Raw genomic sequence first — 55,235 nt, 5'->3', positions numbered from 1 at the left:
CGCCGCACCGAGCAGCAGGCCGCCAACCTGGAGGAAACCGCCGCCTCGATGGAGGAGCTGACCTCCACCGTCAAGCAGAACGCCGAGCATGCGCGCCAGGCCAACCAGCTGGCGATCGGCGCGGCCGACGTCGCCTCGCAGGGCGGCGCGGTGGTCGGCGAGGTGGTGCAGACCATGACCGCCATCGAGGATTCCTCGAAGAAGATCGCCGACATCATCTCGGTGATCGACGGCATCGCCTTCCAGACCAACATCCTGGCGCTCAATGCCGCGGTGGAAGCGGCGCGCGCCGGCGAGCAGGGCCGCGGCTTCGCCGTGGTCGCCTCCGAGGTGCGCACCCTGGCCCAGTGCTCGGCCGGCGCCGCCAAGGAGATCAAGCAGCTGATCGACGACTCGGTGGGCAAGGTCGCCAATGGTTCGGCGCTGGTGCAGAAGGCCGGCACCACCATGGGCGAGATCGTGGCCAGCGTGCACCGGGTGACCGACATCATGTCCGAGATCTCGGCCGCCTCGCAGGAGCAGACCGCGGGCATCGAGCAGGTCAGCCAGACCGTGGTGCAGATGGACGAGACCACCCAGCAGAACGCCGCGCTGGTGGAGGAGGCTTCCGCCGCGGCGCGCTCGATGGCCGAGCAGGCCGGACAGCTGGTCGAGGCCGTGGCGGTGTTCCGCCTGGCCGATGGCCTGGGCCAGTCCGCGCTGCGCGCGCCGGCGCACAGGCGCCCGGCGGTGGCAGCGGCCCGGCCAGCGCCTGCGGCGCGCCCGCGGCGGCGCCGGTGGCGGCGGCGACCGCCGACGACGGCGAGTGGCAGGAGGTCTGATCCCCCGCGTTCCGGAAGGCCGTCCCCCGCGGCCTTCCAGGCAGGAAGACGCCGGCTTCGCGCCGGCGTTTTCCTTTGTGGCGCGGCCTCAGCCGAGGGCGATCCCGGCCGCTTCCAGCGCGCTGCGGGTCGGCGCGTCGCCGTCTGGGGCCACCGGCCGGGTCAGCTCCCACAGGAAGCGGACGCGGAAGCCGGCGGCTGCCGCGTCCTGCGCGGTCCACAGCACGCAGTAGTCGCGCGCCAGGCCGCATACGTGCACCTCGTCGATGCCGCGTTCGCGCAGCCAGCCGGCCAGGCCGGTGGCCGGGCGGCTGCCGCCGGGGCCATGGTTCTCGCGGAACGCACTGTAGGAATCCACCTGCGGCCGGGTGCCCTTGCGCAGCACCAGGTCGGCCGCGCTCCAGTCCACCCGCGGGTCCAGCGCGGCGCCGGGCGTGCCCTGCACGCAGTGGTCCGGCCACAGGGTCTGTGGCTGGCCGTGCAGTTCGACCTGCTCGAACGCTTGGCGACCGGGATGGGCGCTGGCGAAGGAAGCGTGCCCGCGCGGATGCCAGTCCTGGGTGGCGACCACGGTGCGGTAGCTGCGCGAGCGCAGCAGCGCATCGATGGCCGGGACGATGGCATCGCCCTCGTGGCAGGGCAGGGCGCCGCCGGGCATGAAGTCCGGCTGCAGGTCGACGACGATCAGGGCGGTGGTGTCGGGATGCATCACGGGGAACCGGGCCTGCCGCGGCATGCGGCGGGCCTGCAATGATGCCGCGGATGCCCCGCGCGGGGCATCCGCCCGCGCGCGGCCTCAGGCGATCGAGGCGCGGTAGATCGACTCGATCGAGGCATCGAGGGCCTGGTTGAACTCCTCGTCGCACTGCTGCGCGCCCAGGCCCTCGGTCAGGGCGCGGCTGAAGCTGGCGATCACGCCCGGGTTGCGGGCGAGCCTGGCGTTGGCCTCCTCGCGGCTGTAGCCGCCGGACAGGGCCACGACCTTCAGCACCGACGGATGCGCGACCAGCTCGGCGAAATAGCCGTCGATGCTGGGCAGGGTCAGCTTGAGCATCACCGGGGTGGCGGCGTCGATCGTGTCCAGGTGCTGCAGCAGGCCGCGCTTGAGCTCGGCCTCGATCGCCTCCTTGTCGGCGGCCTTGATGTCCACCTCCGGCTCGACGATCGGCACCAGCCCGGCGGCCAGTACCTTGCGCGCCAGCTCGAACTGCTGGTCCAGCACCGCGGCGATGCCGGCGGGGTTGTTGGCCTTGATCACCGAGCGCTCCTTGGTGCCGAACACGCCCTTGGCCTTGGCCCGCGCCAGCAGCTCTTCAAGCCCGGGGATCGGCTTCATCAGCTGCACGCCGCCGTCCTCGGCCTCCAGGCCCTTGTCGATCTTCAGGAACGGCACCACCTGCTTGCGCTCCCACAGGAAGCGCGCCGCCTCCTCGCCGGCGAAGCGGTCGTCCAGGGTGCGCTCGAACAGGATGGCACCGAGGATGCGCCTGCCGTCGAAGGCCGGGCTGGTGACGATGCGCTCGCGCATGCGGTGCACCAGGGCGAACATCTCGGCTTCGTTGGCGTAGGCCGACTCGTCGATGCCGTACAGCTTCAACGCCTTGGGCGTACTGCCGCCGCTCTGGTCGAGCGCGGCGATGAAACCCTGGCCTGAAGCAATGCGGTCACGCTGTTCGCGGTTGATGGTCACGGCTGTTCCCTTGGCTAGGTTCGGGGGCCGACGATCTTAGCCGCCGGCCCGTAAGCGCAACGTGCCGCCGGCGCCAGACAACGCTGTCAGCGCGGCGCCTGCACACCGACATGTGGGCGATCTCGTGCAACATGTCCGCCCGCGCCAAGCCTTCCGCCGCCGTCCCCGATGTCCGTCCAGGCCGCCACCGCCCCACCCCCCGCCGCCGCGGCACAGGCCGCGCTGGCCGCGTTCCTCGCCCGCCACCGCCGCCTGTTCGTGCTCACCGGCGCCGGGATCAGCACCGGTTCCGGCATCCCCGACTACCGCGACGCCGACGGCGCCTGGAAGCGCACGCCGCCGATCACCCTGCAGGCCTTCACCGGCGACGGCCACACCCGCCGCCGTTACTGGGCTCGTAGCCTGGCCGGCTGGGCGCCGTTCGCCGCGGCCCGGCCCAATGCCGCCCACCACGCCCTGGCGGAACTGCAGCGCAAGGGCCGGGTCGCCCGGCTGCTGACCCAGAACGTGGACGGCCTGCACCAGCGCGCCGGCAGCACCGGGGTGATCGACCTGCACGGGCGCCTGGACCACGTGGCGTGCCTGGGTTGCGGCCTGCGCCTGCCGCGCGCCGGCTTCCAGCAGCAGCTGCTGGCGTGCAATCCCGGCTGGGACGCGCACCTGGCCGCGGTGGCGCCGGACGGCGACGCCGACCTGGAAGGCGTGGACTTCGCCGCCTTCCAGGTGCCGGACTGCCCGGCCTGCGGCGGCATGCTCAAGCCGGACGTGGTGTTCTTCGGCGAGAGCGTGCCCCGCGCCCGGGTCGAGGAGGCCACCGCCGCCTTGCACGACAGCGACGCGCTGCTGGTGGTCGGCTCCTCGCTGATGGTCTGGTCCGGCTTCCGCTTCGCGCGGATGGCGGCCGAGGCCGGCATCCCCCTGGCCATCCTCAACCGCGGCCGCACCCGCGCCGACGGGCTGGAGGCGGCCAGGCTGGAAGCCGACTGCGCCCGGGTCCTGCCGGAGCTGGTCGCCGCGTTGTGAGGCGGCGGTGCGGATCGCGCGACGCTGCGATCCGGCCACGGCCTTGCAGCGCCACCGCGGTGGGGCTGCAATGCGGGGCCCACCGGTAACCGCCTCGCCATGAGCCAGCTGTTCACCCCGCTCCACCTCGGTCCCCTGCAACTGCGCAACCGCATCGTGGTCGCGCCCATGTGCCAGTACTCGGCGCACGACGGCGTGGCCTCGGACTGGCACCACATCCACCTCGGCAACCTGGCCCTGTCCGGCGCCGGCCTGCTGATCCTGGAAGCGACCGCGGTGCAGGCCAACGGCCGCATCACCCATGCCGACCTGGGCCTGTGGAACGACGACCAGGAGGCGGCGCTGGCCGCGCTGCTGGCCTCGCTGCGGCGCTGGTCGCCGATGCCGCTGGGCATCCAGCTGGCGCATGCCGGACGCAAGGCCTCCACCGCGCGGCCGTGGGAGGGCGGCGCCCCGATCGCCGCCGGCGAGCCGGGCGGCTGGACCACGGTGGCCCCTTCCGCCCTGCCGTATGCCGGAGACCACCCCCTGCCGCAGGCGCTGGACGCGGCCGGCATCGATGCCCTGGTCGAGGCCTTCGTGGCCTCGGCGTGCCGCGCCGCGCGCCTCGGCCTGGACCTGGTCGAGCTGCACGCCGCGCACGGCTACCTGCTGCACCAGTTCCTGTCGCCACTGAGCAACCACCGCGACGACGCCTACGGCGGCAGCCTGGAGAACCGCATGCGCCTTCCGCTGCGGGTGTTCGATGCAGTGCGCGCGGCACTGCCGGAGCAGGTGGCGCTGGGCATGCGCATCTCCGCCAGCGACTGGGTCGAGGGCGGCTGGGACCTGGAGCAGAGCATCGTCCTGGCGCGGGAACTGGACGCGCGCCGCTGCCACTTCATCCACGTCTCCAGCGGCGGCCTGGATCCGCGCCAGCAGATCGCCGTGGGACCGGGCTACCAGGTGCCGTTCGCCGCGGCGATCCGCGGCCAGGTGCGCATGCCGGTGATCGCGGTGGGCCTGATCACCGAAGCGCGCCAGGCCGAGGCCATCGTCGCCGGTGGCCAGGCCGATGCCGTGGCCCTGGCCCGCGGCATGCTCTACGACCCGCGCTGGCCCTGGCATGCCGCCGCCGAGCTGGGGGCGAAGGTGCACGCACCGCCGCAGTACCTGCGCTGCGAGCCGCACGGGGCGCGCGGCCTGTTCGGCTGAGGCGGCGGTAACAGCTGCAACCGCCGCGCGCGCCGGCCGTGGCTCGCATACCATGGCCGGCCTATGCGCCACGACTACATCCTCGCCCTCTCCTGCCCGGACCGTACCGGCATCGTCTACCGCGTTTCCGGCCTGCTGTTCGGCCAGGGCTGCAACATCCTCGACGCCCAGCAGTTCGGCGACGAGGAGACCGGCCGCTTCTTCCTGCGCGTGCACTTCGACCTGCCCGCGCCGGAGGCGTACCCGGCGCTGATCGAGCGCTTCGGCCACCTGGCGGCGGAATTCGGCATGGACTGGCAGGTGCATGACGCGCGCCGCCGCGCGCGGTTGCTGGTGCTGGTCAGCAAGCAGGGCCACTGCCTCAACGACCTGCTGTTCCGCGCCCACAGCGGCCAGCTCAACGTGGACATCGCCGCGGTGGTCTCCAACCACCCCGACTTCGCCGCGTTGTCGGCCTCCTACGGGGTGCCGTTCCCCCACCTGCCGGTGGACAACGGGAACCGCCCGCGGCAGGAGCAGGCGATCCTGGACCTGGTCGAGCGCGAACGGGTCGACCTGGTGGTGCTGGCGCGCTACATGCAGATCCTCTCGCCGCGCATGTGCGAGGCGCTGGCCGGGCGCGCGATCAACATCCACCACAGCTTCCTGCCCAGCTTCAAGGGCGCCCAGCCCTACCACCAGGCGCACGCGCGCGGGGTCAAGATCATCGGCGCCACCGCGCACTACGTGACCCCGGACCTGGACGAGGGCCCGATCATCGAGCAGGACGTGGCCCGGGTGGACCACGCCATGACCCCGCGCGACCTGATCCGCGTCGGCAGCGACATCGAATCGCAGGTGCTGGCACGTGCGGTGCGCCGCCACGTCGAGCACCGCATCCTGCTCAACGGCCATAAGACCGTCGTCTTCCGCTGAAGCGCAGCCTTCCTGGCGCCGGCAGGGGCGCCGTTCCGTGCGGGCGTCGCCGGCATGCACCGCCGCTATTCCGTGGGCCATCCCGTACGCATGCGTGCGTACCGGGCAGGCCTACGCGGGCGCCACCGGACGCCTGCGGATTGTCGCAGTGCAGCAGCAAGCTCCTGATCCAAAAGCGGTTTCCGGACCAGAAAAAATATTCACACAACCGTGAGTGAGTGTTGACAGCGCGGTTTCCGCCTTGCAGTATCCGGGCACGCTTTCGTGCTTAACCGGCAATCCTTGGGAGGGGATCCGCATGGCAAGTCGTCTGGTCGCGTCCGCATACGTGGCAACGTTGCTCGCTTTACCTGTTTCCGCCCTGGCGCAGGCCACCGGCCAGGCGCTGGAATCGCGGTCCCAGCCTGGCGGCGCCCAGGAACTGGACGCCATCGTGGTCACCGCGACCCGCCGCAGCGAGAAGCTGCAGGACGTGCCGCTGAGCGTGACCGTGCTCGGCCAGGAACAGCTCGATGCCAAGGGCATCGTCGGCTACGAGGGCCTGGCCCATGAAACCCCGGGCGTGGTGCTCAACCGCCCCAGTGCGAACTTCAACAACTTCACTGCGCGCGGCATCGCCACCAACGGCTACAACGCCAACCTGCAGAGCACGGTGGCGATCTACATCGACGAACTGCCGATCTCGGCCAATGGCAACTCGACCGTGCTCGACCCGAGCCTGTACGACGTCGAGCGCATCGAGTTCCTGCGCGGCCCGCAGGGCACGCTGTTCGGCTCCGGCTCGCTGGCCGGCGCGCTGCGCATCCTGACCCACGCGCCCGACCCCAACGCCTTCGACGCCTCGTTCCTGGCCGACGTCGGCGTCACCGGTTCCAGCTCGCTGCGCCAGCGCTACAACGCGATGGTCAACATCCCGCTGGCGCAGGACACCATGGCCCTGCGCGTGGTCGGCTTCTCGCGCAACGAGGACGGCTACATCGACAACCTCGGCACCGGCGTCAAGGACGCCAACGTGCTCAAGGCCTGGGGCGGCCGCGCCACCCTGCTGTGGGAGCCGACCGACCGCTTCTCCGCGCAGGTGCGCCTGTCGCGCGAGGAGAGCACGCCGGAGGATTCCTCGCTGACCAACCCGGACCTCGGCCGGGACAAGCGCTACTCCGACCGTCCCGACATGTTCAACGGGACGATGGACAACTACAACCTGACCCTGGACTACCAGTTCGACGGCGCCCACTTGACCAGCTCCTCGACCTGGTCGGACTACGACGCGGCGTTCAACGTGGACCTGGCCGGCACCTACGGCCAGGCCTTCGCCTTCGCCCTGGACGCGCCGTTCAACAGCAAGACCTTCGTCCAGGAAGTGCGCCTGGTGTCCGACACCGGTGGCCGGTTCGAGTGGGTGCTCGGCGGCTTCCACTTCAAGCGCGACCGCGACGTCTACTTCGGCTACCGCTCCAACGAGGAATTCCTGCAGCGCAGCGGCATCACCGGCCTGCCGGACGAGTACTACCTGCGCTTCCTCAGCACCGACGTGTCAAAGGAGCAGGCGCTGTTCGGCCAGCTGACCTACCACTTCAACGACGACTTCTGGGCCACCCTGGGCCTGCGCTACGGCAGCACCCAGGCCCAGGCCTTCACCGCCGCCGGCGGCTACAACAGCGACTACCTCACCCAGGCCTACCTGTACGCCTTCTTCGGCATCCCCGGCGGCCCGGTCACGATCACCCCGGTCGAGGCCGCCACCGGCGCGAAGGCCAAGGAAACCGGCCCGTCGTACCGGCTCAGCGCTTCCTGGCGCCCGGTGCCGTCGGTCACCACCTACGCTGCGGTCGCCACCGGCTTCCGCGCGCCGGTGGTCAATGCCCGCGCCGGATCGGTCAGCACCATCGACCCGGACGACCTGGTCATCCCCTACGGCGCCGATTCGGACAAGCTCATCAACTACGAGCTGGGCATGAAGGGCAGCTGGCTCGACGGCCGCCTGGCCGCCAACCTGGCGCTGTACTACGTCGACTGGAACGACATCCAGGTGCAGGCCAACCGCGTCTCCGACCAGGTCCAGTTCGCCACCAACATCGGCGGGGCCTACAGCCGTGGCCTGGAGTTCGAGCTGATGGCCATGCCGAACATGGACTGGACGATCGCACTGAACGGCTCGTTCAACCGCGCCCGGGTCGATGAACTGACCCCGCAGGAGGCCGCGATTTCCGGCACTGTCCTCGGCGCGCGGCTGGCCGCGCCGGAGTTCAGCGCCTCGCTGGTCACCAGCTACCGCTTCGACTTCATCCGCGGCTCGGAGGGCAATGCCTCGCTGGCGATCGTCCACGTCGGCGACTTCCCCGGACAGTTCCAGTACGTGCCCGGCCAGCCGGGCGTGGTCAGCCCGACCTTCGACTACACCGACGCGTACACCGTGGTGAACGCCAATGTCGCCGCCGCGTTCGACAAGTACACGGTGGGCCTGTACGTGGAGAACCTGTTCGACGACCGTTCGGTGACCTACGTGCATCCGGAGGCGTTCCTTGACGGCCGCTACGCGCTGGTGCGGCCGCGCACCGTCGGCGTGCGCGTGGGGTACCGGTTCTGATGGCCGCGCTTCCGGCCAGCCAGGCGATGCCCGGCGCGCAGCACGCGCGACCGGGCGCGCGGGCATGGATCGTGCTGGCGATCCTGTGCCTGGTCTACGTGCTGAACTTCCTCGACAGGCAGCTGCTGTCGATCCTGGCCAAGCCCATCCAGGACGAACTGGGGGTCACCGACTCCCAGCTCGGCCTGATCGGCGGCCTGTACTTCGCGATGTTCTACTGCATCCTGGCGATCCCGGTCGGCTGGCTGGCCGACCGCACCAACCGGGTGCGGGTGCTGGCGTTCTCCTGCGCGTTGTGGAGCGCGGCCACCGCCGCCTGCGGCATGGCCTCCTCGTATCCGCAGCTGGCGCTGGCGCGGATGACCGTCGGCGTGGGCGAGGCCGGCGGCGTGCCGCCGTCCTACGCGATCATTTCCGACTATTTCCCGCCGGGCATGCGCGGCACCGCGCTGAGCCTGTTCAACCTCGGCCCGCCGATAGGCCAGGCCTTGGGCGTGGCCTTCGGCGCCTCGATCGCCGCGGCCTACTCCTGGCGCCTGGCGTTCATCTGGGTCGGCGTGGTCGGGGTGGTGACCGCGCTGGTGGTGTGGCTGGTGGTGCGCGAGCCGCGCAAGGGCGGGCTGGATGCCGCGCCCGGAGCGGTGGCTGCCGCCGCCGAGCCGGCTCCGCCGTTCTGGCGCACCTGCCGCGAGTACTTCGCCAACCCGGTGCTGCGCGGCATGGCCCTGGCCTGCGGCGCGACCCAGTTCATCACCTACGCCGTGCTCAACTTCACCGTGCTGTTCCTGATGCGCGAGAAGGGCATGGCGCTGGAGCAGGTGGCGGTGTGGTACGCGCTGGTGATCGGCACCGGCATCTGCGCCGGCATGTTCGCCTCGGGCCGCCTGATCGACCGTCTGTCACGGAAGTCGAAAACCGCCTACGCCTACCTGCCGGCCGCCGGCCTCGCCCTTGCGATGCCGCTGTTCGCCCTGTTCGTGTGGGCCGACCGCTGGCCGCTGGCGCTGGCCTTCCTGTTGCTGCCGACCGGACTGAACTACTTCTACCTGTCGCCGGCGGTGACCCTGGTGCAGGAGGAAGTGCGACCGAACCAGCGCGTACTCTCCGGCGCGCTGCTGCTGCTGGTGATGAACCTGATCGGCCTGGGCCTCGGCCCGGCCTACCTGGGCATGGCCAGCGACTTCTTCCGTGCCAGCCACCCGGACAACTCGCTGCAGATGGCGTTCTACACCCTGATCCCGTTCTACCTGCTGGCGGTGGGCATGTTCCTGCGGCTGGCGCGCACCATCCGACTCCAGGCTTCGCAGGAGACCACCCCGTGACCCGATCCACCTTCCGCTCTCTGGTCGTGTCCGCGGTCCTGGGCTGTGCCGCGCTTCCGGGTGCGGCGTGGTCCCAGGGGCCGGTCGTCCACGCCCCCGTCGGCGCGCTCCGGGGCGAGGCGCTCGACGGCGGCATCCATGCCTTCCTTGGCATTCCCTACGCCGAGCCGCCGGTGAAGCAGCTGCGCTGGCGCGCGCCGGTGCCAGCCAAACCCTGGAAGGGCACCCGCGAGGCCACCCGCTTCGGCCCGGCCTGCGTGCAGCCGCCGCCGCGCCCCGGCAGCATCTACTCGCCAGGCGAGGCCCTGCCGACCAGCGAGGACTGCCTGTCGCTCAACGTCTGGGCGCCGGCCGAGGCGAAGGACGCGCCGGTGTTCGTGTGGATCCACGGCGGTTCGCTGGTCGCCGGCTCCAGCCGCGAGCCGATGTACGACGGCGCGCGCCTGGCCGCGCAGGGCATGGTGGTGGTGAGCATCAACTACCGCCTCGGCGTGCTTGGCTACCTGGCCCATCCGGACCTGAGCGCCGAGTCGGCAGACGGCGTGTCCGGCAACTACGGCCTGCTCGACCAGATCGAGGCGCTGCGCTGGGTCCAGCGCAACATTGCCGCGTTCGGCGGCGATCCGGGCAACGTCACCATCGCCGGCGAGTCGGCCGGCGCGCTGAGCGTGATGTACCTGATGGCCGCACCGCCGGCGCGCGGGCTGTTCCACAAGGCCATCGCCCAGAGTGCGTACATGATCACCACGCCGGCGCTGCGCGAGGCCGCGCATGGCATGCCCGCGGCCGAGGAGTCGGGCCTGGAGCTGGGCCGCAAGCTCGGCGTGCGCGGCCTGCCGCGGCTCCGTGCCATGGACCCGCAGGAGCTGACGGTGAAGGCGGCGATGTCCGGTTTCCTGCCGTTCGGCAACGTCGACGGCAAGGTCCTGCCGGCGCAGCTGGTGGAGGTGTTCGACCGCGGCGAGCAGGCGCCGGTGCCGATCCTGGCCGGCTTCAACGAGGGCGAGATCCGCTCGCTGCGCTTCCTGCTGCCGCCGAAGCCGGCCGATGCCGCGGCCTACGAGGCGGCGATCCGCGCCGCCTACGGCGACCTGGCCGAGGCGATGCTCGACCGTTATCCGGCAACCGATCTCGACGCGGCGATGCTCGCCACCACCCGCGACGCGATGTACGGCTGGACCGCCGAGCGGCTGGTGCGCAAGCAGGCCGAGCTGGGCCTGCCGTCGTACCTGTACTACTTCAACCACGGCTACCCGGCCGCCGACGAAGCCGGCCTGCACGCATTCCACGCCGCCGAGCTGCCGTACGTGTTCGCCAGGCACGACCGCACCCCGCCGCAGTGGCCGAAGGCACCGGACTCCGACGGCGAGCGGGCGCTGACCGCGGCGATGTCGGGCTACTGGGCCTCGTTCGCGCGCAGCGGGCAGCCGGTCGTCGCCGGCCAGCCGGCGTGGCAGCCCTATGGCCAGGCGCGCGCCTACATGGCCTTCGACGGCGCGCCGGTGCCGGGCGAAAAGCTGATGCCGGGCATGTACGAACTCGTGGAGCAGGTGGTGTGCCGCCGCCGCGCGCAGGGCGGCCAGCCCTGGCACTGGAACGTCGGCATCGCCGCGCCGCCGCTGCCCGCCGGAGTGCCTGGATGTCCGTGATCCATGGCCAGATGCAGGACTGGCCGCTGACCATCGACAGGTTCCTGGAGCATGGTGCCAAGTGGCACGCCAGGGTCGAGGTGGTCACCGCGGCCGAGGATGGAAGCACGGCGCGCGTCGGCTACGCGGACCTGCAGCGTCGCAGCCGCGAGGTCTCGGAACTGCTGGCCGGGATGGGCGTCGGTCGCGGCGACGTGGTCGCCACCCTGGCCTGGAACACCCAGTCGCACATGGAGACCTGGTACGCGGTGATGGGCATGGGCGCGGTCTGCCAGACGCTCAACCCGCGCGTGTCCGAGGCACACCTGGCGACGATGCTGGAACAGTCCGGCGCGCGCGTGCTGGTCGCCGCCGCCGACCTGGCGCCGCTGGCGCGGGCCATCGCCACGCGCGCCGGGTCGGTCGAACGGATCCTGTCGATCGATGGCACGGCCGTGGCGGACGATGCTGCGCCGGCGATCGAACCACTGGAGCGCCTGCTCGACGCGGGATCCGGTGCGCCGCGCAAGCCGGCCGGATGGGGCGGCTTCGACGAACGCCTGCCTTGCGGCCTGTGTTTCACCTCCGGCACCACCGGCGCGCCGAAGGGCGTGACCTACACCCATCGCGGCGTGTTCCTGCATACGCTTCGTGCACTGCAGGCCGACACCATGGCGCTGTCGCAGCGCGACAGCGTGCTGCTGGCCGTTCCTATGTTCCATGCAAACGCCTGGGGCGTGCCGTTCGCGGCGCCGGCGGTGGGCGCGAAGCTGGTGCTGCCGGGTCGCCATCTCGAGGCCCCCCGCCTCGCCAGGCTGATCCGCGACGAGGACGTCACCGTGGCGATCGGCGTGGCCACCGTGTGGCTGGGCCTGGTCGACCATCTCGATGCGCACGGCGGCGAGGTGCCCTCGCTGAAGCGGATCCTCGTCGGCGGCGCGCCGATGGCACCGGCGCTGATGCAGCGCATCGAGCAGCGCCTGGGGGCGGTGGTGCAGACCAGCTGGGGCATGACCGAGCTGTCGCCCACCGGCACCGTCGCCCTGCCCGACGATCCCGGGCGCGCCCCGCACCTGTCCGGGCGCCCGGCGCTGGGCATCGACCTGCTGCTGACCGACGCCGACGGCGTACCGCTGCCGCAGCAGCGCGGCTGCGAGGGGCACCTGCGCGTGCGCGGGGCCAGCGTGGTCTACCGGTATTTCGGCCAGCTCGAACCGGCGGTGGACGCCGATGGCTGGTTCCCCACCGGCGACCTGGCGCGCATCGACGAGCATGGCAACCTGGTCATCACCGGTCGCGCCAAGGACCTGATCAAGTCCGGCGGGGAGTGGATCAACCCGGCCGAGATCGAGGAGATCGTCGGCCGGCTCCCGGGCGTGTCGCTGGCCGCGGTGATCGGGCGGGCGCACCCGAAGTGGGGCGAGCGCCCGGTGCTGCTGGTGGAGATGCGCGCCGACGCGGACACCACCGACAACGAGCTGCTGGACGCGCTGCGCGGCGCGGTGCCCTCGTGGTGGATGCCGGAGGAGATCATCCGGGTGGAACGGATGCCTTTGGCAGCGACCGGCAAAATTGACAAAATGCGGCTGAGGGCCGAATTCGGCGGCGCGCAATGGCGACGGGAGGCGTGATGTCTCCGGCCAGCGCATATGCCGGGCGGCATTGGAGGCTGCAGGGTGCCAAAGGCGACGACGTCCGGATCCCGGCGGGGTGGTGCGAAGAAGACCGGCACCACCCGGACCGCGCGCACCACCAAGGCGGCCCAGCGCGCGGAGATGACCGAACAGATCCTCGACGCGGCCGAACACCTGTTCTCCCGCGACGGGCTGTACGGCGTCACGCTGAAGGACGTGGCCGAGCGCGTGGGCGTGCACCACACCCTGGTCAACTATTACTTCAAGGACAAGCAGACGCTGTTCGACGCGGTGATCGCGCGTCGCGCCGGCGTCACCAGCAGCGCGCGCATGCAGGCGCTGGACGCCTACGAGGACGCCTGCAAGGGCAAGCCCACGGTGGAAGGCGCGTTGCGCGCGTTCCTGGACACCGACCTGGACCTGTACAGCCAGGGCGGCGAGGCGTGGAAGAACTACGGCGCGCTCGGCGCGCTGATGTCCAACACCCGCCACGGCGGCGAGCTGATGGACCAGCACTTCGACCCGGTGGTGCTGCGCCTGATCGGCCTGCTCAAGCGCGCGCTGCCGGAAGCGGCCGAGGAGGACATCTTCTGGGGTTACCACTTCGTCACTGGCGCGCTGATGCTCACCCTGGCGCGCACGGGGCGCATCGACCGCCTCTCCGGCGGCCTGTGCCGCTCGGACGACTACGAAGCGGTGAAGGCGCGCATGGCGAAGTTCATGGCCGCCGGCTTCAAGACCATCTGCAAACCGCGGAACGGAACGCGTTCGAAACCCGGCTGAGCGCCGGTGCGCTCCCGTTCCGTGCCTCACGACAAACGGGAGTTCGATGATGCCACTGAAGGGAAGGACAGCGATCGTCACCGGTGCCGGCGGCGGCCTGGGTCGCCAGCATGCGCTCTACCTGGCGCGCAAGGGCGCGAAGGTCCTGGTCAACGACCTGGGCCTGGAGGCCGCCGAGGCGGTCGCCGCGGAGATCCGCGCGGCCGGCGGCGAGGCGATGGCGGTGGCAGCTTCGGTGACCGACGAAGCCGCGGTCGCGGCGATGGTGCAGCGCGCGCATGACGCATGGGGCCGCATCGACATCCTCATCAGCAACGCCGGCATCCTGCGCGACAAGAGCTTCGCCAAGATGGACCTGGACGACTTCCGCCTGGTGGTGGACGTGCACCTGATGGGCGCGGCGATCTGCTGCAAGGCGGTGTGGGAGGTGATGCGCGGGCAGGAATTCGGCCGCATCGTCCTGACCACCTCGTCCAGCGGCCTGTACGGCAACTTCGGCCAGGCCAACTACGGCGCGGCGAAGATGGCGCTGGTCGGGCTGATGCAGACGCTCGCCATCGAGGGCGCCAAATACGGGATCAAGGCCAACTGCCTGGCGCCGACCGCGTACACGCGGATGATGGAAGGCATCCTGCCGCAGGAGCAGCTGGACGTGCTGGATCCGGCGCTGGTCAGCCCGGCGCTGCTGCCGCTGGTGGTCGACGACGCGCCGACCCGCGCGATCGTCTGCGCCGGTGCCGGGCATTTCGCCCGCGCCTACGTGACCCTGACCGAGGGCCGCCATCTCGGTGGTGGCGACGACGCCGGCGAGCGGCTGATGGCGTCGTGGGACGCGGTGTCCGATCCCGGCGGCCAGGTCGTGCCCGACTACGGCTTCACCCAGGCCGAGCGCGAGGTCGCCAGCGCGCTGCGCGCCAGGTCCGGCGTGCCCGCCTGAACCCGGGGGGATCGCCATGACCGACGTGTTCCTTGTCTCGGCCGTGCGCACGGCCATCGGCGCGTTCGGCGGCAGCCTGCGCGACGTGCCGCCGTCCGTGCTGGGCGCGGTGACCGCGCGCGAGGCGATCGCCCGCGCGGGTATCGATCCGTCCGCGATCGGCCACGCGGTATACGGGCAGGTGCTGCCCAGCGAGCCGGCCGATGCCTACCTGGCGCGGGTGGTCGCGGTGAACGCGGGCGTGCCGGTGGCGGCGCCGGCGTTCACGGTGAACCGGTTGTGCGGCTCGGGCCTGCAGGCGATCGTGTCGGCGGCCCAGTCGCTGCTGCTCGGCGACTGCGAGGTGGCGCTGGCCGGCGGCGCGGAGTCGATGAGCCGGGTGCCGTTCCACGTGCCCAGCCAGCGCTGGGGGCGCAAGCTCGGCGACGCGGTGATGGTGGACGCGCTCAACGAGGGCCTGAAGGACCCATTCGACAAGGTGCTGATGGGCATCACCGCGGAGAACGTGGCCGAGCGCCACGGCATCGACCGCGGGAGGCAGGACGCGCTGGCGCTGGAGAGCCACCGGCGCGCGGCGCGGGCGATCGCGGAGGGACGCTTCGAGGGCCAGATCGTGCCGGTGGAGGTGGGACGTCGAGGCAGGGAGACGGAGTTCCGCGTGGACGAGCATGTGCGCGCTGGCGTCACCGCCGGCGACCTGGCCGGCCTGCGGCCGGTGTTCAAGGCCGACGGCACGGTGACGGCTGGCAATGCCTCGGGCATCAACGATGGCGCGGCCTCGGTGGTGCTGGCCACGGGCGAGGCGGTGCAGCGGCACGGGCTGAAACCGCTGGCCCGGTTGGTCGCCTACGCGCACGCGGGCGTGGAGCCCATGTACATGGGCATGGGCCCGGTGCCGGCGACCCGCGCCGCGCTGGCGCGTGCAGGGCTGCAGGTCGGGGACCTCGACGTGGTCGAGTCCAACGAGGCCTTTGCCGCGCAGGCCTGCGCGGTCGCCGATGCGCTGGGCCTCGATCCGGAGAAGACCAATCCCAACGGCAGCGGCATCTCGCTCGGCCACCCGGTCGGTGCGACCGGCGCGATCATCACGGTGAAGCTGGTGCACGAGCTGCACCGCACCGGCGGCCGTTACGGCCTGGCGACGATGTGCATCGGCGGCGGCCAGGGCATCGCCGCGATCTTCGAGCGGGTCTAGGCGAGGGGAGGCCACATGCCGTCGCCACGCGACGGCATGCGGGGCAAGGCCGCAAACAGCGGCAGCAATACCCGCGCGCGACCGCGGCCCGTGGCGTGCGTTCGGGGCGTGGCTTCGTTCCTTTCCTCTCCCATCCCGGGGAGAGGGGGCTTCAGAACCCCACCCACTCCCGCAACGGATGGGTCGGATCCGCCAGCAGCCGCAACGCCAGCAGCAGCGACACCGTCACCAGCAGCGGCTTGATCACCTTCGCACCCTGGCGCATGGCGAAGCGCGAGCCCAGGCGTGCGCCCAGCACCTGGCCGGCGCCCATCACCAGGCCGACCTTCCACAGCACCGCGCCGGACCCAACGAACACCGCGAACGCGCCCAGGTTGGAGCCGAAGTTGAGGAACTTGGTGTGCGCGGTGGCCTTGAGGATGCCGAACCCGGCCAGGCCGACGAAGCCCAGCATCAGGAACGAACCGGTGCCCGGGCCGAACACCCCGTCGTAGAAGCCGATCACCGGCACGAAGGTGAGGGCGAAGGCCTTCTCGCTGATGCGTCGATGCCGCTCCACCGCGCCGACGTCCGGCTTGAGCCAGAAGTACAGGGCGATGCCGAACAGCAGCAGCGGCAGCACCGCGCGCAGCCAGCTCCCGGGGACCACCGTCGCAAGCAGCGCCCCGGCGACTGCGCCTGCGGCCGCGGTGAGCGCCATCGGCAGCTGCGCGCGCAGGTCGACGTGGCCATGGCGGGCATAGCTCCAGCTGGCCGTGCCGGCGCCGAACAGCGACTGCAGCTTGTTGGTACCCAGCGCCTGCAGCGGCGGGATGCCCGCCAGCAGCATCGCCGGGATGGTGACCATGCCGCCGCCGCCGGCGATGGAATCGATGAAGCCGGCCAGCAGGCGGGCGAGGAACAGCAGCAGCAACAGCTGCAGGGCAAGCTCGGGCATGGGACGCGGGGCCTCGGCGCGGATGGGCCGGCAGGGCGGGCATTGTAGGCGCTGCCCGGAGGGTGCCCGCGGCCGATGGTTACAGGTCGAAGCCCAGCAGCAGCGGGTCGTGGTCCGAGCTGCGCCACGGGCCGGGCTCGTTGCGCCCGGCGTAGCCGGCGTCGTCCGGCTCGTCGGCGTTGACGTGCCACTCGGCCGCCCCGCGCAGCGCCGGCGCCAGCGCCGGGCTCAGCAGGGCGTGGTCGAGGCGCCCGCTGAGGCCGTCGTACACGTAGCTGTACGGCCTTTCGACCCTGGCCGCGGCGAACGCGTCCACCCAGCCCTCGCCATGCAGCCAGTGCAGCGGATCTTCCATGGCATAGGCGTTGAAATCGCCCAGAAGCACGATGCGCCGGGCGCGGCTGCCGGCCGGCACGGTTTGCAGCCAGGCATGCAGGCGCCGCGCCGATTCGGTGCGCAGCGCGTTCCAGCAGCCCTGGCCGTCGCCCTGGTCGGCGTCGGCGCCGGTCGCTTCGCTGCAGCCCTTGGACTTGAAGTGGTTGGCGACCACGACCAGGTCGCGCTTGCCGCCCTTGCGCACGAAGGCCTGGGCCAGCGGCACCCGGCTGCGCGCGCCGAACGGGCCGCCTTCCAGCACCGCCGGGGCGCCGCGCGGCTCGACCCGGTCGGCGCGGTAGATCAGGCCGACGCGGATGCTGTCGCTGCCGGGGCCGCGGCCGGGGTCGACGAAGCGCCACTGCGCGCCACCGGCGTTGAGCGTGTCCACCAGCTGGGCGATGCTCGAGTCCGGCCCGTAGCCGTCGTTCTCCAGTTCCATCAGCGCGGCGATGTCCGGGTCCAGGCCGTGCACGGTGGCCACCAGCTTGGCCAGCTGCGCCTGCATCGCCGCGTGGGTCTTCGCCCCGCGCGGGGTGGGGAAGCCGCCGCCGCGGCCGTCGCCGTTGAACAGGTTCTCCAGGTTGAACGCCGCCACCTTGAGCGTGCCGGGCACGCGCGGCGGCTGCGGGCGCGGCGCCGCCTGCAGCTGCAGCGGACGCTCGACCTGGATCCGCCAGCTGCCGTGGCGGCGCTCGAGGATGCCTTCCACGCCGTGCACCACGCTGCCCACGCGCGGGGTGGTGGCACCGCCGAGGTACGCGATCGTGGCCGGGTTGCGCTGGCTGCTGCCATCGTCCAGCAGCAGCCGCTGGCGGGCGTTGGCCGCGGCCAGGCGGGCGTGCTCGGGGGTGCCGGGCAGGGCCAGCTCGCTGGGCTGCCACTGGCGTCCGGCGAAACTCACGGTCAGTTCGCCGTAGCGCTCCAGGGCGTGGGTACCGGTCACCGTCAGCGGCGCCTCGATGCGCACGCGCATGCCCTGCAGCGGTTCCCAGCGTTGCGGCAGCGCGGCCAGGCGCACCGGCTCCACCGGGATGGCGGCGCGGCAGGGGCCGATCCGCGCCGGCGCCAGCGCGCGCAGGCGGTCGGCACCGGCGCGCAGCTCCACCAGTTCGCCGCTGACCTGGCAATGCATGCCCGGGCCGAAGCCCGGCGGCACCTCCGCGTCGGCGTCGGCCTGGACCAGCAGCGCGTCGGGGGTGTCCGGGTCGCCGTCGCCGGCGTCCTGCAGGTAGAAGCCACCCAGCCCGGCGCGGAAATCGGCGCTGACCACGCCCTCGACCTGCACCGGGGCCGCCTCGGCCCCGCCGCGGTGCAGGCTGCTGATGGCGACCGTGGCCGGCGCCTCGGCCAGCGCCAGCGCGGGCGCGGCCAGCAGCAGCGGGGCGAGCAGGAAGCGGGCGTGGCGGCCCGGCATGGAACGGCGGTACTGCATGGGGATCCTTGGCCGCGGGGGCCGCAAACGAGGACGCCGCCCGGGGGCGGCGTCCTTGGTGGTTCGCGTGCTGCGCTTACTTGAGGTTGTCGAGCATCCAGTCGACCGTGGCCTGGACCTGCTCGTCGGTCAGCGCGGGGTTGCCGCCCTTGGGGGGCATCACGCCGGCGCTGCCGGTGAAGCCCTCGATGGCGTGCTTGTACAGCGTGTCCTTGCCCTGGGCGATGCGCGAGGCCCACGCGCCCTGGGACAGGGTCGGGGCACCGCCGACGCCGCCGCTGTGGCAGGCGCCGCACAGGTTCTGGAAGATCACCGAACCGTCGGTGGTGCCGCCGTAGGCGACCTGCGAGGCGGCGGCGGCCGCGGCAGCCGCGGCGGCGGCGGCCTGGGCGGCGGCGCCGGTGTCGCCGGCGTAGACCGCGCCGACCGGCGCGATGCGCTCCTGGGTGCGGGCGGCGGCCGAGGGCGAAACCTCCGGCGGGATGCGGCCGTGCAGGTGGGAAGCCAGCAGGATCAGGCCGAGGGTGATCAGGGCCAGCATGCCCAGCACCATCGAGAAACGCTTCAGGAATTCCAGGTCGTAGTTGCGCACTTCGCGTCCTATTGGCGAGCGGCCCGGGGCCGCAGCTGGCCGATTATAGGGACGGACGCGCCGGCTTCGGAAGCGCGGCGCCCCGCAGGGGGCCGCCGGATGGCCCGCAGGCGGCCCTGTGTCGCAATTTCCTGCTGCGCCGCAGCAGGAAGCGGTAACCCCGGCAACTGCCCCCGGACACCGCCGGCCCGGCGCGAATCGCCCTGCGGACGCGGGGTTGCGCAGCCCCGGCGCGGATGCGCGCCGGGGCCGGGCCGCCGCCGCCGCCGCGCCCGTCGCGGCTTGCTGCCGCGCGAATTGACAGCGCTGACAGTTTGGCCGGAGCCTCTGCGCCGACCGGTCCAGCCCTTCCGGAGGGCGGTTGCCGTCCGGGGCCCAGATAACGTCACCAGGGAGGAAGCACCTTGAGTAGCAAGCTTGCCGGCGCGCGCGCGCCGGGCGTCCGCATCGGTACCACACTGGCCACGGCGCTGGCCCTGGCCCTGCTGGCTGGCTGCGGCAAGAGCGAGGCCGACGCCGGCGCTCCGGCCGCCACCGCGGCCGCCGCCGACGGCAGCATCAACCCGGAGAACTGGCCGCAGGTCGAGTGGCCGCTGCAGGCCGACGCGGAGGTCGAGCAGAAGATCGACGCGCTGATGGCCAGCATGACCGTGGAGGAGAAGGTCGGCCAGATCATCCAGGGCGACATCGCCTCGATCACCCCGGACGACGTGCGCAAGTACCGCCTCGGCTCGATCCTCGCCGGCGGCAGCTCCGACCCGGGCGGCAAGTACAACGCCAGGCCGGAGGAGTGGCTGAAGCTGGCCGACGCTTTCTGGGAGGCGTCGATGGATACCTCCGGCGGTGGCAAGGCGATCCCGGTCATCTGGGGCATCGACGCCATGCACGGCCAGAGCAACGTGGTCGGCGCCACCCTGTTCCCGCACAACGTCGGCCTGGGCGCGACCCGCAACGTCGAGCTGCAGCGCCGGATCGGCGAGATCACCGCGATCGAGACCCGCACCACCGGCATGGAGTGGACCTTCGCCCCGACCGTGGCGGTGCCGCAGGACGTGCGCTGGGGCCGCGCCTACGAGGGCTACTCGGAGAACCCGGAGCTGGTGGCGCAGTTCGCCCGCGCCATGGTGGAAGGCCTGCAGGGCAAGGCCGGCGCGCCGGACTTCCTGGACGACCGCCACGTGATGGTCTCGGTCAAGCACTTCCTCGGCGATGGCGGCACCAGCAAGGGCCGCGACCAGGGCGACAACCTGGCCAGCGAGGCCGAGCTGCGCGACATCCACGCCGCCGGCTACGTCACCGCGATCAACGCCGGCGCGCAGGCGGTGATGGCCTCGTTCAACAGCTACCACGGCACCAAGCTGCACGGGCACAAGCCGCTGCTGACCGACGTGCTCAAGGGCCGCTTCAACTTCAACGGCTTCGTGGTCGGCGACTGGAACGGCCACGGCCAGGTCAAGGGCTGCAGCAACGACAACTGCCCGGCCACCTTCGCCGCCGGCCTGGACATGGCCATGGCCCCGGACAGCTGGAAGGGCATGTACGAATCCACCCTGGCCGCGGTCAAGGACGGCATCCTGCCGATGGAGCGGCTGGACGACGCCGTGCGCCGGATCCTGCGGGTGAAGTTCCTGATGGGCCTGTTCGACAAGCCCAAGCCCTCGCAGCGCGCGCTGGGCGGCAAGTTCGAGCTGCTGGGCGCGGCCGAGCACCGCGAGGTCGCGCGCCAGGCGGTGCGCGAGTCGCTGGTGCTGCTGAAGAACCAGGGCGGCCTGCTGCCGCTGTCGCCGAAGCAGCGCATCCTGGTGGCTGGCGACGGCGCCGACAACATGGCCAAGCAGGCCGGCGGCTGGACCCTCACCTGGCAGGGCTCCGGCACCACCCGCGCCGACTTCCCCAACGCCGACACCATCTGGGACGGCCTGCAGCGCGCGGTCAAGGCCGCCGGCGGCAGCGCCGAGCTGGCGGTGGACGGCAAGTACAAGGCCAAGCCCGACGTGGCCGTGGTGGTGTTCGGCGAAGAGCCGTACGCCGAGTTCCAGGGCGACATCGCCAACCTGCTGTACAAGCCGGGCAACGACGCCGACCTGGAGCTGATCAAGCGCCTGAAGGCCGACGGCATCCCGGTGGTGGCGGTGTTCCTCACCGGCCGCCCGCTGTGGATGAACCGCGAGATCAACGCCGCCGACGCCTTCGTGGTCGCCTGGCTGCCGGGTTCGGAAGGCGCGGGCGTGGCCGACGTGCTGCTGCGCAAGCCCGACGGCAGCGTCAACCACGACTTCAAGGGCAAGCTGAGCTTCTCCTGGCCGGCGCAGGCGGCCGAGGGCAACGTGCGCTCGCCGGACTACAAGGCGCTGTTCCCGTTCGGCCACGGCCTGACCTACGCCGACAAGGGCGACCTGGACCCGCTGCCGGAGGACTCCGGCATCGACGGCCTGCACGCCGCCCCGGGCGTGTACTTCGCCAACGCCATGCTGGCCCCGGGCCTGGCCATGCGCGTGGAGAACGCGCAGAACCACACCGCCCAGATCACCACGGTGCCGGCCGGCCTGCACGACGACAGCATCCGCGTCACCGCGGTCGACCACGAGCGCCAGGAGGACTCGCGCCGCCTCGCCTGGTCCGGCACGACCCCGGCCACGGTCTCGGTCTACGCCGAGCCGGCCGTGGACCTGTCGCGCGAGACCAACGGCGACCTGCTGCTGGTGCTGACCCTGCGTCCGGACCAGGTGCCGGCTGCCGGCAACGTCGGCCTCAGCGCCGGCCAGGGCCGGCCGGTGGCGTTGCGTGAGGCGCTGGCGAAGCTGCCGGCCGGGCAGTGGACCACGCTGGGCGTGCCGCTGAAGTGCCTGGCCCACGCCGGCGCCGACGTGTCCGCGCTGGACGTGCTGGCGCGCCTGCACAGTGACGCGGCGACCACGCTGTCGATCTCGCGCGTGGCGATCGGCGCGGTCAGCGAGGCCGAGCACATCGTCGACTGCCCGCGCGGCGAGTAAGGCGACACCCGGGGCCGGTGCCTGGCACCGGCCCCGCACGCGGCCACCGGCGGGCAGCCGGGGCCGATGTTTCGCGCAAAACTTTGCTGCAACGCAGTGGCCGCGGCGCCCTGCGCATGGCCTGGCCCAAGCAACCATGCGCCCCGCCGCGGCGGCCGCGGGCAGCCGCCAGGCCCGCACGGTGGCGCGTTTGACAGCGCTGCCGCGGCCACCGATAAGACAGCGCTGTCAGGCGTCGAGGGGAGGGCCGGTCCGCGCACCAGGGCGTACGCGGCCCGGAGGATGCCGGCGATCCGCCGGTGGCCCCGGTTCCACCTTCCGCGCCGGAGCTGCGCAATACGGCGGCCAGCCGCCGCCAGCCCAATGGATCTGGAGGAACCGGAGTGGAACTCGCGACGCTGGACATCGCCATCGTGCTCGCCTACCTGGCCGGCATCTTCATCCTCGCGCAGCTGGTTTCGCGCGAGAAAGCCGGCCACCAGAAGTCGGCCTCCGACTACTTCCTGGCCAGCAAGTCCCTGCCATGGTGGGCCATCGGCGCTTCGCTGATCGCGGCCAACATCTCCGCCGAACAGATCATCGGCATGTCCGGCTCCGGCTACGCGCTGGGCCTGGCGATCGCCTCCTACGAATGGATGGCCGCCGCCACGCTGCTGATCGTCGGCAAGTTCTTCCTGCCGGTGTTCCTGCGCAACAGGATCTACACCATGCCGCAGTTCCTCGAGGAACGGTACGGCACCCGCATCCGCACGCTCATGGCCGTGTTCTGGCTGGGCCTGTACGTGTTCGTGAACATCACCTCGATCCTGTGGCTGGGCGCGATCGCGGTGAACCAGGTCACCGGCATCGACCAGATGACCGCGGTGGTGCTGATCGGCGTGTTCGCGCTGGTGTACCAGCTGTACGGCGGGCTGAAGGCGGTGGCGCTGACCGACATCGTGCAGGTCACCCTGCTGGTGCTCGGCGGCCTGATGGTGACCGGCCTGACCCTGTCGCAGATCGGCGGCGGCGAGGGCATCCTCGCCGGCTTCCAGCGCCTGTGGGACGCGCACCCGGGCCACTTCGAGATGATCCTCGGTCCGGACAACCCGTTCTACAAGGACCTGCCCGGCATCAGCGTGCTGGTCGGCGGCATGTGGATCATGAACGTCAGCTACTGGGGCTTCAACCAGTACATCATCCAGCGCGCGCTGGCGGCCAAGGACCTGAAGGAAGCGCAGAAGGGCGTGCTGTTCGCCGCGTTCCTGAAGCTGCTGATGCCGGTGATCGTGGTGCTGCCGGGCATCGCCGCGGTGGTGCTGGCGCCGTCCCTGGACCGGCCCGACCAGGCCTATCCGACGATGATGCGACTGCTGCCCAGCGGCATCCTCGGCCTGGTGTTCGCCGCGCTGGTGGCGGCGATCGTGGCCTCGCTGGCGTCGAAGATCAATTCGGTGGCGACCATCTTCACCCTGGACTTCTACGCCAAGATGCGCCCGGACGCCGGCCAGCCGAAGCTGGTGCGGGTGGGGCGCATCGCCGCCGCGCTTTCGGTGCTCATCGGCATCCTCACCGCCAAGCCGCTGCTGGGCAGCTTCGACCAGGCCTTCCAGTACATCCAGGAATACACCGGCTTCTTCACCCCGGGCATCGTGGTGATCTTCGTGCTGGGCCTGTTCTGGAAGCGCGCCAACCAGGCCGGCGCGCTGGCCGCGGCGATCGGCTCGTTCGTGCTGTCGATCGTGCTCAAGCTGGCCTGGCCGGGGCTGCCGTTCATCGACCGCGTCGGCCTGGTGTTCCTGCTGGCGCTGGCGCTGGCGGTGGGCGTATCGCTTGCCACCGCGGCGCAGCGCGAGGGCAGCGACCTGATCCGCACCGACGACGTGGACTATTCGACCACCGCCGGGTTCAACATCGGCGCCCTCGGCGTGGTCGCCATCCTGGTGGCGCTGTACGCGACCTTCTGGTGAACGCGGGAGCGCACGACGGACGGCAGCAGGACCCGCGCCCGGGACCGGTCCCGGCGCGGGCCCGGATCGAGGACGTGGCCGCCGCGGCCGGCGTCTCGATGAAGACCGTCTCGCGCGTGCTCAACAACGAGCCGGGCGTGCGCGAGGCCACCCGGCTGCGCGTGCGCGAGGCGGTGGCGGCGCTCAACTACCGACCGGACCCGTCCGCGCGCAGCCTGGCCGGCAACCGCTCCTACCTGGTGGCGCTGCTTTACGACAATCCCTCGCCGAACTACCTGATGGAGGTGGTCACCGGCGTGGTCGATGCCTGCGAGGCGCACCACTACGGCATGGTCATGCAGCCGGTGGCGCACCGGGCGCCGGGCTGCGTGGAGGCGGTGGACGCGCTGCTGTCCGGCGCGCGCCTGGACGGGTTGATCCTGACCCCGCCACTGACCGACAGCGACGCCCTGCTGGACCGCCTGGACCAGCGCGGCATCCCGTTCGCCTGCATTTCCCCGTACAAGCGCGAGGGCCGCATCGGCGTGACCCTGGACGAGCACGACGCGGTGTGCGAGCTGGTGGCGCACCTGGTGGCGCTGGGCCACCGCCGCATCGGCCACGTGCGCGGGCATCCGGACCACGGCGCCAGCGAGTGGCGCCTGGCCGGCTACCGCACCGCGCTGCGCCGCGCCGGCCTGCGCTACGACCCGGAACTGGTGGTGCCGGGCGAGTTCTCGTTCGATTCCGGGCTGGAAGCGGGACGCCGCCTGCTGTCGCTGCAGCCGCGGCCCACCGCGATCTTCGCCGCCAACGACGACATGGCCGCCGGCGTGATGCGCGCGGCCAGCGAGATGGGCCTGCGGGTGCCTGCCCAGGTCTCGGTCTGCGGCTTCGACAACACGCCCATCGCCAAGCACATCTTCCCGCAGCTGACCACGGTGCAGCAGCCGACCCGGGACATGGCCCAGGTGGCGACCATGCAGCTGCTGGCGGCGATCCGCGACCGCGGCGCCGGCAGCATGGTGCACATGCCCTACGCGCTGCAGCTGCGCGATTCCACCGGGCCGGCCCCGCCCGACTGAGGCCGGTCCGCCGCGCTCAGGCGGCCTCGCGCACCACGATCCGCAGCGGATCGTCCCACTGCCGCAGCAGCTCGGCTTCGCGGGCCTTGGCCGCGTGCAGGTGCGCTTCCTTGACGTGGCCGTAGCCGCGGATCTGGTCCGGAATGGAGGCGATCTGCGCGGCCAGGCCGACGTTGCCGGCGTCCAGCTTCGGCAGCAGGCGCTCGATGGTGGCGAAGTAGTCCTCCACCAGCTGCCGCTCCTTGCGCCGCTCGGCGGTGCGGCCGAACGGATCGAACGCGGTGCCGCGCAGGAACTTCAGCTTCGCCAGCCAGCGGAACGCGGTGAACACCCACGGCCCGTACTCGCGCTTGACCAGGCGGCCGTGCTCGTCCTTCTTCGCCAGCAGCGGCGGGGCGAGGTGGAAATGCAGGCGGTAGTCGCCCTCGAACTGCTGCTGCAGGCGGCGCTGGAAGTGGCCGCCGGTGTACAGGCGTGCGACCTCGTACTCGTCCTTGTAGGCCATCAGCTTGAACGCGTAGCGCGCCACCGCCTCGGTCAGCGCGGTGGAGCCGGGCACGCGTTCCTGCTCGACCGCGCGCACCTTCTCCACCAGCGCGGTGTAGCGCGCGGCATAGGCGCGGTCCTGGTAGGCGGTGAGGAACACGCGGCGGCGCTCGACCAGTTCCTCCAGGCTGCGCGACAGGCGCAGGTCGTCCAGGGGCAGCGGCGCGACGTTGCCGGAGGCCGCATCCAGCGGCCAAGCCTGGCCGCTGCCGGCGGCATCGGCCGCCGAGGCCGGCAGGCCGCGCCATTCGCGCCCGCCGCTGGCCGGGCGCGGCGCGCTGGTGCTGCCCCATTCGCTGCCTTCCCAGTCGCCCGGCGGCAGCACCTGCAGGTCGTCGGCGATGCCCTCGCTGGCGGTCACCGGGTTGGACACCAGGCCGGCGGCGCGCGCCACCGCATCCGGGTCGACCGCGGCCAGGCGGCCCCAGGCGAAGGCCTGCTTGTTCATCTCCACCGCCGCGCCGTTGAGCTCGATCGCGCGCATCAGCGCACCCTCGGACAGCGGCACCAGGCCCAGCTGCCAGGCATGGCCGAGCATGAACAGGTTGGTGGCGATGGCGTCGCCCAGCAGCGCGGTGGCCAGCTGGGTGGCGTCGAGCAGGCGCGGCTCGCGCCCGCCCAGGGCCAGCCTCACTCCGGCGATGATCTCGGCCGCGGGGAAGTGCAGGTCAGGCTGGGTGGTGAAGCTGCCGGGCATGGCCTCGTAGGTGTTGAGCACCACTTCCGAGCGCTCGGCGCGGACCTTGGACAGCGCCCAGTAGTCGTTGACCACGACCATGTCGCAGCCCAGCACCAGGTCGGCCTCGCCGGCGGCGATGCGCACGGCATGGATGTCGGCCGGCCGGCGCGCCAGGCGCACGTGGGTGGTGACCGCGCCGCCCTTCTGCGCCAGGCCGGTCTGGTCGAGCACGGTCGCGCCCTTGCCTTCCAGGTGGCCGGCCATGCCCAGCAGCGCGCCGATGGTCACCACGCCGGTGCCGCCGACGCCGGTGATCAGGATGTTCCAGGGCCGCTCCAGGTCGGTACGCGGCTGCGGCGCGGGCAGGTTGTCGAGCAGGGCCGCGGCCTCCGCGCGCGGGCCCTTGCGCGGGCGGCCGCCATGCACGGTGACGAAGCTGGGGCAGAAGCCCTCGACGCAGCTGTAGTCCTTGTTGCAGTTGGACTGGTCGATCTGGCGCTTGCGCCCGAACTCGGTCTCCTGCGGCAGCACCGACACGCAGAAGCTCTTCTGCCCGCAGTCGCCGCAGCCCTCGCACACCAGGGTGTTGACCATCACCCGCTTCGGCGGGTCCTCGAGCTTGCCGCGCTTGCGCCGGCGGCGCTTCTCGGTGGCGCAGGTCTGGTCGTAGATCAAGATCGACACGCCCTTGACCTGGCGCAGGCGCCGCTGCACTTCGTCCAGTTCCTTGCGGTCGTGGAACTCCACGCCCGGCGGGAACAGTTCGCGCCTGTGCCAGCGCGAGATGTCGTCGCTGACCACCACGATGGTGTCGATGCCCTCGGCGCGCATCTGCCAGGCGATGTCCGGCACCGTCAGGGTGCCGTCCACCGGCTGGCCGCCGGTCATGGCCACCGCGTCGTTGTAGAGGATCTTGTAGGTGATGTTCACCTTCGCGGCGACGGCCTGGCGGATCGCCAGCGAGCCGCTGTGGAAGTAGGTACCGTCGCCGAGGTTCTGGAACACGTGCTCGGTCTCGGTGAACGGCGCCTGGCCCGCCCAGGTGACGCCTTCGCCACCCATGTGGGTGAAGGTGTCGGTGGAGCGGTCCATCCAGGTGACCATGTAATGGCAGCCGATGCCCGCCAGCGCGCGCGAGCCTTCCGGCACGCGTGTGCTGGTGTTGTGCGGGCAGCCGGAACAGTAGTGCGGCACGCGCGGGAACTGCGCGCGCGGCAGCGCCATCTCCGCCTCCTTCTCCTCCATCCAGCGCAGGCGCTGCTCGATGGATTCGGTCGTGAAAAAGCGCTGGATGCGGCGGCCGATCACCCCGGCGATGGTGGCCGGGGTCAGCTCGCCGGTGGACGGCAGGATCCACTCCCCGGCCTCGTCGTACTTGCCGACGATGCTCGGGCGCCGGCCCCAGGCCTCCGGCCAGTTGTAGAACTGCTCCTTCATCTGCCGCTCGATGAAGGCCCGCTTTTCCTCCACCACGACGATGTCCTCCAGCCCGCGGGCGAAGGCGGCGATGCCCTGCGGCTCCAGCGGCCAGGTCATGCCGACCTTGTACACGCGGATGCCGATGTCGCGGCAGGCTTCCTCGTCCAGGCCCAGGTATTCCAGCGCCTGCAGCACGTCCAGGTAGCTCTTGCCGGTGGTGACGATGCCCAGCCGCGCGCGCGGCGAGTCCAGCACGATGCGGTCGACCCGGTTGGCGCGGGCGAAGGCCTGCGCCGCGCGCACCGCGTAGCGGTGCAGGCGCATCTCCTGGTCCAGCGGCGGATCGGGCCAGCGGATGTTGAGTCCGCCCGGCGGCAGCTCGAAATCCTCCGGCAGCACGATCCGGCGCGCGAACGGGTCCACGTCCACCGAGGCGGAGGATTCCACCGTCTCGGCGATGGTCTTGAAGCCGATCCAGCGCCCCGTGTAGCGGCTCATCGCCCAGCCGACCAGGCCCAGGTCGAGGATGTCCTGCACCCCGGCCGGGTTGAGCACCGGCATCATCGCGCTGACGAACTCGTCCTCGCTGCCGTGCGGCAGGGTCGAGCTGCGGCAGGCATGGTCGTCGGCGGCCAGCGCCAGCACGCCGCCATGCCTGGAGGTGCCGGCGGCGTTGCCGTGCTTGAACACGTCGCCGCAGCGGTCCACGCCCGGGCCCTTGCCGTACCACATGGCGTACACGCCATCGACCTTCGCCCCGGGGAACAGGTTGGTCTGCTGCGTGCCCCAGACCATGGTCGCGCCCAGGTCCTCGTTGAGGCCCGGCTGGAAGCGCACCTTGGCCGCTTCCAGGTGCTTGCGCGCGCGCCACAGTTCCAGGTCGAAGCCGCCCAGCGGGCTGCCGCGGTAGCCGCTGATGAAGCCGGCGGTGTCGAGCCCGGCCGCCGCGTCGCGCAGCTGCTGCATCAGCGGCAGGCGTACCAGCGCCTGCACGCCGCTGAGGTAGACGCGGCCGTCGCGGCGCGTGTAGCGGTGTTCCAGGGTGTAGTCGGCGTCGAAGGTGGCGAGCCCGGGCTGGTCGGCGGACGCGGGCGAAGTCAGTTCGGCGGTGCTGGTCATGACAGGCCTGGAGCGTGGGCTGGGCCGGGCGCCCGGCTGTAGCGCAACATCATAAACAAGCGCGCATGGACGGGCATGACACACTGCGGCGCGAACCCGTGCCGCGGCGGCCACGAAGTGGGACAATAGGCGCCCCCCACATCCCGCTTTCCCCGATGAACCGCATGCATGCGCAAGCCGGAACCGATCCGGATTGCCACCCTGCCGATGCCGGGAGCCGCTGAGGCACGCCATGGCATTGGACGCATTCGCACTGATCCTGGCCATGCTCGCCCTCGGCATGGCCATGGGCCGCACCACCCTGCTGCCGGACAATGCGTCCGAGGTGCTCAACCTGGTGGTGCTCTACGTCTGCCTGCCCGCCGCGGTGCTGCTGTACGTGCCGCGCCTGCACCTGCAATGGTCGCTGCTGGGCATGGCGCTCACGCCCTGGCTGCTGATGGGCGCGACCTGGCTGCTGGTGGGCCTGGCCGCGCGCCTGTGGAAGTTCGGCCGCGAGCAGTACGCGGTGCTGCTGCTGTGCGTGGGCCTGGGCAACACCAGCTTCCTCGGCTATCCGATGGTGCGCGCGCTGCTGGGCGAGAGCGCGGTGCAGTACGCGGTGGTGTACGACCAGTTCGGCACCTTCGTGATGCTGTCCACCCTGGGCCTGTACGTGTGCGCGCGCTACAGCGGCGACGCGCCGCCGGGCCCGCGCCAGGTGGCGCTGCGGATCGCGCGCTTCCCCCCGGCCTGGGCGCTGCTGCTGGGCCTGACCCTGATGCCGGCCGAGCCGCCGCACTGGATCGGCGCCGGGCTGCAGCGGCTGGCCGACGCCATGCTGCCGCTGGTAATGCTGGCGGTGGGCCTGTCGATCCGTCTGCGCCTGCCGCGCGAGGAACTGGGCCCGCTGCTTGCGGGGCTGTCACTGAAGCTGCTGGTGATGCCGGCCATCGCCCTGCCGCTGTCGCTGCTGTTCGGCATGCCGCCGCTGATGCTGCGTGCCAACGTGCTCGAATCGGCGATGCCGACCATGGTCTCGGCCGCGGCGCTGGCCATGGCCCATGGCCTGGCACCGCGGCTGTGCGCGGCCCTGGTCGGCTACGGCATCGTCGTGTGCCTGGCCACGTTGCCGGCCTGGGTCTGGCTGCTGGGCCGGTTCCACGGCTGAGGCGGCGCGGCGGGGCATCGCCGCCGCGCCGCGCGCGCCGGGCTCAGGCTTCGACCGCCGCCGGCGCCGCGAACAGCCGGATCGGGCGGATGCCGTGGGTGCGTTCGGCCAAATCGGCGGTTTCCACCAGCGCCGCCAGCTGCTGCCGGTACAGGTCCAGGAACGCGTCCTCCAGTGGCAGCACGGCGCGCGCAAACGCGAACGGGTCGGCGCCGGCGCTGGAGTAGTGGCCGCAGCGCTTGAGCAGCAGCTGGCCCAGCGGCTGCCCGCTGCCGGGGACGGCGTCGTCGAGCCTGCCGAGCAGGGCGCCCACCTGCTCGCGGCAGCGCTCGGCGCGCGCATGCACGCGCGGCCGCAGCACTTCGTCGCCGCTGCCCATGCCGGCGTGCATGCGCATGCACACCCGCGCCTCCTGCAGGGTGCGCGCCAGCTCCGGCCAGTGCGCGTGCATCCTGGCCAGCAGCGCCAGGCGCGCCTCGGCCTCGTCGCGGGCCGCGCCGTCCAGGGTGTCCACCGCGTGCCGCAGGCGCCGCGCGAACACCGCCAGGATGCGCCGGGCCAGGTGCAGGTCCGGGGTATCCGCGGCCACGCAGGCGCCGTATTCGGCGCGCAGCGCGCCGGGGTCGGGCGGGCTGCCGTCGGGCATCACGAAGTCTTCTTCCTGGTCGAGCAGGGCGATCCACAGCGCCAGGGCGTCGGCGCGCTCGCGCAGGCGGTCCAGGCGCTGCCACAGGCCGGTCGCTTCCGGGCCGAGGCGGCGCAGTTCGTCCACGCTGCCCTGCCAGTCGAAGGCCGCCGCCGGCAGCAGGCCGGCTTCGGCCGGGTCCAGCAGCGGCACGCTGCCGAGCATGCCGTTGGTGTAGCGCTGCCAGGCCGCGGCGGTGGCGTCGGCCAGGCGGCCGCGGCCGAGCAGCTCGGCCGCGCCGATCAGCTGGCGCGGGCCGTAGTCCAGCTCCATGCCGGCGTAGTAGTGGGCGGTGACCTGGCGGCACAGCGCGGGGAAGTCGGCGAACAGCGCGGCGGCGGGACGGTCGTCGCGGAAGATGCCCGGCGCCTGCAGCGCCTGCGCGTTCGCGATCCGGGCCTGGTCGGCCGGATGCGAATCCCAGTAGCGCGTGGTGTCGTCGGACTGCAACTGGGCCTCGACCGATTCCCAGTCCTGCCTGCCCCACTGCTGCAGGCGCTGGGCGGTGGCGCCGGGCAGGTCGTCGACCAGGCGGCCTTCGCCCCAGGCCTTGCGGTTGAGCCGGTCGACCTCGTGCCAGGCATGTTCCAGCGCGCGCATGCGCAGCGCGGTCGCGGCGAAGGCCTCGCTGCCGGCGACCGTGGCCTCGTAGCGGTCGGCATCGAACTCCATTTCCTGGGACAGCCGCCGGCTCATGCGGAAGCTGAGCTGGAACATCCCGCGCAGCAGCAGGCGCGTGGCCCACAGGCAGGCCAGGGTCGCCAGGCAGGTGAGGTGGACGATGCCGCCCATTTCCTCGTCCTCCAGCCAGCGCCGCAGGCGCCCATCCCAGGCATCGTCCTGGTAGGCGCGCGACTCCAGCCAGTAGTTCACCCGGTTGATCAGGTGCGCCGCGCGCATGCCGCCGCGCTGGGCGAAGTGGCCGAACTCGTGGGCCAGCACCCCGACCAGCTCGCGCGCGCTCATGCCCGCCACCAGCGGCAGGCCGATGGTGAGGGTGCGCGCGCCGCCGAGCAGGCCGGCCGGGCCGGGCACGAACTGCACCCAGGCGTTGACCTGGTGGGTGAGGTGGATCGCGCGCGGCGGACGGATGCCGATGGCCGCGCACAGCGCGTGCACCGCGGCGGTGAAGCCGGGGTCCTGTTCCGGTTCCAGGCGTACCGGTTCCGGGGCGCGGGTGCGCGGGGCGAAGAACGGCTTGAGCAGGAACACCACCAGCACGCCGATGATGAAGCCCGGCGCGGTCCAGCCGACCAGGCGCAGCATGCCGTGGCCGCTGCGCGGGGCCCACTCCAGGTAGTAGTGCACGCCCAGCCAGGCCAGCCCGGCGACCAGGCCCAGGTAGGCCAGGGGTATCAGGCAGGACAGCACCGCCACCAGCCACAGCAGCAGGTCGTACAGCGGCTTGCGCGGCGGGCGCGGGATCGAACCGGGACGCAGCTGGCGCAGCTGCGTGGTGGGCGCTACGGCGTTGCCGGCGGGAATCGAGGACATCGTGCCAGGCCTCCTTGCGATGGCAGGGCGCATGCATGCCAGCCGCGCCGCCACGGGCGTCTTCCCTTGCCCGCGGACCTGTTCCATGGTTCGGCTGCGGCGGCCTGGCCCCCCTGGCCGCCGCGCCCGAGCATAGCCAAGCGCGCGGCGCGGCGCGAACCGGCGGCGCGGCTCAGTCCGCCGGCACGGTGCGCGGCAGGGCCCATTCGCGCAGCGCGCGGACCTGCTCGGCCATCAGCACCGACAGCGGGCGGGTGGCGCGGATCTCGTCCATCAGCAGGGTGGTGTCCAGCGGACGCTGCTCGGCGTGAGCGGCATACAGGCCGGAGACGATGGCCTGCTCGAGCTCTGCGCCGGAGAAGCCCTCGGCCGCGGCCGCCAGCGCCGACAGGTTGAAGCCCTGCGGCTGCAGCCCGCGCGCGGCCAGGTGGATGCGCAGCAGTTCCACCCGGGTGGAGGGGTCGGGCAGGTCGACGAAGAAGATCTCGTCGAAGCGGCCCTTGCGCAGCAGCTCGGCCGGCAGGTGCTGGACCTGGTTGGCGGTGGCCACCAGGAACACCGGCGCCTTGCGCTCGGCCATCCAGGTCAGCAGGTAGCCCAGTACCCGGCGCGAGACGCCGCCGTCGCCATCGCCGGAGTCGGCGGCCACGCCCTTCTCGATCTCGTCGATCCACAGCACGCACGGCGCCAGCTGGTCGGCCGAGGCCAGCGCCGTGCGCAGGTTCTGTTCGGTCTCGCCGTGGTACTTGGCGTACAGGGTGCCGAAGTCCAGGCGCAGCAGCGGCACCCCGAAGCCGCCGGCGATGGCCTTGGCCAGCAGCGACTTGCCGCAGCCCTGCACGCCCAGCAACAGGATCCCGCGCGGCGGCTCCAGCCCCGGCGGCGGGCTGCCGGCGAACGCGGCCTGGCGCAGCTGCACCCAGCGCTTGAGCCGGCGCGCGCCGGCGACTTCGTCCATGGCCGCCGCGTCGTATTCGTAGTGCAGGTGGCCGCTGCGGTTGAGCAGTTCGAACTTCAGCCTGGCCAGCTGCGGCAGGTCCGAGGCGGTGAGCGCACCGTCGGCGTGGATCAGCTGGCGGGCGATGCGGCGGGCGTCGTGCAGGTCCAGCCCCTGCAGGTGGCGCACGATCTGCTGCACCGCCTCGGCCTCGACCTCCACCCGGCGCCCGCCATTCTCGCGGGCGTAGGCCTCCGCCTCCTCGCGCACCAGCTTCAGCAGCGCCGCCGCGTCCGGCAGGCGCGGGGTGAAGCGCACCGCCATGGCTTCCAGTTCCGGCGGCAGTTCCACCTTCGCCCCGACCAGCACGATCACGTGCGGCTGGCAGTGGCGGCGCTGGAGGATGTCGCGCAGCAGGCGCTGGTGGCTGGCGTAGCCCAGGTAGGGGTGGAAGTCGAGCAGCAGGTAGATGCCGCGCTGGTCGGCCTCCTGGATCGCGCGCAGCACCGAGGAGGCGTCCGGCGGGCCCTGCGGCGGATCCTCGCGGTCCAGGTCCAGGCGGCGCAGGCCCTCGGTGATGGTCCAGCGGTGCAGGGCCCGCCACACGTGCAGCAGCGACTGCCGGAACAGCTCCACCACCCGGTCCTCGTCGCGGGTCTCGACCACCACCAGCGGCGTGTTGGCGCGGATCAGGGCGGTCAGGTCCTGCAGCTGGCTCATGGCACGTCCGTGTCGGGGAGGCGGGGAAAGATAGCAACCCGCCGGGCTTCCTACCGCCTCCACCGGGGGCGGTGTAACCTGCGGCCAGCCCAATGGGAGCAAGCGGCGGATGAAGACGATCCTGGTGGCCGGGTCCAAGGGCGGCGTGGGCAAGACCACGATCGCCACCCATCTGGCGGCGCACGCGGCACTGCAGGGCCGGCGGACGGTCCTGGCCGACGCCGACCCGCAGGGATCGGCCACCCGCTGGGCGCAGCGCCGCGCCGCCCTGGACAGCGCCGTGCTGCCGGTGGACGCCAGCACCCGCCGCGGCTGGGAGCGGCTGCCGGCCGACGCCGACCTGGTGGTGGTCGACGCCGCCGCCGGCGCCCTGGCCGCCGACCTGGAGCGCTTCCTGGAACGCGCCGACGCGGTGGTGGTGCCGCTGCAGCCCTCGGCGCTGGACATCGAGGCCACCGTGGCCTTCCTCAACACCCTGGCCAAGGTGCCGCGGGTCCACGCCCGGCGCCTTCCGGTGGGGCTGGTGCTCAACCGCAGCAAGCCGTGGACCAACACCAGCCAGCAGGCGGTGCAGATGCTGTCCGATTGGCCCTATCCGCTGGTGGCGCAGCTGCGCGACACCCAGGCCTACACCGTGCTGGTGGGCCTGGGCCGCAGCCTGTTCGACTACCACTCCGCGCAGGTGCGCGACCACCAGGGCGACTGGGAGCCACTGCTGCAGTGGCTGGACCAGGCCTGACCTCCCGCCTCCGCGAGGACATCCCGTGCGTGAACTGATCCTGCTGCGCCATGCCCATGCCGAACCCGGGGCCCCCGGCCAGGCCGACATCGACCGCCCGCTGTCGGCCCACGGCCTGGCCGAGGCCGAGGCCGCCGGGCGCTGGCTGCTGGCGCACGGCCTGCTGCCGGACCGCGTGCTGTGCTCGCCGGCGCGGCGCGCGCGCGAAACCCTGGAAGCGGTGCTGGCGGTCACCGGCTACGCCGAGCAGCGCCTGGAAGGATCGATCTACGAGGCCACCCCCGGCACCCTGATCGGCCTGCTGGACGAGCAGCAGGAGGTGGAGCGGCTGATGCTGGTCGGCCACAACCCGGGCCTGGAGCGGCTGGTGGCCCTGCTCGACAGCGGCCGTTCGGACGAATACCGCGGCATGCCCCCGGCCGGGCTGGCGGTGCTGTCGCTGCCGACCGCGCAGCCAGTGGAACCGGGCGTGGGCCGCCTGACCGCATTCTGGTGGCCTTGAGCGGATGCGGTACCCGCGCTGGTTGCTGGCCCTGGCGTTGTGGCCCGCGCTCGCCGCGGCGGCGGTGCAGGAGCCGGCCGCCGTCGCCGCGCCGGCGGTGACGCTGTACGAGCTGGATACCGTCCACAGCCGGCTGGAATTCGAGGTGCGCACCCGCGTCGGCCAGCGCCTGCGCGGCCAGTTCCCGCGCTACGAGGGCCTGGTCGACCTCTTGCCCGACGGCCGCCACCGGGTACGCTTGCGGATTTCCACCGCCTCCGCCGAGATCCCGGGCAAGCCGCGCTACACCGGCTGGATGCGCGGCGAGGCCTTCTTCGACACCCTGCGGTACCCTTGGATGGAATTCGTCTCCGACCCCTTCCCGCCGGACGCGCTGGCCCGCGGCGGCCGCCTGCACGGGCGCCTGACCCTGCGCGGCGCGACCCGCGGCGAGGTGCTGGAGGTGCAGCCGGCGCCCTGCGCCCGTCCCGGCCTGGACTGCGCGGTGCAGGTGGAGGGCGACATCGTGCGCAGCGACTACGGCATGGGCGACTGGCAGCTGGTGCTGTCCGAGCGGGTGCGCTTCACCATGCAGGTGCGCCTGCGCGAGGCGGGGCCGCGGTGAGGGCCTGGACCCGGCCACTGCTGGCCGCGTTGCTGGCGCTGGCGGCCAGCGCCTGCAGCACCCTGAGCCCGCAGCTGCGCGAGCAGGCCGCGGCGGTGGCGGTGGCCGGGCGCGACGCGCAGCTGGACTGCGAGCGCGCCGACCGCTGCGCCGCCCCCTCGCCGCTGCGCGAACTGGCCGGCGAGGCCTTCGCCGAGACCGCCAGCGCGCCCGACGGCCGCACCCGGCACCGCGCGCTGATCCTGGACGAGGGCGGCGAGGCGCTGCTGGCGCGGATCAACCTGATGCGCAGCGCCACCCGCCGCATCGACCTGCAGACCTACATCTTCGACAAGGACGACAGCGCGCGCCTGGTGCTGGACGAACTGCTGGCCGCGGCCCGCCGCGGGGTCAAGGTGCGGGTGCTGATCGACCAGCTCTCGGCGATCGCCGACCTCCGCATCCTGGCCGCCCTGGCCGGCGCGCACCAGAACCTGGAGCTGCGCATCTACAACCCGACCTTCGGCCGCGCCAAGCCCAACTACCTGCACTACGCGGCCAGCGTGATCTGCTGCTTCCGCCGCTTCAACCAGCGCATGCACAACAAGCTGCTGGTGATCGACGACGCGGTCGGCATCTCCGGCGGGCGCAACTACCAGGACGACTACTACGACTGGGACAGCCAGTACAACTTCCGCGACCGCGACGTGCTGGTGGCCGGGCCGGTGGTGCGCGAGATGCAGCGCAACTTCGCCGCCTACTGGAACGACCGCCGCAGCGTGCCGGTGGAGCGGCTGGACGACGTGGCCCGGCTGCTGCTGTCCTCCGGCGTGCCGGAGATGCCGCCGGCCACGCCGGCGCGCCCGGAACGGGTGGAGCGGATGCGCCAGGCGGCGGCCGACGCCGGGCTGGTGGAGGAGCGCCTGGCCCGGCGCGCGATGGCGGTGGGCCCGGTGGAGTACCTGGCCGACGTGCCGAAGAAGCACCGCGAGGGCGAGAGCCGGGTCAGCGGCGCCTCCGGGCTGGCCGGGCTGCTGGCGCAGGCACGCGAGGAAGTGCTGCTGCAGACCCCGTACCTGGTGCTGTCCGACAGCGCGGTGGAGATCTTCCGCCAGCTGCGCCAGCGCGAGCGGCCACCGCGGGTGGTGGCCTCGACCAACAGCCTGGCGGCCACCGACAACGCGATCGTCTACGCGCTCAGCTACAAGTACAAGCGCCGCAACGTGCGCGAGCTGGGCTTCGACATCTACGAGTACCGGCCGTTCCCCGAGGACCCGCCGGTGGACCCGGCGCTGGGCGCCTGGCAGCCGGGCGACGCCGAGACGCAGGATCCTTCGGTGCCGCGCAGCGAACTGCCCGGCGCGGTCTCCGGCTCCGGCGGCGGGCGCGGCCGCGCCGACGACGACCGCCGGCAGGTGCGCGACAAGCTGCGCACCGAGAGCCGGCCCTCGCTGCTGAGCACCAGCCACCCGGCCAACCGCCCGGTGCCGGTGCGCGCCCAGGGCAAGCGCCCGCGCATGGGCCTGCACGCCAAGTCGATGGTGATCGACCGCCGCATCGCGGTGATCGGCACCCACAACTTCGACCCGCGCAGCGAGACCTACAACACCGAGGGCGTGGTGGTGATCGAGGACCCGGCCTTCGCCGGCGCCCTGGCCGCCAGCATCGAGCGCGACATCGCCCCCGGGAACTCCTGGACCGTGGCCCCGCGCGCGCGGCCGCCGGTGCTGTCCGGGCTCAACTACAGCATGAACAAGGTGCTGGAGAAGTCGCCGGTACTGGACCTGTGGCCGTGGCGCTACGCCACCAACTACGTGTTCCAGCCCGGCCCGGAGTGCCCGCGGCCGCTGCCGCGGCGCGACCCGCGCTTCCACCAGTGCTACGTGGCGGTCGGCGACTTCCCCGAGGTCAGCCTCGGCCCGCGCTCGATCCTGACCCGCATGCTGACCGCCTTCGGTGCCGGCCTGGTGCCGATCCTCTGAGCCGGCGGCGATAATCGCCGCCCCTTCCGCGCAGGAGCAGCACCGATGGTGTTCCGTGGTCCGGTCGACCTGGACGAACTCAACCGCCTCAGCCGCGGCACCCTGATCGAGCACCTGGGCATCGTGTTCACCGCCGCCGGCGACGACTGGCTGCAGGCGACCATGCCGGTGGCGGGCTTCACCCGCCAGCCGTACGGCCTGCTCCACGGCGGCGCCTCGGTGGTGCTGGCCGAGACCCTGGGCAGCAGCGCCGGCAACCTGTGCCTGGACACCCGCGTGCAGCAGGCGGTGGGCCTGGAGATCAACGCCAACCACCTGCGCGCGGTGCGCGAGGGCGTGGTCACCGGCACCGCGAAGGCGGTGCACGTGGGCCGCAGCACCCAGGTCTGGGACATCCGCATCGAGGACGGACGCGGGCGCCCGGCCTGCGTCTCGCGCCTGACCCTGGCGGTGGTCGCGGTGGCCGCGCCGCAGGCCGGCGCGGCCTGATCCGGCGCCGTCGCCGCGGCAAAGCCGGCGCCCATCCCCAACCGGGCGCCGCATCCGGTATCGTGCGCGTCCTATGGACCACGCTCCCCCACGAGCCGCCCGGCGCCGTGCCCGGCCCGGATCCGGCGTTGCCCGCCTGTTCCGCTACCTCTACCGCGTCCCGCTGCTGCTGCTGCACCTGCTGCTGCCGCTGCCGCTGACCGTGCTGTGCCAGGTCACGCCGCTGGCGCGCCTGCGCTGGGGCGGCGAGACCCTGGGCGACCGCGCGGTGCGCGCCTGGTCGGGCGGGCTGATGTGGGTGTTCGGCTTCCGCCTGGTGCGGATCGGCCAGCCGCTGCCGGGGCCGGTGCTGTTCGTGGCCAACCACGTCAGCTGGGTCGACATCGAGATGCTGCACAGCCAGCGCATGATGGGCTTCGTCGCCAAGCGCGAGATCGCCGGCTGGCCGGTGGTCGGCTGGCTGGCCACCCTGGGCCAGACCATCTACCACCAGCGCGGCAACACCGACTCGCTGGCCGGGGTGATCGCGGTGATGCTCGAGCGCCTGCGCCAGGGCCGCGCGGTCGGCGTGTTCCCGGAAGGGCGCACCCGCGACGGCAGCGCGGTCGGCCCGTTCCACGCGCGCATCTTCCAGGCCGCGGTCGAGGCCGGCGTGCCGGTGCAGCCGGTGGCGCTGCGCTACGGCGAGCGCGGTGACGCGCAGACGGTGGTGGCGTTCGGTCCGCGCGAGAGCTTCGTGGCCAACTTCCTGCGCCTGCTGGGCGAACCGGCGCGGCGCGCCGAGGTGCATTTCCTCGAGCCGATCGCGCCGGGCCAGGTCGAGGGGCGCCGCCGCCTGGCCGAGTTGTCGCGCGAACGCATCGTGGCGGTGATGGAACGCTGATCCGGGCGCCGGGCACTTGCGCCGTCCGCGTCGTCCGGCGAATGATTGCCGGTGAAACTGCAAGTCCCGCTCCCCCGGATGCTGACCGCCGCCGACTTCCAGCCGCCGCGCCTGCTGCGCAATCCGCACGTGCAGTCGGTGCTGGGCTCCAGCGCCCTGCGCCGCCACCGCGGCCTGCGCGCGCTGGCCGCCAGCGGCGCCCAGACCCGCGAACTGATCCTGGACGGCGGCAACGGCGTGCGCCTGCAGGGCTGGCACAGCCGGGTGCCGGGCGTGCAACCGCGCGGCATGGCCCTGCTGCTGCATGGCTGGGAAGGCAGCGCCGAGTCCGGGTACATGCGCATGGCCGCCGCGCGCCTGCTCGGCTGCGGGCTGGAAGTGTTCCGCCTGAACTTCCGCGACCACGGCGGCACCCACCACCTCAACGAGGACCTGTTCCACTCCAACTGCTTGGACGAGGTGGTGCACGCGGCCGCCGACATGGTGGCGCGGCTGCGGGTGCGCGACCTGGTGGTGGCCGGCTACTCGCTGGGCGGCAACTTCGCCCTGCGCCTGGGCCTGCGCGCGGCGGTGGCGGGGCTGCCGCTGCGCCACATCGCCGCGGTCTGCCCGCTGGTGGACCCGGCCAGGACCATGGACCACATGGAACGCGCGCCGCAGATCTACGACTGGTACTTCCGGCGCAAGTGGCGCAGTTCGCTGCTGCGCAAGCGCGAACTGTTCCCGGACCGCTACGGCTACGACGACGCCACCCTGCGCCTGGACATGCGCGGGCTGATGGGCTGGCTGGCTCAGCGCCACGCCGGCTTCGGCTCGGTCGAGGCCTACTTCGACAGCTATTCGATCGCCGGCCGGCGCCTGGCCGCGCTGGACGTGCCGGCCGACATCCTGATGTCGCGCGACGACCCGGTGATCCCGATCGACCATTTCCAGGACTGGCAGCTGCCGGCCTGCGCGCGGCTGGAGGTGGCGTCCTGGGGCGGCCACTGCGCGTTCCTGGAGAGCCTCAACGGCGACGGTTTCGCCGAGCGCTGGGTGGCTGAACGCCTGTGCGCGGCACTGCCGGCCGGCTGAGCCCCGCGCCTTCCGGTCCGCGCCGGCGCGGCCTCGGCTACGCTGTGGCCCACCACCACAGGGACGCAGACACATGCGCATCTGGAGCGACAGTTTCCCCGCCGGCGGCCCGATCGCCGCCGAATTCGCGCTGGGCGCGATCGACGGCTTTGGCGGCAACCGCAACCCGCACCTGGCCTGGGACGGGGTGCCGGAGGGCACCCGCTCGCTGGTGCTGCTGTGCATCGACCCGGACGCGCCGACCGTGCCGGAGACCGTGGGTCGCGAGGACATGGAGATCCCGGTGGAGCAGCCGCGCACCGAGTTCGTGCACTGGGCCATGGTCGACATCGCCCCGGCGGTGGTGGCGATCGAGGCCGGCAGCTGCAGCGACCGCCCGACCCGCGGCGGCAAGCGCCAGCCGCCGGGCCCGGAAGGCGCGCGCCAGGGGCTGAACGACTACACCGGCTGGTTCGCCGGCGACGCGCACATGGGCGGCGACTACTACGGCTACGACGGCCCGTACCCGCCATTCAACGACGCCCGCGTGCACCGCTATTTCTTCCGCCTGTTCGCCCTGGACGTGCCGCGGCTGGACGTCCCCGACCGCTTCACCGCCGCCGACGCGCTGCGGGCGATGCAGGGCCATGTGCTGGCCGAGGCTGCGGTGCACGGCACCTACACCCTCAACAGCCGCCTGGGCTGAGCCTGCGCGCGGCGCCGGGGTGGAGAAGATCGACCTCAAGCGCAGCCTGGGGCCGCTGTACCGGCCGGCCCCGGGCATCGTCGAGCTGGACGTGCCCGCGTCCGGCTTCCTGATGGTCGACGGCCGCGGCGACCCGGACACCGCGCCGGCCTGGCGCGAGGCCGTGGAGGCGCTGTACGCCGTGGCCTACGCGGTGAAGTTCGCGCTGAAGCGGCGGCGGCGCTGGACTACGTGGTGATGCCGCTGGAGGCGCTGTGGTGGTCGGACGACCTGTCCAGCTTCGTCCGCGGCGACCGCGCTGCCTGGCAATGGACCGCGATGATCATGCAGCCGCCGGAGGCGGACGCGGACCTGGTCGCCGAAGCGGTGGCCGGCGTGCGCGCGAAGAAGGCGCTGCCGGCGCTGCGGCGGCTGCGCCTGGAGAGCTTCGCCGAAGGGCGTTGCGCGCAGCTGCTGCACGTCGGTCCGTACCGGGACGAGGGGCTGGCCATCGCCCGCCTGCACGCCTGGATCCGCGAGCGTTCGGCGCTGCGCGGGCGCCACCACGAGATCTACCTCGGCGATCCGCGCCGCAGCCGGCCGGAGAAGCTGAAGACCCTGCTGCGCCAGCCGATGGCATGAGCCGCCATGCCGGCCGCGGCGGCGTGTCCGGCCGCGGGCGGCTGCCGCGCGGCGCGGTTACTGCGCCGGCATCAGCACCAGCAGGGCGATGCCGAACAGGATCCGGTACACGGCGAAGCCGGTGAAGCGGTGCGCCTTGATGTAGCCCATCAGCCAGCGCACCACGCCGAAACCGGTCGCGGCGGCGGCGGCGAAGGCCAGGGCCACGCCGGCCCAGTCCTCGCCGCCGAGCCCGCCTTCCATGGCCAGTTCCAGGAAGGCGTAGGCGCTGGCCGCGAACATGGTCGGGATGCCGACCAGGAACACGAACTCGGCGGCGGAGGCGCGCCGGCTGGTGCCGGCCAGCATGGCCATGAAGATCGCCGCGGCCGAGCGCGAGGTGCCCGGGAACACGCCGGCCACGACCTGGGCCAGGCCGACCAGGACCGCGACCTTCCAGCTGATCGTGGCCACGTCGCCGCGCTTTCCCGCATAGTGCTCGGCCACCAGCATCCAGATGCCGCCCAGCACCAGCGCCCAGGCGATCGGAGTCACCGTCTCCGGCAGTTCCCAGCCGGCCAGGCGCACCGGCAGGCCGACCAGCGCGGTAACCAGGAACGCGACCGCCAGCTTGGCAACGTAGTCGCGGGTGGCCGGGTCGCCGAGGCTGGTCGCCAGCTCCCACAGCCGGCGCCGGAACACCAGGGTCACGGCGAGGATCGCGCCGGCCTGGATCACGATGTTGAAGAAGTCCGAACGCGCGCCCAGCCAGTGCTGGGCGATCAGCAGGTGCCCGGTGCTGGAGATGGGCAGGAATTCCGTCAGTCCTTCGAGGATGCCCAGCAGCAGGGCGGAGAGCAGTTCGGACACGTGGCGGCGTCGTCGGTTGGGAGGGCGGCCCCAGCATACGCGAGCAAATGCTGCACTGGCACATCCCCAAAAAGGTGCATTGCTCGCACCAAAATAATGCACCTGTTTGGTGCCTCGTTCCCCTTCCCGGACCGGAAGTTCAGTCAAATCAACGGCTTGTGACGAGTGTGATGGTTGGCACGGACCCTGCTACGGAACGGGTACCCATCAACCCGAGGTTGCACAGCGATGTCCGTGGAAAACGTTGAGAAGCTGATCAAGGACAACAAGGTCGAGTTCGTCGACCTGCGATTCGTCGACATGCGCGGCATGCAGCAGCACGTCACCTTCCCGGCCAGCATCGTCGAGGACTCGCTGTTCGAGGACGGCAAGATGTTCGACGGCTCCTCGATCGCAGGCTGGAAGGGCATCAACGAGTCGGACATGCTGCTGATGCCGGATCCGGAGACCGCGCTGCTGGATCCGTTCGCCGCCGACCCGACCCTGGTCCTGACCTGCGACGTGCTCGACCCGGCGACCATGCAGGCCTACGCGCGCTGCCCGCGCGGCGTGGCCAAGCGCGCCGAGGCCTACCTGAAGTCCTCGGGCATCGCCGACGCCGCGTTCTTCGGCCCGGAGCCGGAGTTCTTCATCTTCGACGCGGTGCGCTTCGCCAACGACATGGGCCACACCTTCTTCGAGATCGAGTCCGAGGAGGCGGCCTGGAACAGCGGCACCAAGTACGAGACCGGCAACACCGGCTACCGCCCGGGCGTGAAGGGCGGCTACTTCCCGGTCGCCCCGCACGACTCGCTGCACGACCTGCGCGCGGAGATGTGCAAGGTGCTGGAGGAGGCCGGGATCCCGGTCGAGGTCCACCACCACGAGGTGGCCACCGCCGGCCAGTGCGAGATCGGCACCCGCTTCAACACCCTGGTGCGCAAGGCCGACGAGCTGCTGACCCTGAAGTACATCGTCAAGAACGTCGCCCACCGCAACGGCAAGACCGCCACCTTCATGCCCAAGCCGATCGTCGGCGACAACGGCAGCGGCATGCACGTGCACCAGTCGCTGTCCAAGGACGGCAAGAACCTGTTCTCCGGCGACGGCTACGGCGGCCTGTCGCAGCTGGCGCTGTGGTACATCGGCGGCATCTTCAAGCACGCCCGCGCGATCAACGCCTTCGCCAACGCCGGCACCAACAGCTACAAGCGCCTGGTCCCGGGCTTCGAGGCGCCGGTGATGCTGGCCTACTCGGCGCGCAACCGCTCGGCCTCCTGCCGCATCCCGTGGGTGTCCAGCCCGAAGGCCCGCCGCATCGAGATCCGCTTCCCCGACCCGCTGCAGTCCGGCTACCTGACCTTCACCGCGCTGATGATGGCCGGCCTGGACGGCATCAAGAACCAGATCGACCCGGGTGCGCCGAGCGACAAGGACCTGTACGACCTGCCGCCGGAGGAAGAGAAGAACATCCCGAAGGTCTGCTCCAGCCTCGACCAGGCGCTGGAGGCGCTGGACGCGGACCGCGAGTTCCTCAAGGCCGGCGGCGTCATGAGCGACGACTTCATCGACGGCTACATCGCGCTGAAGATGCAGGAAGTCACCAAGTTCCGCGCGGCCACGCACCCGCTGGAATACCAGCTGTACTACGGCAACTGACCGGCTGCGGCGCGGGGGCGACCCCGCGCCGCTTCCGCATCCGTGCGCGATACCGCCGTCCGCCAGGGGGCCGGGCGGCAGTGGAAGGAGAGAGAGAAGCGAAGCAAGCAAAGGGGATTCCCGGGCCTGCATGACCTCCCCCAAGAAGTCGGATGCAGCCTGCGAATCGGTGCGCCGCCGCCGTCACGGAGCGGCCATGTCGAAAGGGAACGGCCGGGCCACCCGGCCCGGCCGCTCCCGGAGTTCCGAACGCCGGCCGCAATGGCCGGAACCTCCACCATCGGGATGCGAACATGAAACTGATCACCGCAATCATCCGGCCGTTCAAGCTTGACGAGGTGCGCGAAGCCCTCGCCCAGGCTGGCGTGTCCGGCATCACCGTGACCGAGGTCAAGGGCTTCGGTCGCCAGAAGGGGCACACCGAGCTGTACCGGGGCGCCGAGTACGTCGTCGACTTCCTGCCCAAGATCAAGATCGAGACGGTCGTGACCGACGACCGCGTCGACGCCGTGCTGGAAGCCATCCAGCAGTCGGCGGGCACCGCCAAGATCGGCGACGGCAAGATCTTCGTCACCGCCGTCGAGCAGGTCATCCGCATCCGCACCGGCGAGATCGGCGCGGACGCGCTCTAACCCACCCCGGAGAGAACCATGAAGACGCGATTCCTGGCCGGGTGGAAGACCCGGTTCTATTCCGTGTGCCTGATGATGCTGGTTTCGGCGCTGGCGACCACCGCCTTCGCCGCCCAAGCGCAGGAAACCGCCGCGCCGCCGGCCGAGGAAGCCGCCGCGGCGGTCGCCGCCGCCGCCGATGCCACGGCCGACGCCGCTGCCGCGGTCGGGGAAGCGGCCGCCGAGCCCGCCGCCGCCGAGGAGGCGCCGGCCGAGGAGGAGGCGAGCCTGGATTCGGGCGATACCGCCTGGATGCTGACCTCGACCCTGCTGGTGCTGCTGATGATCGTGCCCGGCCTGGCCCTGTTCTACGGCGGCCTGGTGCGCAGCAAGAACGTGCTGTCGGTGCTCAGCCAGGTGCTGGTGGTGGCCTCGATCGTGATCGTGCTGTGGGCCTTCTACGGCTACAGCGCGGTGTTCACCGAGGGCAACGCCTTCTTCGGCTCGTTCACCGAGAAGTCGTTCCTCAAGGGCATCGGCGTCGACACCCTCAGCGGCACCATCCCGGAGCTGCTGTTCGTGGCCTTCCAGTCCACCTTCGCCGCCATCACCACCGCGCTGATCGTCGGCGCCTTCGCCGAGCGCATCAAGTTCAAGGCGGTGCTGCTGTTCTCGGTGCTGTGGTTCACCTTCAGCTACCTGCCGATGGCGCACATCGTGTGGGGCGGCGGCTACCTGGGCGAGCTGGGCGCGATCGACTTCGCCGGCGGCACCGTGGTGCACATCAACGCCGGCGTGGCCGGCCTGGTCGGCGCCTACTTCGTCGGCAAGCGCCTGGGCTTCGGCCAGACCGCGCTGAAGCCGCACAACGTGCCGTTCACCTTCATCGGCGCCGCCCTGCTGTGGATCGGCTGGTTCGGCTTCAACGCCGGCTCGGCCGCCGCCGCCGACGGCACCGCCGCCCTGGCCTTCATCAACACCATCCTCGCCACCTCGGCGGCGGTGGTCGGCTGGACCCTGGTCGAGGCCATCAGCAAGGGCAAGCCGTCGGCGCTGGGCGCCGCCTCCGGCGCGGTCGCCGGCCTGGTCGGCATCACCCCGGCCTGCGGCACGGTCGGTCCGCTGGGCGCGATCGTGATCGGCCTGGCCGCCGGCGCGATCTGCGTGTGGGGCGTCACCGGCCTGAAGAAGCTGCTGAACGTGGACGACACCGCCGACGTGTTCGGCGTGCACGGCGTCGGCGGCATCGTCGGCGCGGTCCTGACCGGCGTGTTCACCGCGCCCTCGCTGGGCGGCACCGGCGACGCCGACTTCTCGATCGGCAGCCAGGTCTGGATCCAGGTGGTCAGCATCGGCTTCACCATCGTCTGGTGCGCCGTGGTCACCGTGCTGGCCCTGCTGGTGGCCAAGCTGGTGTTCGGCCTGCGCGTCAACGAGGAGGCCGAGCGCATCGGCCTGGACATCAGCTCGCACGGCGAGTCCGCCTACGAGGTCTGAGTGGCATCGCGCCGCGGGCACAGGCCGCGGCGCGCTTCCTGCAACAACCGCGGTGGCGCCGCCCGGCGCCCCCGCCCGATCCCCGCGCGCTGCCCGAGCGGCCGCGCCTGCAATGCGCCGAGGTGAACCGTGTTCCGCCTTCCCGTCACCCATGCGCGCCGGAGGCAGTGCTTGCCGCCGCCGCCGCGGGGCGGTGCAATGGGGCATGAGCCCGGACCTGCGCACGCTCCTTCCCGCCGTCCTCTGCCTGCTGCTGGCCGCCTGCGCGCACGCGCCGCAGCGCAGCCCGCTGGCGCAATGGACGCCTTCGCCCAACCACGACGCCCGGCGGCCCTCGCTGGTCGTGCTGCACGCCACCGAACAGGGCTCGGTGGCGGAGAGCCTGCACACGCTGCGCACCCGCAACAGCGGCGGGCCGGTAAGCGCGCACTACCTGGTCGGCGCCGACGGCAGCGTGCACCAGCTGGTCGACGACCGGCGCCGTGCCTGGCATGCCGGCGGTGGCAGCTGGGGCGCGCTCACCGAGCTGAACTCCGCGTCCATCGGCATCGAGCTGGACAATGATGGCGCCGCACCGTTCCCGCCCGCGCAGATCGAGGCCCTGCTGCGCCTGCTCGAGGACCTGGCCACGCGCCTGGGCATCCCGCGCCACGCGGTCATCGCCCACGCCGACCTGGCGCCCACGCGCAAGCGCGATCCCGGCCCGCGGTTCCCGTGGCAGCGCCTGGCCGAGGCCGGCTTTGGCCTGTGGCCGGATCCGGCCGATGGCGAACCGCCTCCCGGTTTCGATCCGTGGCTGGCGCTGCAGGCCATCGGCTGGCCGCTGCACGACCCGGCCGCGGCGGTGCGCGCCTACCGCCGCCACTACCGCGGCGACGAGGCCGACACCCTGGACGCGGAGGACCTCCGCATCCTGCATTCGCTGGTCCTGCAGGCGCGGCGCTGGCGCTGACCGCCACCCGCGGCGGCCATCGCCGCCATCGGCGCCATGCACTAGATTGGTGCAATGTCGATGAGCGCCGTAGCCGCACCCACCCTCGAACACCTGGCCACGCCCGTGGTCTGGGCCGATGCCCAGGCGCGGATCGCCGGGGTCAATGCCGCCTTCCCGCGCTGGCTGGGGATCGGCCCGCGGCGCCTGGTCGGGCAGCCGCTGGCGGCGCTGGAGCAGGAGGGCGACGCCCTGGCCCGGTTCCTGGAGCAGGACGAGCGCGAGATCCTGCGCCTGCACCGCATCGCCCTGGGCCTGCCCGGCGAGGCCCCGCGTCTGGCCGATGGCTGGGTCACCCGGGTCGAGGGCGGCTGGCTGCTGGAGGCCCATCCCTGCGACGACCTGACCCTGCCGGACGCGGCCCAGGCCCTGCCCGGGGCGTTGCAGGCCGCGCTCAAGGGCCTGGCCCACGAGTTGCGCAACCCGCTGGCCGGGCTCAAGGGCGCGGCCCAGCTGCTGTCGCGGCGTGCCGCCAGCCGCCAGGACGATGCCGGCGAGCGCGAGCTGATCGAGCTGATCGGCTCGGAGATCGAGCGCCTGAGCAGCCTGGTCGACCAGTTGCTGTCGCCGGCGCCGCAGCGGCCGCACGCGCCGTTGAACATCCATGCCGTGCTCGAGCGCGTGCTGCGCCTGGCCGAGGCCGAGGCCGAGGGCCGCCGCCCGGTGCGCATGCAGCGCGACTACGACCCCTCGATCCCGGAATTCCCCGGCGACGCCGACCGCCTCGCCCAGGCGGTGTGGAACCTGGTCAACAACGCTTTGCAGGCGGGAGCCTCGACCATCATCCTGCGCACCCGCTTCGAGCATGGCCTCAACATCCGCGACCACCTGCACGCACGCGCGCTGCGGGTGGAGATCGTGGACGACGGCCGCGGGGTGCCGGAGGAGCTGGCCGAGCACCTGTTCCTGCCGCTGGTCAGCGGCCGCGCCGAGGGCACCGGCCTGGGGCTGGCCCTGGCCCACCAGGTGGCGCGCGAGCACCGCGGCACCCTGACCTTCCGTTCCCGCCCCGGCCATACCGTTTTCACCCTGCTGCTGCCGCAGACCGAGCCTGAAGGAGAGACCGCCGCATGAATTCCGAGAGCCGCCGCGTCTGGGTGGTGGACGACGACCGCTCGGTGCGCTTCGTGCTGGCGACCGCGCTGCGCGACGCCGGCTACGAGGTGGACGGCTTCGAGAACGCCGCCAGCGCGCTGGCGGCACTGCGCGTGCGTGGCGCCCCGGACCTGCTGTTCACCGACGTGCGCATGCCCGGCGACGACGGCCTCAAGCTGCTGGACCGGCTCAAGTCCGCGCACCCGCAGCTGCCGGTGATCGTGATGAGCGCCTACACCGACGTGGCCAGCACCGCCTCGGCCTTCCGCGGCGGCGCCCACGAGTTCCTGTCCAAGCCGTTCGACCTGGACGACGCGGTGGCGCTGGCCGCACGCGCGCTGCCGGCCGAGGGCGCGCCGCCACCGCCGCCGGTGCCGGCCGCCGCCGCCGAGGAGGCCGCCAGCCAGGAGCTGATCGGCGACACCCCGGCCATGCGCGCGCTGTTCCGCGCGATCGGCCGCCTGGCCCAGGCGCCGCTGTCGGTGCTGATCACCGGCGAGACCGGCACCGGCAAGGAACTGGTCGCCAGCGCCCTGCACCGCGAGTCGCCGCGCGCCGATGGCCCGTTCGTGGCGCTCAACACCGCCGCGATCCCGGCCGAGCTGCTGGAGAGCGAACTGTTCGGGCACGAGGCCGGCGCCTTCACCGGCGCGCAGAAGCGGCACGTGGGCCGCTTCGAGCAGGCCAACGGCGGCACCCTGTTCCTGGACGAGATCGGCGACATGCCGGCCTCGCTGCAGACCCGCCTGCTGCGCGTGCTGGCCGAGGGCGAGTTCTTCCGCGTGGGCGGCCGCGAGCTGATCCGGGTGGACGTGCGGGTGATCGCCGCCACCCACCAGGACCTGGAGGCGCTGGTGCAGCAGGGCCGCTTCCGCGCCGACCTGCTGCACCGGCTCAACGTGGTGCGGCTGCAGATCCCGGCCCTGCGCGAACGCCGCGGCGACATCCCGTTGCTGGCCACCACCTTCCTGCACCGCGCCTCGCGCAAGCTCGGCGGCGGTGCCAAGCGCTTCGAGCCGGCGGCGCTGGCCGCGCTGCAGGCGATGGACTGGCCGGGCAACGTACGCGAGCTGCAGAACCTGTGCTGGCGCCTGGCCGCGCTGGCCCCGGGCGAAACCATCACCCTGGAGGACCTGCAGGTGCTGCAGGCCCCGGTGGCGGCGCCGCCGGCGGCGCCGGCCAGTGCCGCGCAGTGGGACATGCAGCTGCGGCAGTGGGTGCTGGACTGCCTGCGCGCCGGCGCCCGCGACCTGCACGCCGAGGCCCGCGAGCGCTTTGACCGCGCCCTGCTCAACGCCGCCCTGGAGCACACCGGCGGGCGCCGGGTGGAAGCGGCGGCGCTGCTGGGCGTGGGCCGCAACACCGTCACCCGCAAGCTGGGCCCAGGGCGCCGCCGCGAGCGCTGAGCGGCGTGGCCCCGCTGCGGTGCGGGCGCGCCGTCGCGGATGGGGGGCCGCGGCCCTTGATTGCCCGGCAACGCGCCAGCGGACACCATGGCGGTCCGTTCCACTGACCGGTGCACGTGCATGAAGACTCCCGCCCATCCGCGAATCGCATTGCCCGCCCTGGCGGCCCTGGCCCTGCTGGCCGGCTGCAGCCCCCCCGAGCCGGTGGCCCCGGCCCCGCCGGCGCCGGCCGAGCCGGTCGCCACCAGCACCGCGCAGGAAGCGCGCGTGGCGCTGGCCTCGGCCTCCGGCAGCCGGGTCAGCGGCACCCTGGTCCTGGTGCCGATGGACGGCGGCGTGCACGTGCGCGGCCAGGTCGGCGGGCTGCCGGCCAACGGCCAGTTCGGTTTCCACGTGCACGAAAAGGGCGATTGCAGCGCGGCCGACGCCACCAGCGCCGGCAGCCACTTCAACCCGGCCGGTGCCCCGCACGGCCGCGCCGGCAGCGGCGCCCACCATGGCGGGGACATGGACAACATCAGCAGCGACGCCGAGGGCGTGGCCACGGTCGATGCGCACCTGCTAGGGGTGACCCTGGGCGGCGGCGCGGCCAACGACATCGCCGGGCGCGCGGTGATCGTGCATGCCGACCCGGACGACTACCAGAGCCAGCCCACCGGCAACGCCGGCGCGCGCGTGGCCTGCGGGGTGATCAAGGTCGTGCGCTGAGCGGCACCAGGGCCCTCCCCTCCGGCGGACGGAGGGGGCCGGGTCCCGGGCTGCGCGCGAAAACCCGCGCTGCAAGACGGCGCGGCCGGGGCCACGGTCCGGGCCGCGCTCCGGTGTGCAGGGGCGTGGACGCATCCGCCGCACGCGGGCGGGAAGACGCCGCAACGGCTGCGGGATGCAGCCTGCGGATCAGGCCGCTTGCGAAAGCAGGGCGCGCGCGTCCTGCTGGCCGTTGGCGTGCACGTACAGCACCGGGATGCCGTGTGCCTCCAGCACCGCGGCCAGCTGCCGCTGGCGCGCCAGGAACAGCTCGTACAGCCGCTGCAGGCGCTCGCACTCGCCTTCGCCCGGGGTGCCGCCGTGGTAGTGCGCGCACCAGCCGGCCGGGTCGAACAGGGCCATGCGCGCCTCGCCGTCGGCCAGCCGCAGCAGCGGTTCGGGGCCGGCGTCCAGCCATTCCTCCGAGCCCGGCGCCAGCAGCGCCGCCTCGATCAGGTTCCACAGCGCCGACAGGCCCTGGTTGTCGTACTGCATGGCCATCATCGCCGCCAGGTCGTGGGCGCTGAGGTAGCGCGCATGCTCGATCCGGGCGCGGAAGCCGTCCTGCGCCAGCAGCGCGGTGTCGGCACCGGCCATGCCCTGCGGCAGCAGGCTTTCCTCCAGCGCGCCGGCGACCACCGCCAGGGTCTGCGGCTCGCCGGCGAGGATGAAGGGTAGCACGCGCAGGCCGCCGCCGGTCAGGGCCGGGTCGGCCTGCAGCGGCAGCGGGACGTCGCCGTCCGCATCGGTGCCGAAGGCGACCACGCGCGGGCCCTGGTTGCGGCCCGGGGCACGCATGTGCAGCTCCTCCAGCCGGCGGTGCAGCGACCAGCCCGGGCGCAGGGCCTCGGCCGGGTCGAAGTGGGCGGCGGCCAGGACCAGGTCCAGCGAGGCGACGTCCGGCACCAGCCGCGCCAGGTCGCGGCCCACGGCCACCGCCAGGGTGCCGGCCTCTTCCTGGGACAGCGCGGCGCGGCCGGGCGCCTGCCCCCCGGCCAGCTCCAGCGCGAACACGCCACGGAACACGGTGTCAGCCACGCGCAGTCCTCCGCCGGGAAGGGTGGGACTGGCGGCGCGGGCCGCCGTTCATCGCGAAATGGGTCTGCATCGTTGGCCGCCTGACGGCTGGGGGATACACTTCGGCCATTATGCATTCGGTCGCGTATGCAGACCGTAATCCCGATGGAATCCACCCGAGGTCATCCCATGCCATCCACCCGCCCCGTCGCCATCCTCGGCGGCGTCCGCATCCCGTTCTGCCGCCAGAACACCGCCTACTCCGACGTGGGCAACCTCGGCATGTCGGTGCGCACCCTGGGGGCGCTGGTCGAGCGCTTCGGCCTGCACGGGCAGCAGCTGGGCGAGGTGGCCATGGGCGCGGTCATCAAGCACTCCTCGGACTGGAACCTGGGCCGCGAGGCGGCGCTGTCGTCGGGCCTGTCGCCGCTGACCCCGGGCATCACCCTGCAGCGCGCCTGCGGCACCAGCCTGGATTCGATCATCACCATCGCCAACAAGATCGCGGTCGGGCAGATCGACTCGGGCATCGGCGGCGGCTCGGACACCACCTCCGACGTGCCGATCGTCTACGGCAAGAAGCTGCGCGCGCGCCTGCTGGCCGCCAACCGCGGCAAGACCTTCAAGGACAAGCTGGCCGCATTCAAGGGTTTCCGCCTGTCCGAACTCAAGCCCGAGTTCCCGGGCGTGGCCGAGCCGCGCACCGGCAAGAGCATGGGCGACCACTGCGAGGACATGGCCAAGCAGTGGAACATCTCGCGTGACTCGCAGGACGAGTGGGCGGTGTCCTCGCACAGGAAGCTGGCCGCCGCCTACGAGCGCGGCTTCTTCTCCGACCTGATCGCGCCGTTCCGCGGCGTGGAGCGCGACAACATCCTGCGTCCGGACACCTCGCTGGAGAAGCTGGCCACGCTCAAGCCGGCGTTCGACAAGACCTCCGGCCGCGGCACCCTGACCGCCGCCAACTCGACCCCGCTGACCGACGGCGCCGCGGCGGTGCTGCTGTCCACCGAGGAGTGGGCCCGCGCCCACGGCCACGAGCCGCTGGCCTACCTGCGCGACGCGCACGTGTCGGCGGTGGACTTCGTCCACGGCGAGGGCCTGCTGATGGCGCCGACCGTGGCGGTGGCCGAGATGCTCCGCCGCAACAACCTGACCCTGCAGGACTTCGACATCTACGAGATCCACGAGGCCTTCGCCGCGCAGGTGCTGTGCACCCTGCGCGCCTGGGAGAGCGAGGACTACTGCCGCACCCGCCTGGGCCTGGACGCGCCGCTGGGCCGGATCGACCCGGAGAAGATCAACCCGGTCGGTTCCTCGTTGGCCACCGGCCATCCGTTCGCCGCCACCGGCGCGCGCATCATCGCCACCGCGGCCAAGCAGCTGGCCGAGCGCGGCGGCGGCCGCGCCCTGGTCTCGATCTGCACCGCCGGCGGCATGGGCGTGGTGGCGATCGTCGAGCGCTGATCCCGGCGCCGGCGCAACGAAGAAAGGCGGCCCTGGGGCCGCCTTTCCTTTTCCGGGTCGCCGGGATCCGCGCCGCGGCGGATCACTCCACCAGCCGCGGCAGGCCGTTGGCGTCGCGTTCCTCCGGGGCGGCGTCGGCCGGCGGCTGGAGCAGGCGCGCCGGCAGCGGTTGCACCGGTTCGCCGCGTCCTGCCAGCAGCGCGTTGGCGTAGGCCTGCGCGGCCAGGGCGTGGTCGCCGGCCTCGGCCAGGCCGTCGCCCAGCAGTTCCCAGGCCTCGGCGCCGGCGCCCTGTTCCAGCGCCCGCTGCAGGAAGTCGCGCGCCTGCGGCCACTGCTCCTGCTGCCTTGCCAGGCGCGCCAGCGCCACCAGCAGCGCCGGGCTGCCCGGGTGCTGCTGCAGCCAGCGCTGGGCGCTGGCCCGGCGCGAATCCACGTGGCCGACCGGCAGCCGCGCGTACAGGTCCACCAGCTCCTCGTCCCAGTGCGCGTCCAGCGCCTGCTCCAGGTGGCGCATGGCCGCCTCGTGCCAGCCCAGCGCGGCGGCGCGGCGGGCATAGGCCCCGACCACCGCCGGCTCGGTGCGCAGGGTCTTGGGCATGGCTTCCCAGCGCTCGGCCAGCAGGTTGGCGTCGTCGGTCTCCTCCAGCGAGGCGGCCGCCAGGTCGAGCTCCAGGGTGGCCAGCTCGTCGGCCGGCAGCACTGCCTGCTGGCGCAGCGCGCCGAGCAGGCCGTAGGCCTCGCCGGCGCGGTGCACCGCGGCCAGGGCGCGGGCGCGCAACAGCAGGCCGCGCGGCGGCAGCGGCTGCGCCTCGGCCACGTCCAGCGCGTTGATCGCGTCCACCGGACGGCCGCGCGCCAGCATGCGCTCGCCCTGCAGCACCGCGTGCAGCACCGGGTCGCGCTGCGCCAGCTGCGCCAGCCACTGCGCGGCCGCGGCCTCGTCGCCGCGTGCATCGGCCGCGCGCACCGCGCCGGCCAGGGCCAGGGTGCCGGCCTCGGCATCGTCGGCGGCATTGCCGAGCAGGCGTTCGCCCTGGCTCCAGCGACCGCCGTAGACCGCGCGCATGCCCTCGATCAGGCGCCCGCGGCCCTGGCGCTTGCGGTAGCGGCCCCAGGCGCGGAACGGCAGCCGCAGCAGGTGCCAGGCCGCGCCCAGCACCACCAGCGCCAGCGCCGCCAGGGCGATGGCCACCGGCAGGCTGGTGCTGTAGTCGTAACCGCCGGTGCGCACGATCACCCGGCCCAGCGAGGCCGGGTCCTGCTGCGCGATCCATTGCGCGGCCAGCACGCCCAGCACCGCCGCGACCAGCAACGCCACCAGCCATCGATACGGCTTCATTGCACACTCCTCGCTTCGCGCGCGGCCCGCAGCTGCAGCAGGGTGGCTTCCAGCACCGGTTCCTGCAGTTCCAGCGGCTGGCCGCGCAAGGCCTGCAGTTGACCCTGAACCTCGCGCAGGGCGGGTGAATCCGGCCACAACCGGCGGATCGCCGCCTGCGCGCGCTGCAGCGCCGAACCGAACGCCGGCGCGTCGCCGCGCTCGAGCGCGGCGCGGGCCAGGGTCAGTTCCAGCTGCAGGGTGGTTTCGGCGGCGATGCGCTCGCTGCCGGTCAGCAGTTCGTGGCTGCCGGCCGGGCGCACCTGCACCAGCGGCGCCAGCGCGCGCTGCCACCACGGTTGCGGGCGGCCTTCGTCGGCCGCCGGGGCTTCCAGCGGCAGGTCGGCCAGGCGCGCGGCCACCGCGTCCAGGCGCGCGGCGATGGCCGCGCGCGGGCCGGGGCCGAGCCGGTCCAGCGCGGCGCGCTCCTCGGCCAGGGTCTGGCGCAGGTTGAGCAGGTCGGGGTCGTGCAGGCCCTCGAGCAGGCTGGCGGCCAGCGCGTAGGCGCGGCGCGCGCCTTCCACGTCGCCGGCGATGCGCAGGCGCTGTGCACCCATCACCAGCAGCAGCTCGGCCTCGTCCAGGCGCGCGCTGCGGCTGCCGTCGCGGCTGCTGGCGGCCAGCCGCGCGACGTTGTCCTCCAGCAGCGCGTTGCGCTGGCCCAGGCCCAGTACCTCGTCGCGCAGCACGCGGTTGGCATTGGACGCATCACGGATCAGGCGCGACTGGGTGGCCAGGTCGCTGCGCAGGTTGTCCATGCGCGCGATCAGGGTTTCCAGCTGGCGCGCCTGGTCGGCGTTGCGGTCGTGCAGGCGCGCCTGTTGCTGGCGCCAGGCATGCCAGGCGAAGGCGCCGGCCAGCACCAGTACGAGCGGGACCAGCAGCCACGCGAGCGCGCGCGTGGATGGCCGGCGGGAAGGGGGAGTCTCGTTCACGGCTGCATCCTGTTCGGCCGGGCGGGGGGTGCCGCGCTCCAGGCGGCCATCCGGCCAGCGGCAAGCATCGCTTGGCCGCCGCCGCGCCCGCAAGGACTCACCCGGCAACCAGCTGTTGCGCCAGCGCCGCCAGTGCCGCCGGGCGCGGGCTGGCGGCGGAGGCGACGCGGGCGAAGCCGCGCGCGCGCGCCAGTTCCGCCAGGCGTTCGCTGGCGGCGGCCAC

Annotated in this window: 44 protein-coding genes and 1 pseudogene; 33 read left to right on the top strand and 12 right to left on the bottom strand. The window is 72.4% G+C overall.

Translation table 11 applies throughout. From position 1 onward, the window contains the following. Nucleotides 1–801: pseudogene (locus tag B351_RS17390) on the top strand (methyl-accepting chemotaxis protein); the annotation flags it as partial. Between the two features lie 108 nt (nucleotides 802–909). Here the strand turns inward: B351_RS17390 and pncA are convergent. Both pncA and B351_RS0112375 read right to left on the bottom strand, forming a co-directional pair. Beyond that, the gene (gene pncA / locus B351_RS0112380) at nucleotides 910–1,530 is read right to left on the bottom strand and encodes a bifunctional nicotinamidase/pyrazinamidase (protein WP_026010678.1); all 621 of its coding nucleotides are present in this window, start codon (nucleotides 1,528–1,530) and stop codon (nucleotides 910–912) included. An 87-nt stretch (nucleotides 1,531–1,617) separates the two neighbouring features. Further along, nucleotides 1,618–2,505, bottom strand: a complete 888-nt coding sequence (locus B351_RS0112375; protein WP_026010677.1) for a fructose bisphosphate aldolase — start codon at nucleotides 2,503–2,505, stop codon at nucleotides 1,618–1,620. A 174-nt stretch (nucleotides 2,506–2,679) separates the two neighbouring features. Here B351_RS0112375 and B351_RS0112370 point away from each other — a divergent pair, with 174 nt between their 5' ends. From B351_RS0112370 to bktB, 10 genes are all read left to right on the top strand, one after another. Continuing rightward, nucleotides 2,680–3,534, top strand: a complete 855-nt coding sequence (locus B351_RS0112370) for an NAD-dependent protein deacetylase (RefSeq protein WP_019399352.1) — start codon at nucleotides 2,680–2,682, stop codon at nucleotides 3,532–3,534. Between the two features lie 99 nt (nucleotides 3,535–3,633). Next, nucleotides 3,634–4,728 carry an NADH:flavin oxidoreductase/NADH oxidase gene (locus B351_RS0112365; protein ID WP_019399351.1) on the top strand — a complete coding sequence of 365 codons (1,095 nt, stop codon included), beginning with the start codon at nucleotides 3,634–3,636 and terminating at the stop codon, nucleotides 4,726–4,728. A 63-nt stretch (nucleotides 4,729–4,791) separates the two neighbouring features. Further along, on the top strand, nucleotides 4,792–5,643 hold the full coding sequence (purU, locus tag B351_RS0112360; protein ID WP_019399350.1) for a formyltetrahydrofolate deformylase: 852 nt from the start codon (nucleotides 4,792–4,794) through the stop codon (nucleotides 5,641–5,643). A 328-nt stretch (nucleotides 5,644–5,971) separates the two neighbouring features. Next, on the top strand, nucleotides 5,972–8,230 hold the full coding sequence (locus tag B351_RS0112355; protein ID WP_198006223.1) for a TonB-dependent receptor: 2,259 nt from the start codon (nucleotides 5,972–5,974) through the stop codon (nucleotides 8,228–8,230). Next, the gene (locus tag B351_RS0112350; RefSeq protein WP_019399348.1) at nucleotides 8,230–9,552 is read left to right on the top strand and encodes an MFS transporter; all 1,323 of its coding nucleotides are present in this window, start codon (nucleotides 8,230–8,232) and stop codon (nucleotides 9,550–9,552) included. The genes B351_RS0112355 and B351_RS0112350 overlap by 1 nt, the downstream gene beginning before the upstream one ends. Further along, the gene (locus B351_RS0112345) at nucleotides 9,549–11,201 is read left to right on the top strand and encodes a carboxylesterase/lipase family protein (protein WP_198006222.1); all 1,653 of its coding nucleotides are present in this window, start codon (nucleotides 9,549–9,551) and stop codon (nucleotides 11,199–11,201) included. Before B351_RS0112350 ends, B351_RS0112345 begins: the two co-directional genes overlap by 4 nt. Further along, a complete protein-coding gene (locus B351_RS0112340; RefSeq protein ID WP_019399346.1) occupies nucleotides 11,192–12,811 on the top strand; it encodes an AMP-binding protein in 1,620 nt (539 codons plus the stop codon). The genes B351_RS0112345 and B351_RS0112340 overlap by 10 nt, the downstream gene beginning before the upstream one ends. A 144-nt stretch (nucleotides 12,812–12,955) precedes the next feature. Continuing rightward, the gene (locus B351_RS0112335; RefSeq protein ID WP_019399345.1) at nucleotides 12,956–13,597 is read left to right on the top strand and encodes a TetR/AcrR family transcriptional regulator; all 642 of its coding nucleotides are present in this window, start codon (nucleotides 12,956–12,958) and stop codon (nucleotides 13,595–13,597) included. Between the two features lie 49 nt (nucleotides 13,598–13,646). Then, entirely contained in the window at nucleotides 13,647–14,534 is an 888-nt protein-coding gene (locus B351_RS0112330; RefSeq protein WP_026010674.1) for an SDR family NAD(P)-dependent oxidoreductase, read from the top strand. Nucleotides 14,535–14,550: 16 nt separating this feature from the next. Continuing rightward, nucleotides 14,551–15,729, top strand: coding sequence for a beta-ketothiolase BktB (bktB, locus tag B351_RS0112325; protein WP_019399343.1), 1,179 nt, complete (start codon nucleotides 14,551–14,553; stop codon nucleotides 15,727–15,729). A 151-nt stretch (nucleotides 15,730–15,880) separates the two neighbouring features. Here bktB and B351_RS0112320 read toward each other — a convergent pair whose 3' ends face one another. The 3 genes from B351_RS0112320 to B351_RS0112310 form a co-directional block, all read right to left on the bottom strand. After that, nucleotides 15,881–16,666, bottom strand: coding sequence for a TSUP family transporter (locus B351_RS0112320; RefSeq protein ID WP_019399342.1), 786 nt, complete (start codon nucleotides 16,664–16,666; stop codon nucleotides 15,881–15,883). A 79-nt stretch (nucleotides 16,667–16,745) separates the two neighbouring features. Next, nucleotides 16,746–18,476, bottom strand: coding sequence for an ExeM/NucH family extracellular endonuclease (locus B351_RS0112315; protein ID WP_019399341.1), 1,731 nt, complete (start codon nucleotides 18,474–18,476; stop codon nucleotides 16,746–16,748). Nucleotides 18,477–18,552: 76 nt separating this feature from the next. Next, nucleotides 18,553–19,068, bottom strand: coding sequence for a cytochrome c5 family protein (locus tag B351_RS0112310; protein WP_019399340.1), 516 nt, complete (start codon nucleotides 19,066–19,068; stop codon nucleotides 18,553–18,555). Nucleotides 19,069–19,472: 404 nt separating this feature from the next. On the opposite strand from B351_RS0112310, the gene B351_RS0112305 reads away from it, so the two are divergent. From B351_RS0112305 to B351_RS0112295, 3 genes are all read left to right on the top strand, one after another. Next, complete coding sequence (locus tag B351_RS0112305) at nucleotides 19,473–22,061, top strand: glycoside hydrolase family 3 protein (RefSeq protein ID WP_019399339.1); 2,589 nt, start codon at nucleotides 19,473–19,475, stop codon at nucleotides 22,059–22,061. Between the two features lie 383 nt (nucleotides 22,062–22,444). After that, nucleotides 22,445–24,010, top strand: a complete 1,566-nt coding sequence (locus B351_RS0112300; protein WP_019399338.1) for a sodium/sugar symporter — start codon at nucleotides 22,445–22,447, stop codon at nucleotides 24,008–24,010. Further along, nucleotides 24,007–25,074, top strand: coding sequence for a LacI family DNA-binding transcriptional regulator (locus tag B351_RS0112295; RefSeq protein WP_019399337.1), 1,068 nt, complete (start codon nucleotides 24,007–24,009; stop codon nucleotides 25,072–25,074). The genes B351_RS0112300 and B351_RS0112295 overlap by 4 nt, the downstream gene beginning before the upstream one ends. A 16-nt stretch (nucleotides 25,075–25,090) precedes the next feature. Here the strand turns inward: B351_RS0112295 and B351_RS0112290 are convergent, their stop codons facing one another. Next, on the bottom strand, nucleotides 25,091–28,837 hold the full coding sequence (locus B351_RS0112290) for an indolepyruvate ferredoxin oxidoreductase family protein (protein ID WP_019399336.1): 3,747 nt from the start codon (nucleotides 28,835–28,837) through the stop codon (nucleotides 25,091–25,093). A gap of 232 nt (nucleotides 28,838–29,069) precedes the next feature. Here B351_RS0112290 and B351_RS0112285 point away from each other — a divergent pair, with 232 nt between their 5' ends. Beyond that, on the top strand, nucleotides 29,070–29,987 hold the full coding sequence (locus B351_RS0112285; RefSeq protein ID WP_026010672.1) for an AEC family transporter: 918 nt from the start codon (nucleotides 29,070–29,072) through the stop codon (nucleotides 29,985–29,987). A gap of 43 nt (nucleotides 29,988–30,030) precedes the next feature. Here B351_RS0112285 and B351_RS0112280 read toward each other — a convergent pair whose 3' ends face one another. Together B351_RS0112280 and B351_RS0112275 are read right to left on the bottom strand one after the other, a co-directional pair. Then, nucleotides 30,031–32,166 carry a M48 family metallopeptidase gene (locus B351_RS0112280; RefSeq protein ID WP_019399334.1) on the bottom strand — a complete coding sequence of 712 codons (2,136 nt, stop codon included), beginning with the start codon at nucleotides 32,164–32,166 and terminating at the stop codon, nucleotides 30,031–30,033. 172 nt (nucleotides 32,167–32,338) lie between these two features. Continuing rightward, nucleotides 32,339–33,823 (bottom strand): AAA family ATPase, encoded by a 1,485-nt coding sequence (locus B351_RS0112275; RefSeq protein WP_019399333.1) that lies wholly within the window; start codon nucleotides 33,821–33,823, stop codon nucleotides 32,339–32,341. Between the two features lie 109 nt (nucleotides 33,824–33,932). Between B351_RS0112275 and B351_RS0112270 the strand changes: the two genes are divergently transcribed. From B351_RS0112270 to B351_RS18040, 10 genes are all read left to right on the top strand, one after another. After that, a complete protein-coding gene (locus tag B351_RS0112270; RefSeq protein WP_019399332.1) occupies nucleotides 33,933–34,562 on the top strand; it encodes a ParA family protein in 630 nt (209 codons plus the stop codon). 25 nt (nucleotides 34,563–34,587) lie between these two features. Next, nucleotides 34,588–35,064 (top strand): histidine phosphatase family protein, encoded by a 477-nt coding sequence (locus B351_RS0112265; RefSeq protein WP_019399331.1) that lies wholly within the window; start codon nucleotides 34,588–34,590, stop codon nucleotides 35,062–35,064. Between the two features lie 4 nt (nucleotides 35,065–35,068). Then, nucleotides 35,069–35,668, top strand: a complete 600-nt coding sequence (locus tag B351_RS0112260) for a YceI family protein (protein WP_019399330.1) — start codon at nucleotides 35,069–35,071, stop codon at nucleotides 35,666–35,668. After that, on the top strand, nucleotides 35,665–37,629 hold the full coding sequence (locus tag B351_RS0112255; RefSeq protein ID WP_019399329.1) for a phospholipase D family protein: 1,965 nt from the start codon (nucleotides 35,665–35,667) through the stop codon (nucleotides 37,627–37,629). The genes B351_RS0112260 and B351_RS0112255 overlap by 4 nt, the downstream gene beginning before the upstream one ends. A 45-nt stretch (nucleotides 37,630–37,674) precedes the next feature. Further along, nucleotides 37,675–38,118, top strand: coding sequence for a hotdog fold thioesterase (locus B351_RS0112250; protein ID WP_019399328.1), 444 nt, complete (start codon nucleotides 37,675–37,677; stop codon nucleotides 38,116–38,118). 73 nt (nucleotides 38,119–38,191) lie between these two features. Further along, nucleotides 38,192–39,001: a 1-acyl-sn-glycerol-3-phosphate acyltransferase gene (locus B351_RS0112245; protein WP_019399327.1), complete on the top strand. Its 810-nt coding sequence runs from the start codon at nucleotides 38,192–38,194 to the stop codon at nucleotides 38,999–39,001. Between the two features lie 78 nt (nucleotides 39,002–39,079). Continuing rightward, the gene (locus B351_RS0112240) at nucleotides 39,080–40,075 is read left to right on the top strand and encodes an alpha/beta fold hydrolase (RefSeq protein WP_019399326.1); all 996 of its coding nucleotides are present in this window, start codon (nucleotides 39,080–39,082) and stop codon (nucleotides 40,073–40,075) included. 73 nt (nucleotides 40,076–40,148) lie between these two features. Continuing rightward, a complete protein-coding gene (locus B351_RS0112235) occupies nucleotides 40,149–40,760 on the top strand; it encodes a YbhB/YbcL family Raf kinase inhibitor-like protein (RefSeq protein WP_019399325.1) in 612 nt (203 codons plus the stop codon). Between the two features lie 19 nt (nucleotides 40,761–40,779). Continuing rightward, nucleotides 40,780–40,998 carry a hypothetical protein gene (locus tag B351_RS18045; RefSeq protein ID WP_232207932.1) on the top strand — a complete coding sequence of 73 codons (219 nt, stop codon included), beginning with the start codon at nucleotides 40,780–40,782 and terminating at the stop codon, nucleotides 40,996–40,998. Continuing rightward, nucleotides 40,998–41,381 (top strand): GyrI-like domain-containing protein, encoded by a 384-nt coding sequence (locus B351_RS18040; protein WP_019399324.1) that lies wholly within the window; start codon nucleotides 40,998–41,000, stop codon nucleotides 41,379–41,381. Before B351_RS18045 ends, B351_RS18040 begins: the two co-directional genes overlap by 1 nt. Before the next feature lie 57 nt (nucleotides 41,382–41,438). On the opposite strand, the gene B351_RS0112225 is transcribed toward B351_RS18040, so the two are convergent. After that, complete coding sequence (locus B351_RS0112225; protein WP_019399323.1) at nucleotides 41,439–42,230, bottom strand: undecaprenyl-diphosphate phosphatase; 792 nt, start codon at nucleotides 42,228–42,230, stop codon at nucleotides 41,439–41,441. A gap of 228 nt (nucleotides 42,231–42,458) precedes the next feature. Here B351_RS0112225 and glnA point away from each other — a divergent pair, with 228 nt between their 5' ends. The 7 genes from glnA to B351_RS0112190 all read left to right on the top strand — a co-directional run bounded on the left by glnA (nucleotide 42,459) and on the right by B351_RS0112190 (nucleotide 50,176). Then, nucleotides 42,459–43,868 (top strand): type I glutamate--ammonia ligase, encoded by a 1,410-nt coding sequence (glnA, locus tag B351_RS0112220; RefSeq protein WP_019399322.1) that lies wholly within the window; start codon nucleotides 42,459–42,461, stop codon nucleotides 43,866–43,868. Between the two features lie 293 nt (nucleotides 43,869–44,161). Further along, on the top strand, nucleotides 44,162–44,500 hold the full coding sequence (locus tag B351_RS0112215; RefSeq protein WP_019399321.1) for a P-II family nitrogen regulator: 339 nt from the start codon (nucleotides 44,162–44,164) through the stop codon (nucleotides 44,498–44,500). Nucleotides 44,501–44,518: 18 nt separating this feature from the next. Next, on the top strand, nucleotides 44,519–45,976 hold the full coding sequence (locus B351_RS0112210) for an ammonium transporter (protein WP_026010669.1): 1,458 nt from the start codon (nucleotides 44,519–44,521) through the stop codon (nucleotides 45,974–45,976). A 205-nt stretch (nucleotides 45,977–46,181) separates the two neighbouring features. Further along, nucleotides 46,182–46,928 (top strand): N-acetylmuramoyl-L-alanine amidase, encoded by a 747-nt coding sequence (locus B351_RS0112205; RefSeq protein ID WP_019399319.1) that lies wholly within the window; start codon nucleotides 46,182–46,184, stop codon nucleotides 46,926–46,928. Nucleotides 46,929–46,988: 60 nt separating this feature from the next. Next, nucleotides 46,989–48,041: a nitrogen regulation protein NR(II) gene (locus B351_RS0112200; protein WP_019399318.1), complete on the top strand. Its 1,053-nt coding sequence runs from the start codon at nucleotides 46,989–46,991 to the stop codon at nucleotides 48,039–48,041. Continuing rightward, on the top strand, nucleotides 48,038–49,468 hold the full coding sequence (gene ntrC, locus B351_RS0112195) for a nitrogen regulation protein NR(I) (protein WP_019399317.1): 1,431 nt from the start codon (nucleotides 48,038–48,040) through the stop codon (nucleotides 49,466–49,468). The genes B351_RS0112200 and ntrC overlap by 4 nt, the downstream gene beginning before the upstream one ends. Nucleotides 49,469–49,588: 120 nt before the next feature. Further along, nucleotides 49,589–50,176 carry a superoxide dismutase family protein gene (locus tag B351_RS0112190; protein WP_026010668.1) on the top strand — a complete coding sequence of 196 codons (588 nt, stop codon included), beginning with the start codon at nucleotides 49,589–49,591 and terminating at the stop codon, nucleotides 50,174–50,176. A 189-nt stretch (nucleotides 50,177–50,365) separates the two neighbouring features. On the opposite strand, the gene B351_RS0112185 is transcribed toward B351_RS0112190, so the two are convergent. Continuing rightward, nucleotides 50,366–51,253, bottom strand: coding sequence for a hypothetical protein (locus B351_RS0112185; protein WP_019399315.1), 888 nt, complete (start codon nucleotides 51,251–51,253; stop codon nucleotides 50,366–50,368). A 168-nt stretch (nucleotides 51,254–51,421) separates the two neighbouring features. Between B351_RS0112185 and B351_RS0112180 the strand changes: the two genes are divergently transcribed. Then, a complete protein-coding gene (locus B351_RS0112180) occupies nucleotides 51,422–52,699 on the top strand; it encodes an acetyl-CoA C-acetyltransferase (RefSeq protein WP_019399314.1) in 1,278 nt (425 codons plus the stop codon). 82 nt (nucleotides 52,700–52,781) lie between these two features. Here the strand turns inward: B351_RS0112180 and B351_RS0112175 are convergent, their stop codons facing one another. Together B351_RS0112175 and B351_RS0112170 are read right to left on the bottom strand one after the other, a co-directional pair. Next, nucleotides 52,782–54,038 carry a heme biosynthesis protein HemY gene (locus B351_RS0112175; RefSeq protein ID WP_026010667.1) on the bottom strand — a complete coding sequence of 419 codons (1,257 nt, stop codon included), beginning with the start codon at nucleotides 54,036–54,038 and terminating at the stop codon, nucleotides 52,782–52,784. Continuing rightward, the gene (locus B351_RS0112170; RefSeq protein ID WP_019399312.1) at nucleotides 54,035–55,012 is read right to left on the bottom strand and encodes a uroporphyrinogen-III C-methyltransferase; all 978 of its coding nucleotides are present in this window, start codon (nucleotides 55,010–55,012) and stop codon (nucleotides 54,035–54,037) included. Before B351_RS0112170 ends, B351_RS0112175 begins: the two co-directional genes overlap by 4 nt. Between the last annotated feature and the right edge of the window lie 223 nt (nucleotides 55,013–55,235).

It is taken from the genome of Pseudoxanthomonas sp. GW2, assembly GCF_000283075.1.
Lineage (GTDB): Bacteria > Pseudomonadota > Gammaproteobacteria > Xanthomonadales > Xanthomonadaceae > Pseudoxanthomonas.
The sequence above is the reverse complement of the archived record's forward strand: the minus strand, read 5'-3'. Positions and strand labels throughout refer to the sequence as shown.

Coding starts and splice junctions, on each gene's coding strand:
- pncA (WP_026010678.1), bottom strand. CDS start 1,530: ATGCATCCCGACACCACCGCCCTGATCGTCGTCGACCTGCAGCCGGAC.
- B351_RS0112370 (WP_019399352.1), top strand. CDS start 2,680: ATGTCCGTCCAGGCCGCCACCGCCCCACCCCCCGCCGCCGCGGCACAG.
- B351_RS0112365 (WP_019399351.1), top strand. CDS start 3,634: ATGAGCCAGCTGTTCACCCCGCTCCACCTCGGTCCCCTGCAACTGCGC.
- purU (WP_019399350.1), top strand. CDS start 4,792: ATGCGCCACGACTACATCCTCGCCCTCTCCTGCCCGGACCGTACCGGC.
- B351_RS0112350 (WP_019399348.1), top strand. CDS start 8,230: ATGGCCGCGCTTCCGGCCAGCCAGGCGATGCCCGGCGCGCAGCACGCG.
- B351_RS0112340 (WP_019399346.1), top strand. CDS start 11,192: ATGTCCGTGATCCATGGCCAGATGCAGGACTGGCCGCTGACCATCGAC.
- B351_RS0112335 (WP_019399345.1), top strand. CDS start 12,956: ATGACCGAACAGATCCTCGACGCGGCCGAACACCTGTTCTCCCGCGAC.
- B351_RS0112330 (WP_026010674.1), top strand. CDS start 13,647: ATGCCACTGAAGGGAAGGACAGCGATCGTCACCGGTGCCGGCGGCGGC.
- bktB (WP_019399343.1), top strand. CDS start 14,551: ATGACCGACGTGTTCCTTGTCTCGGCCGTGCGCACGGCCATCGGCGCG.
- B351_RS0112320 (WP_019399342.1), bottom strand. CDS start 16,666: ATGCCCGAGCTTGCCCTGCAGCTGTTGCTGCTGCTGTTCCTCGCCCGC.
- B351_RS0112315 (WP_019399341.1), bottom strand. CDS start 18,476: ATGCAGTACCGCCGTTCCATGCCGGGCCGCCACGCCCGCTTCCTGCTC.
- B351_RS0112290 (WP_019399336.1), bottom strand. CDS start 28,837: ATGACCAGCACCGCCGAACTGACTTCGCCCGCGTCCGCCGACCAGCCC.
- B351_RS0112285 (WP_026010672.1), top strand. CDS start 29,070: ATGGCATTGGACGCATTCGCACTGATCCTGGCCATGCTCGCCCTCGGC.
- B351_RS0112280 (WP_019399334.1), bottom strand. CDS start 32,166: ATGTCCTCGATTCCCGCCGGCAACGCCGTAGCGCCCACCACGCAGCTG.
- B351_RS0112275 (WP_019399333.1), bottom strand. CDS start 33,823: ATGAGCCAGCTGCAGGACCTGACCGCCCTGATCCGCGCCAACACGCCG.
- B351_RS0112270 (WP_019399332.1), top strand. CDS start 33,933: ATGAAGACGATCCTGGTGGCCGGGTCCAAGGGCGGCGTGGGCAAGACC.
- B351_RS0112260 (WP_019399330.1), top strand. CDS start 35,069: ATGCGGTACCCGCGCTGGTTGCTGGCCCTGGCGTTGTGGCCCGCGCTC.
- B351_RS0112250 (WP_019399328.1), top strand. CDS start 37,675: ATGGTGTTCCGTGGTCCGGTCGACCTGGACGAACTCAACCGCCTCAGC.
- B351_RS0112245 (WP_019399327.1), top strand. CDS start 38,192: ATGGACCACGCTCCCCCACGAGCCGCCCGGCGCCGTGCCCGGCCCGGA.
- B351_RS0112240 (WP_019399326.1), top strand. CDS start 39,080: ATGCTGACCGCCGCCGACTTCCAGCCGCCGCGCCTGCTGCGCAATCCG.
- B351_RS0112235 (WP_019399325.1), top strand. CDS start 40,149: ATGCGCATCTGGAGCGACAGTTTCCCCGCCGGCGGCCCGATCGCCGCC.
- B351_RS18040 (WP_019399324.1), top strand. CDS start 40,998: ATGCCGCTGGAGGCGCTGTGGTGGTCGGACGACCTGTCCAGCTTCGTC.
- glnA (WP_019399322.1), top strand. CDS start 42,459: ATGTCCGTGGAAAACGTTGAGAAGCTGATCAAGGACAACAAGGTCGAG.
- B351_RS0112215 (WP_019399321.1), top strand. CDS start 44,162: ATGAAACTGATCACCGCAATCATCCGGCCGTTCAAGCTTGACGAGGTG.
- B351_RS0112210 (WP_026010669.1), top strand. CDS start 44,519: ATGAAGACGCGATTCCTGGCCGGGTGGAAGACCCGGTTCTATTCCGTG.
- B351_RS0112205 (WP_019399319.1), top strand. CDS start 46,182: ATGAGCCCGGACCTGCGCACGCTCCTTCCCGCCGTCCTCTGCCTGCTG.
- B351_RS0112200 (WP_019399318.1), top strand. CDS start 46,989: ATGAGCGCCGTAGCCGCACCCACCCTCGAACACCTGGCCACGCCCGTG.
- ntrC (WP_019399317.1), top strand. CDS start 48,038: ATGAATTCCGAGAGCCGCCGCGTCTGGGTGGTGGACGACGACCGCTCG.
- B351_RS0112190 (WP_026010668.1), top strand. CDS start 49,589: ATGAAGACTCCCGCCCATCCGCGAATCGCATTGCCCGCCCTGGCGGCC.
- B351_RS0112180 (WP_019399314.1), top strand. CDS start 51,422: ATGCCATCCACCCGCCCCGTCGCCATCCTCGGCGGCGTCCGCATCCCG.
- B351_RS0112175 (WP_026010667.1), bottom strand. CDS start 54,038: ATGAAGCCGTATCGATGGCTGGTGGCGTTGCTGGTCGCGGCGGTGCTG.